The sequence below is a fragment of the Candidatus Eisenbacteria bacterium genome (genome assembly GCA_018831195.1).
In the GTDB taxonomy this organism is placed as follows: domain Bacteria; phylum Eisenbacteria; class RBG-16-71-46; order CAIMUX01; family JAHJDP01; genus JAHJDP01.
Map to the genome: position 1 here is coordinate 1 of JAHJDP010000056.1, position 57,671 is coordinate 57,671.

General features: G+C 54.1%; 42 protein-coding genes, 2 tRNA genes and 3 rRNA genes (1 of these 47 running past the window's edge). 32 read left to right on the top strand and 15 right to left on the bottom strand.

Annotation, left to right across the window (positions count from 1 at the left end; genetic code table 11):
* The 5 genes from KJ970_10320 to rrf all read left to right on the top strand — a co-directional run.
* Positions 1–444: ribosomal RNA gene (locus KJ970_10320) — 16S ribosomal RNA — on the top strand; the annotation flags it as partial.
* Positions 445–740: 296 nt separating this feature from the next.
* A tRNA-Ala gene (locus KJ970_10325) sits at positions 741–816 on the top strand.
* A gap of 110 nt (positions 817–926) precedes the next feature.
* A tRNA-Ile gene (locus KJ970_10330) sits at positions 927–1,003 on the top strand.
* Between the two features lie 210 nt (positions 1,004–1,213).
* Positions 1,214–4,186 (top strand): 23S ribosomal RNA (locus KJ970_10335).
* Positions 4,187–4,294: 108 nt separating this feature from the next.
* A 5S ribosomal RNA gene (gene rrf, locus KJ970_10340) occupies positions 4,295–4,411 on the top strand.
* A gap of 116 nt (positions 4,412–4,527) precedes the next feature.
* Here rrf and KJ970_10345 read toward each other — a convergent pair.
* Positions 4,528–5,793, bottom strand: a complete 1,266-nt coding sequence (locus KJ970_10345; GenBank protein ID MBU2691312.1) for an MFS transporter — start codon at positions 5,791–5,793, stop codon at positions 4,528–4,530.
* A 407-nt stretch (positions 5,794–6,200) separates the two neighbouring features.
* Between KJ970_10345 and fusA the strand changes: the two genes are divergently transcribed.
* The 5 genes from fusA to KJ970_10370 all read left to right on the top strand — a co-directional run bounded on the left by fusA (position 6,201) and on the right by KJ970_10370 (position 13,437).
* Positions 6,201–8,273: an elongation factor G gene (fusA, locus tag KJ970_10350; protein ID MBU2691313.1), complete on the top strand. Its 2,073-nt coding sequence runs from the start codon at positions 6,201–6,203 to the stop codon at positions 8,271–8,273.
* Between the two features lie 27 nt (positions 8,274–8,300).
* Positions 8,301–9,050 carry a YebC/PmpR family DNA-binding transcriptional regulator gene (locus KJ970_10355; protein MBU2691314.1) on the top strand — a complete coding sequence of 250 codons (750 nt, stop codon included), beginning with the start codon at positions 8,301–8,303 and terminating at the stop codon, positions 9,048–9,050.
* 30 nt (positions 9,051–9,080) lie between these two features.
* Positions 9,081–9,674, top strand: a complete 594-nt coding sequence (gene ruvC / locus KJ970_10360; protein MBU2691315.1) for a crossover junction endodeoxyribonuclease RuvC — start codon at positions 9,081–9,083, stop codon at positions 9,672–9,674.
* Complete coding sequence (gene ruvA, locus KJ970_10365; GenBank protein MBU2691316.1) at positions 9,643–10,248, top strand: Holliday junction branch migration protein RuvA; 606 nt, start codon at positions 9,643–9,645, stop codon at positions 10,246–10,248. The genes ruvC and ruvA overlap by 32 nt, the downstream gene beginning before the upstream one ends.
* Positions 10,249–10,449: 201 nt before the next feature.
* Positions 10,450–13,437, top strand: coding sequence for a S8 family serine peptidase (locus KJ970_10370; GenBank protein ID MBU2691317.1), 2,988 nt, complete (start codon positions 10,450–10,452; stop codon positions 13,435–13,437).
* A gap of 2 nt (positions 13,438–13,439) precedes the next feature.
* Here KJ970_10370 and KJ970_10375 read toward each other — a convergent pair whose 3' ends face one another.
* From KJ970_10375 to KJ970_10395, 5 genes are all read right to left on the bottom strand, one after another.
* Positions 13,440–15,230 (bottom strand): ABC transporter ATP-binding protein/permease, encoded by a 1,791-nt coding sequence (locus KJ970_10375; protein ID MBU2691318.1) that lies wholly within the window; start codon positions 15,228–15,230, stop codon positions 13,440–13,442.
* A 1-nt stretch (position 15,231) separates the two neighbouring features.
* The gene (locus KJ970_10380) at positions 15,232–17,016 is read right to left on the bottom strand and encodes an ABC transporter ATP-binding protein/permease (GenBank protein ID MBU2691319.1); all 1,785 of its coding nucleotides are present in this window, start codon (positions 17,014–17,016) and stop codon (positions 15,232–15,234) included.
* A gap of 78 nt (positions 17,017–17,094) precedes the next feature.
* Positions 17,095–18,573, bottom strand: coding sequence for a SpoVR family protein (locus KJ970_10385; GenBank protein MBU2691320.1), 1,479 nt, complete (start codon positions 18,571–18,573; stop codon positions 17,095–17,097).
* A gap of 13 nt (positions 18,574–18,586) precedes the next feature.
* Positions 18,587–19,684 (bottom strand): DUF444 family protein, encoded by a 1,098-nt coding sequence (locus KJ970_10390; GenBank protein ID MBU2691321.1) that lies wholly within the window; start codon positions 19,682–19,684, stop codon positions 18,587–18,589.
* A gap of 51 nt (positions 19,685–19,735) precedes the next feature.
* Positions 19,736–21,793, bottom strand: a complete 2,058-nt coding sequence (locus tag KJ970_10395; protein MBU2691322.1) for a serine protein kinase — start codon at positions 21,791–21,793, stop codon at positions 19,736–19,738.
* A gap of 352 nt (positions 21,794–22,145) precedes the next feature.
* Here KJ970_10395 and ruvB point away from each other — a divergent pair, with 352 nt between their 5' ends.
* The 16 genes from ruvB to KJ970_10475 all read left to right on the top strand — a co-directional run bounded on the left by ruvB (position 22,146) and on the right by KJ970_10475 (position 34,899).
* Positions 22,146–23,177, top strand: a complete 1,032-nt coding sequence (gene ruvB, locus KJ970_10400; protein ID MBU2691323.1) for a Holliday junction branch migration DNA helicase RuvB — start codon at positions 22,146–22,148, stop codon at positions 23,175–23,177.
* Between the two features lie 11 nt (positions 23,178–23,188).
* Positions 23,189–24,247, top strand: a complete 1,059-nt coding sequence (gene queA, locus KJ970_10405) for a tRNA preQ1(34) S-adenosylmethionine ribosyltransferase-isomerase QueA (protein ID MBU2691324.1) — start codon at positions 23,189–23,191, stop codon at positions 24,245–24,247.
* 10 nt (positions 24,248–24,257) lie between these two features.
* Positions 24,258–25,391, top strand: coding sequence for a tRNA guanosine(34) transglycosylase Tgt (gene tgt / locus KJ970_10410; GenBank protein ID MBU2691325.1), 1,134 nt, complete (start codon positions 24,258–24,260; stop codon positions 25,389–25,391).
* Between the two features lie 65 nt (positions 25,392–25,456).
* Positions 25,457–25,756 carry a preprotein translocase subunit YajC gene (gene yajC, locus KJ970_10415; protein MBU2691326.1) on the top strand — a complete coding sequence of 100 codons (300 nt, stop codon included), beginning with the start codon at positions 25,457–25,459 and terminating at the stop codon, positions 25,754–25,756.
* A 56-nt stretch (positions 25,757–25,812) separates the two neighbouring features.
* On the top strand, positions 25,813–26,766 hold the full coding sequence (fmt, locus tag KJ970_10420; protein MBU2691327.1) for a methionyl-tRNA formyltransferase: 954 nt from the start codon (positions 25,813–25,815) through the stop codon (positions 26,764–26,766).
* Positions 26,763–28,103, top strand: a complete 1,341-nt coding sequence (locus KJ970_10425; GenBank protein ID MBU2691328.1) for a hypothetical protein — start codon at positions 26,763–26,765, stop codon at positions 28,101–28,103. The genes fmt and KJ970_10425 overlap by 4 nt, the downstream gene beginning before the upstream one ends.
* A 93-nt stretch (positions 28,104–28,196) precedes the next feature.
* Positions 28,197–29,009, top strand: coding sequence for a PASTA domain-containing protein (locus KJ970_10430; GenBank protein ID MBU2691329.1), 813 nt, complete (start codon positions 28,197–28,199; stop codon positions 29,007–29,009).
* 17 nt (positions 29,010–29,026) lie between these two features.
* Positions 29,027–29,701 (top strand): ribulose-phosphate 3-epimerase, encoded by a 675-nt coding sequence (rpe, locus tag KJ970_10435; protein ID MBU2691330.1) that lies wholly within the window; start codon positions 29,027–29,029, stop codon positions 29,699–29,701.
* An 83-nt stretch (positions 29,702–29,784) separates the two neighbouring features.
* Positions 29,785–31,119, top strand: a complete 1,335-nt coding sequence (gene ffh / locus KJ970_10440; GenBank protein MBU2691331.1) for a signal recognition particle protein — start codon at positions 29,785–29,787, stop codon at positions 31,117–31,119.
* Between the two features lie 189 nt (positions 31,120–31,308).
* Positions 31,309–31,716: a 30S ribosomal protein S16 gene (rpsP, locus tag KJ970_10445; GenBank protein MBU2691332.1), complete on the top strand. Its 408-nt coding sequence runs from the start codon at positions 31,309–31,311 to the stop codon at positions 31,714–31,716.
* A gap of 109 nt (positions 31,717–31,825) precedes the next feature.
* On the top strand, positions 31,826–32,056 hold the full coding sequence (locus tag KJ970_10450) for a KH domain-containing protein (GenBank protein MBU2691333.1): 231 nt from the start codon (positions 31,826–31,828) through the stop codon (positions 32,054–32,056).
* Positions 32,057–32,091: 35 nt separating this feature from the next.
* Complete coding sequence (gene rimM / locus KJ970_10455) at positions 32,092–32,616, top strand: ribosome maturation factor RimM (protein ID MBU2691334.1); 525 nt, start codon at positions 32,092–32,094, stop codon at positions 32,614–32,616.
* Positions 32,613–33,374 (top strand): tRNA (guanosine(37)-N1)-methyltransferase TrmD, encoded by a 762-nt coding sequence (trmD, locus tag KJ970_10460; GenBank protein MBU2691335.1) that lies wholly within the window; start codon positions 32,613–32,615, stop codon positions 33,372–33,374. Before rimM ends, trmD begins: the two co-directional genes overlap by 4 nt.
* 70 nt (positions 33,375–33,444) lie before the next feature.
* Positions 33,445–33,786 carry a 50S ribosomal protein L19 gene (gene rplS / locus KJ970_10465; protein MBU2691336.1) on the top strand — a complete coding sequence of 114 codons (342 nt, stop codon included), beginning with the start codon at positions 33,445–33,447 and terminating at the stop codon, positions 33,784–33,786.
* 5 nt (positions 33,787–33,791) lie between these two features.
* On the top strand, positions 33,792–34,454 hold the full coding sequence (locus KJ970_10470; GenBank protein ID MBU2691337.1) for a ribonuclease HII: 663 nt from the start codon (positions 33,792–33,794) through the stop codon (positions 34,452–34,454).
* Positions 34,455–34,515: 61 nt separating this feature from the next.
* Positions 34,516–34,899, top strand: coding sequence for a YraN family protein (locus tag KJ970_10475; GenBank protein ID MBU2691338.1), 384 nt, complete (start codon positions 34,516–34,518; stop codon positions 34,897–34,899).
* Positions 34,900–34,916: 17 nt separating this feature from the next.
* Here KJ970_10475 and KJ970_10480 read toward each other — a convergent pair whose 3' ends face one another.
* A complete protein-coding gene (locus KJ970_10480) occupies positions 34,917–36,173 on the bottom strand; it encodes a hypothetical protein (protein ID MBU2691339.1) in 1,257 nt (418 codons plus the stop codon).
* A 222-nt stretch (positions 36,174–36,395) separates the two neighbouring features.
* Here KJ970_10480 and KJ970_10485 point away from each other — a divergent pair, with 222 nt between their 5' ends.
* Entirely contained in the window at positions 36,396–39,110 is a 2,715-nt protein-coding gene (locus KJ970_10485) for an AAA family ATPase (protein ID MBU2691340.1), read from the top strand.
* Between the two features lie 209 nt (positions 39,111–39,319).
* Positions 39,320–41,329, top strand: coding sequence for a LysM peptidoglycan-binding domain-containing protein (locus KJ970_10490; GenBank protein ID MBU2691341.1), 2,010 nt, complete (start codon positions 39,320–39,322; stop codon positions 41,327–41,329).
* A gap of 65 nt (positions 41,330–41,394) precedes the next feature.
* Here KJ970_10490 and KJ970_10495 read toward each other — a convergent pair whose 3' ends face one another.
* The 7 genes from KJ970_10495 to KJ970_10525 form a co-directional block, all read right to left on the bottom strand.
* Positions 41,395–43,416 carry a hypothetical protein gene (locus tag KJ970_10495; protein MBU2691342.1) on the bottom strand — a complete coding sequence of 674 codons (2,022 nt, stop codon included), beginning with the start codon at positions 43,414–43,416 and terminating at the stop codon, positions 41,395–41,397.
* An 85-nt stretch (positions 43,417–43,501) separates the two neighbouring features.
* Positions 43,502–44,890 carry an NAD-dependent dihydropyrimidine dehydrogenase subunit PreA gene (gene preA, locus KJ970_10500; protein ID MBU2691343.1) on the bottom strand — a complete coding sequence of 463 codons (1,389 nt, stop codon included), beginning with the start codon at positions 44,888–44,890 and terminating at the stop codon, positions 43,502–43,504.
* Positions 44,891–44,954: 64 nt separating this feature from the next.
* Positions 44,955–46,277, bottom strand: a complete 1,323-nt coding sequence (locus tag KJ970_10505; protein ID MBU2691344.1) for an NAD(P)-dependent oxidoreductase — start codon at positions 46,275–46,277, stop codon at positions 44,955–44,957.
* A 35-nt stretch (positions 46,278–46,312) separates the two neighbouring features.
* A complete protein-coding gene (locus tag KJ970_10510) occupies positions 46,313–47,788 on the bottom strand; it encodes a CoA-acylating methylmalonate-semialdehyde dehydrogenase (protein MBU2691345.1) in 1,476 nt (491 codons plus the stop codon).
* A complete protein-coding gene (gene hydA, locus KJ970_10515; GenBank protein ID MBU2691346.1) occupies positions 47,781–49,190 on the bottom strand; it encodes a dihydropyrimidinase in 1,410 nt (469 codons plus the stop codon). Before hydA ends, KJ970_10510 begins: the two co-directional genes overlap by 8 nt.
* 40 nt (positions 49,191–49,230) lie before the next feature.
* Entirely contained in the window at positions 49,231–50,601 is a 1,371-nt protein-coding gene (locus KJ970_10520; GenBank protein ID MBU2691347.1) for an aspartate aminotransferase family protein, read from the bottom strand.
* A gap of 72 nt (positions 50,602–50,673) precedes the next feature.
* Positions 50,674–51,543 carry an acyltransferase gene (locus tag KJ970_10525; GenBank protein MBU2691348.1) on the bottom strand — a complete coding sequence of 290 codons (870 nt, stop codon included), beginning with the start codon at positions 51,541–51,543 and terminating at the stop codon, positions 50,674–50,676.
* 60 nt (positions 51,544–51,603) lie between these two features.
* On the opposite strand from KJ970_10525, the gene KJ970_10530 reads away from it, so the two are divergent.
* Positions 51,604–53,886, top strand: coding sequence for a tetratricopeptide repeat protein (locus tag KJ970_10530; protein ID MBU2691349.1), 2,283 nt, complete (start codon positions 51,604–51,606; stop codon positions 53,884–53,886).
* Here the strand turns inward: KJ970_10530 and KJ970_10535 are convergent.
* Positions 53,883–54,068 carry a hypothetical protein gene (locus tag KJ970_10535; GenBank protein MBU2691350.1) on the bottom strand — a complete coding sequence of 62 codons (186 nt, stop codon included), beginning with the start codon at positions 54,066–54,068 and terminating at the stop codon, positions 53,883–53,885. The two genes, KJ970_10530 and KJ970_10535, sit on opposite strands and share 4 nt — an antisense overlap.
* On the opposite strand from KJ970_10535, the gene KJ970_10540 reads away from it, so the two are divergent.
* The 3 genes from KJ970_10540 to KJ970_10550 all read left to right on the top strand — a co-directional run.
* Positions 54,067–56,190: a hypothetical protein gene (locus KJ970_10540; protein MBU2691351.1), complete on the top strand. Its 2,124-nt coding sequence runs from the start codon at positions 54,067–54,069 to the stop codon at positions 56,188–56,190. The genes KJ970_10535 and KJ970_10540 overlap by 2 nt on opposite strands.
* 287 nt (positions 56,191–56,477) lie before the next feature.
* The gene (locus KJ970_10545) at positions 56,478–57,530 is read left to right on the top strand and encodes a hydroxymethylglutaryl-CoA synthase (GenBank protein MBU2691352.1); all 1,053 of its coding nucleotides are present in this window, start codon (positions 56,478–56,480) and stop codon (positions 57,528–57,530) included.
* A 102-nt stretch (positions 57,531–57,632) separates the two neighbouring features.
* A protein-coding gene (locus tag KJ970_10550) for a thiolase domain-containing protein (protein MBU2691353.1) crosses the window boundary here: on the top strand, positions 57,633–57,671 show its beginning. Its footprint extends 1,119 nt past the window's final position; 39 of the gene's 1,158 nt are visible here — the first part of the coding sequence; the start codon lies at positions 57,633–57,635; the stop codon falls past the right edge of the window.

Sequence of the window (57,671 nt, forward strand, 5' to 3'; positions counted from 1 at the left end):
AACCCTTGTGTTTAGTTGCCACCACCGGTGATGAATCGGTGAGCACTCTAAACAGACTGCCCATATCAAGTGGGAGGAAGGTGAGGATGACGTCAAGTCAGTATGGCCTTTATGTCCTGGGCTGCACACGTGCTACAATGGCCGGTACAGAGGGAAGCAAGACCGCGAGGTGGAGCTAATCCTAAAAAACCGGTCCCAGTTCGGATTGAAGTCTGCAACTCGACTTCATGAAGTTGGATTCGCTAGTAATGGCGCATCAGCTACGGCGCCGTGAATACGTTCCCGGGCCTTGTACACACCGCCCGTCACATCATGAAAGTTGTCTGCACCAGAAGTTGCTGATCTAACCCGCAAGGGAGGAAGGCACCAAAGGTGTGGGGAGCAATTGGGATGAAGTCGTAACAAGGTAGCCGTAGGGGAACCTGCGGCTGGATCACCTCCTTTCTAAGGAGTATCAACGTCGCGTACGCTTGAAGCGCACGCGGCAATGAGAGGTCAACTGTCCCGACCTTTAAAAGTCGGGATGGGGTCGCCTCGGGTAACCGAGGTGGTTTGCAAGGTGAACAGGAGCTTTGAAGCAAGTCACACCTCTTCCGGTTCGAAAAAGGCTGGGTGCGCAGATTGCTGTTGAATGGCGGCGACCGGGGCGTCAACATTGATGATTTGTGATTACTGATTGCTGATTTTATCAATCAAGATGGTAAATCAGAAATCAGAAATTAAAAATCAAAAATGGGGCCGGGGGCATAGCTCAGTTGGCAGAGCACGAGCTTTGCAAGCTCGGGGTCGCCGGTTCAAACCCGGTTGCCTCCACCACCAATTCGCGGAGCGAATTGGAAATTAGAAATACGAATGTCGAAATTCGAAAAGTAATCGTATTCGTAGTTTCGGATTTCGGGTTTGGTGCTTCGGATTTTTATGATTGGGGGCGTGTAGCTCAGTTGGTTAGAGCGCGTCCCTGATAAGGACGAGGTCCCTGGTTCGACTCCAGGCACGCCCACCACAAGAATTTGTGATTTTGGATTTTTGATTGCGGATTTCAGAATGTTTCTTGATTTCGAATGACTGGTTGGCCAAGGTTAATCGGCCGTTCAAAATCAAAAATTTATTGTTTTTTGCGCAGGCAAAAGACATTGTTCTTTGACAATTGCATAGAGGGTAAAACAAGTACAATCTACTTGTGCTCGGGTAGGCGAGACCAGGCAAATGTATTGGTCAAGTTACAAAGAGCGCACAATGGATGCCTTGGCATCAGAAGGCGACGAAGGACGTGGTAAGCTGCGATAAGCTTCGGGGAGCGGCAAACACGCTTTGATCCGGAGATTTCCGAATGGGGAAACCCGGACCGATTAATATCGGTCCACTGGAGTCTGAATACATAGGGCTTCAGAGCTATACCCGGTGAAGTGAAACATCTCAGTAACCGGAGGAGAAGAAAACAATCGTGATTCCGTAAGTAGTGGCGAGCGAAAGCGGAACAGCCTAAACCTTCCGACTTGTCGGGAGGGGTTGCGGGACTCTAACGTGGTATCGGACGGCATAGCAGAATGATCTGGAAAGATCATCCATAGAGGGTGATAGACCCGTATGCGAAATGCTGAACGGACCTAGGAGTATCCCAAGTAGAGCGGGACACGTGAAATCCAGCTCGAATCCGGAGGGTCCAACCTCCAAGGCTAAATACTCACTGATGACCGATAGTGAACTAGTACCGTGAGGGAAAGGTGAAAAGAACCCCTGTTAGGGGAGTGAAATAGTACCTGAAATTGTGTGCTTACAAACTATGGTAGTCCTCGGCGCGCAAGCGTCGCAGGATGGCCGTTTGCCTTTTGCATAATGAGTCCGCGAGTTACGGTAGGCAGCCAGGTTAATCCGTCGGCTGACGGAGAAGCCGCAGCGAAAGCGAGTGTGAATAGCGCGAATCAGTTGCCTGCTGTAGACCCGAAACCGGGTGAGCTACCCATGGTCAGGCCGAATCCTCAGTAACATGAGGTGGAGGGCCGAACTAGTGACCGTTGAAAAGGTCTTGGATGAACTGTGGGTAGGAGCGAAAGACTTATCAAACTCGGTGATAGCTGGTTCTCTTCGAAATAGCTTTAGGGCTAGCCTGCATCAATGCTCGAAGTGGTGGTAGAGCACTGAATGGTATAGGGTCCTTACCGGGATACCAAAGCCAATCAAACTCCGAATACTACTTCAGTCAGATGTGGAGTCAGACTCTGGGGGATAAGCTTCAGAGTCGAAAGGAAAACAGTCCAGCCCGCCGGCTAAGGCCCCAAAAGTTGGTTAAGTGACTAAGGATGTAAGATTGCAAAGACAGCGAGGATGTTGGCTTAGAGGCAGCCATCATTTAAACAGTGCGTAATAGCTGACTCGTCGAGTGATCTTGCGCCGAAAATGATCGGGACTAAATCAACTGCCGAAGCCGCGGATGTCATCCCGTTTAGGCGGGATGGCGTGGTAGAAGAGCGTTCCATTTGGAGTGAAGCGGGAGGGGAACCGACCGTGGACCGGATGGAAGTGATTATGCGGACATGAGTAACGAAAAGTCCGATGAAAATTCGGACCGCCGTAATCCTGAGATTTCCTGGGGAAGGTTCGTCCACCCAGGGTTAGCCGGCCCCTTAGCCAAGGCCGAAAGGCGTAGGTGATGGGAAACAGGTTCAATATTCCTGTGCCGCCGGTCTGACGTTTGAGCGAGGGAGTGACGCAGTAGGCTAAATCAGCCATCGACTGGAAGTGATGGCCGAAACCTTTAGAGGGCCCTGGTCGGCAAATCCGCCGGGGCATTAACCTTGAGGGGCGTAAGGACGCTGAGTAGCGATACAAGGCGGATTGATTGATGCCACACTGACAAGAAATAGCTTCTAAGCGAGTCAGGCAGGCGACCGTATTCAAACCGACACAGGTGGGATGGTAGAATATACCAAGGCGCGCGAGATAAACCTCGTTAAGGAACTCGGCAAATTAGCCCCGTAACTTCGGAAGAAGGGGTCCTTTCCAGTGTAATCGCAAGAAAGCACAGGGAAGGCGCAGTGAAATGGCCCAGGCGACTGTTTAACAAAAACACAGCACTCTGCGAACTCGTAAGAGGATGTATAGGGTGTGACACGTGACCAATGCCGAAAGGTTAAGGCAAGGGGTTAGCCGCAAGGCAAAGCTCTGAACTGAAGCCCCGGTGAATGTCGGCCGTAACTATAACGGTCCTAAGGTAGCGAAATTCCTTGGCGGGTAAGTTCCGTCCTGCACGAATCGTGTAACGATCTGGGCACTGTCTCAACGAGGATCTCGGTGAAGTTGTACTTCCGGTGAAAATGCCGGATACCCGCAGAAGGACGGAAAGACCCCGTGAACCTTTACTGTATTCTGATATTGGATCTCGGTTTTTCATATGTAGCATAGCTGGGAGACTTTGAAGCGCCGGCGCTAGCCGGAGTGGAGTCAACAGTGAAATACCAGTTTTGGATAACTAAGATTCTAACCCCTTTCCCGTGAATCCGGGAGGGGAACAGTGTTAGATGGTCAGTTTGACTGGGGCGGTTTCCTCCCAAATGGTAACGGAGGAGTTCGAAGGTTCTCTCATCATGGTTGGCAATCATGAGTAGAGCGTAAGGGTAGAAGAGAGCTTAACTGCGAGACCTACAAGTCGAGCAGGTGCGAAAGCAGGACCTAGTGACCCGGTGGTTGCTTGTGGTAGCGCCATCGCTCATCGGACAAAAGGTACTCCGGGGATAACAGGCTGATCGCTGCCAAGAGTTCACATCGACGCAGCGGTTTGGCACCTCGATGTCGGCTCATCGCATCCTGGGGCTGAAGAAGGTCCCAAGGGTTTGGCTGTTCGCCAATTAAAGCGGTACGTGAGCTGGGTTTAGAACGTCGTGAGACAGTTCGGTCCCTATCCGTCGTGGGCGCAGGAGACTTGAGGGAAGCTGTCCTTCGTACGAGAGGACTGGGATGGACAAACCTCTGGTGTACCGGTTGTCGCGCCAGCGGCATCGCCGGGTAGCTATGTTTGGAACGGATAAGCGCTGAAAGCATCTAAGCGCGAAGCCGATCCCAAGATGAGGTCTCCCGCGGAATAATCCGCCTAAAGGCCCCTTCGAGACGAGGAGGTTGATAGGCCGGAGGTGTACGCACAGTAATGTGTTTAGCCGACCGGTACTAATAGGCCGTGCGGCTTGACCGGACAATAGTTGCATGGTGGTCAAGACCACAGACGATTTAATGACGATTGCAGTTGTCGAGATTTTTTGGGAAAGGATCCTCGTTGTGGGGATCAAACCCAACCAAGATTTCCGGCGGCGATGGCGGAGGGGTAACACCCGTTCTCATTCCGAACACGGCAGTTAAGCCCTCCAGCGCCGATGGTACTGCATGGGAGACTGTGTGGGAGAGTAGGACGTCGCCGGGTTTTTATTCGAGAGCGTCGGAGAAATTCGACGCTCTTTTACTTTTTTGAAACTTGCAAGCCGCTTCATTGGACCTTTCCAGCTATTCACCATGGCGCAAGATGGGCAGCAAGACGGCTTAACTGCCTGACCAGATATCTCCAAATCGCGATCTAAATTTCATGTAGAAACCGGATGCGATGATTCCGAGAACGGCCACAGTGCCCCAGAGGGCGTATGGGCGGCCGGGGAAGAAATCGAGGAGGAGGCCTCCGATGAATGGGCCGAATGACCACGCGGCGCTGCTAAAGAGGCCAAAGACCCCCATATAATTCCCCATGCTCTTTGCAGGTGCCATTTGCGAGACGACGGTGACTGTTCCGGGAGTGACAGACATCTCCGCCAGAGTTATTCCCACAATGAGTACAAGGAGAGCCGGGAAGGCATCAGCACCAGCCATGAGAAAGTAAAACAGGGCATAGGCCAGGCTGCCGAAAACTTGTACCCGAAGAATTGAGAAGCGTTTCAGATAGCGGATAACGGAGGTCTGTAGAAAAACAACAAGCAGCCCATTCAGGGCGAAAAGATGACCGAGTTGCACCTTGCTTATCTGGACCCATTCCACAGCATAGACGGGCAGGGTCGCGACAAGCTGGGCCATGAGAAGATAGAGAAATAACGTCGCGACGGCATAGTGGACAAAGGGTTTGTCCCGCAGTGGAACAAGAAATGAATCTCCAGGGGGGCGAAGATTCCCCATGGGCCGGATTGTCTCCCTCTTTTCCTCCGGCATATCCTTCTCGATCCCCTTTTCGGGAAAGCTTCCGGTTTTAATTGGCGCCGTTTCGGGAACTCCCATAAAGACAAGGAGTGCGGCGCCAAGACCCAGAATGCCGCCAATAACGAATAGAAATGTGTACGAGAACTGGGAGATATATCCTCCCATGGCCGGACCCAGCGCCCACCCCAAATTCATGGCAACACGGGTCCAAGCGTAGGCTTGGAGTCGCCTATTTTTCTCCACGGCGTCGGCAACCACCGCCTGAGCAACCGGCTGATAGGCTGCGGCCATTAGAAATGTCACCGCAATCACAAAGGCTGTCGGGAAAAAGGGGGCGCGGTGGTGAACCAGAAATGCGACAACAAAAAAAGTGATCCCGCGTCCTGCGGGAGCCAGGATAAGGAGGGGGCGCCGGCCGATACGATCCGAGAGCCTCCCAGAAACCATTCCTGAAATGGCCCGCACAATAGCTGTAGCCAGGAATAGGAGGCCGATAAATTTCATCGGGATACCTAAGACCTGGTGAAAATAGAGACTCATGAAGGGAACGATCATGCCGAAACCGGTGGAATTGATGACCCATCCGAGTAGGATGACCCAAACGGGCCGGGGCCAAGTGCTCAAAAATTTCTGGATCCGTGCTCTCACCTTATCCCTGGCCCCCATCTGTGATGGGTTCCCGTATATCTCCGCAATGGGGCATTTCTCCTCGACCTCCGTCTCGCGAAAATCAATCCTCTATCGCCAGAGAAACCTTGAATCCCAGGAGGGAAAATGGAATCAATTGAGTCCCATCATAAGAGAGGGGATCGAAGGGAGACAAGCCCAGGGGGGCATTGCCGGGCGGTCGATTGAGAGGATCACGATCCTGAAAAGCAGATCGTCATCTTGATCCACCCGGCATCGGCATGATAGCCTGCGAGAGGTTCTACTCTGTATCCCTCTGCGTCGGGGAGGGAGACCAGAGTCTCGTTTTCCATAGGTAACCAGGCACTCTCCGGACCTGGAAGAGAGGAGAAGGGGTAACTCAATTGGACGCATCCAAATTCAGAAATATAGCTCTCGTCGGACATAGCGGATCCGGAAAAACAAGTGTTGGGGAAGCCATCCTATACTGCGCCGGCGTGACGACACGGCTTGGAAAGGTGGCGGAGGGAACGTCCCATCTTGATGCCAGTGCCGAGGAGATTAAGCGAAAAACGACAATCAATATGGCTCTCTCCACTGTGGATTGGAGAGGTTATAAGTATAACATACTGGACGCCCCCGGTTATGCCGATTTTGTGGGGGAGGTCCTCTATGCGATGACAGCCGCCGATGCTGTTGTGCTCATGGTTAATGCGCAGGCGGGTGTCGAGCCGGAGACGGAGAAGCTCTTTGAGATGGCTCAGGAGAGGAAGAAACCGGTGGTTTTTCTTGTCAATCATATGGACAAGGATCAGGCGAATCCCGAAAAGGTTTTATCTGAAATCCGAGATCGTCTTACCGACCGCGTCATGGCTCTTCAAATCCCCGTGGGTGTCGGACCCAATTTCAAAGGTGTTGTTGATGTCATTACAGGCAAAGCCTATCTGAATCTGAAGGATGACAAGATCACACAGGATGGCGATGTTCCTGCCGATATTCAATCAATGTTGGATGAGATCCGAAGCGGGTTAACTGATATGGCGGCGGAAAGCGATGATGCACTGCTGGAAAAATTTCTGGAAGGGAATGAGCTGACGAACGAGGAACTTTATTCCGGTTTACGTAAGGGGATCGCATCGGGAACGATATTCCCGCTCTTCTATACCTCCGCTGAAACCCTGATTGGCGTTTCGACCTTCATGGACGCAATGTTTAACTATTTTCCCAGCCCGATCGATGTGCCTGGGCCCCTGGCGATTATGAATGATAGTGGTGAAGAGATCTCTGTTGAAGCAAAAACGGACGGATCGACATCAACCTTCATTTTTAAAACACTGCCGCAGGATAAGGCTCAGGAAATCTCACTTTTCAGGGTCTACTCAGGGAAGCTCGCAGCCGGGATGGAAGTCGTGAATCCGGGACGCCGCTCTACCGAACGGCTGGGGCAGCTCTATGAGTTGAGGGGCAAGGACCGTGTCGATGTCGATGAAGTGACGGCGGGAGGAATGGGTGCCATATCGAAATTCAAGAACAGTAAGACGGGTGACACCCTTTGCTCTAAAGACAATCAAATCATTTTCAACGGCGCAAAACTCCCCGAGCCCGTCTTTGCGGTTGCCCTGGCTCCCAAATCAAAGGGTGATGAGGATAAGCTTGGGAATGCCCTTAGCCGCCTTCAAGAAATCGATCCCTCTATGCAGGTTGAGGTGAATGCCGAATTGCATCAGACCATTCTGCGCGCCATGGGGGATCAACAGGTGGATGTTATCCTGACCCGCCTGCGAGAACGGTTCAATGTCGATGTCGAAACCGGCAAGGTTCGCATCCCCTACAGGGAGACAATTAGGGGGAAGGTGGAGGATTCCTATTATCGGCATAAAAAGCAGACCGGTGGCCGCGGCCAGTTCGGTGATGTCCATCTGAAGATAGAGCCGCTTCCCAGTGGATCGGGGTTTGAATTTGAGAACAAGGTTGTTGGTGGAAATATTCCCTCCAAGTTCATCCCAGCGATCGAGAAGGGTGTTCGTGAAGTGTTGCCTGAAGGCGCGTTGGCGGGCTATCCCGTTGTTGATATCCGCGTAACCGTCTTTGATGGATCTTACCATGATGTCGATTCATCGGAGATGGCGTTTAAAATCGCCAGTTCGCAGGCCTTCAAGAAGGGTTTCATGGAGGCAAAACCTATCCTACTCGAGCCGATTGTACAGGTAGAGGTTGTGGCGCCGAAAGATTACATGGGCGATATCATGGGTGATCTCTCCGGTAAACGAGGCCGGATCTCTGGGAATGAAGTACAGGGTCGGAAGGTGGTAATCTCGGCCCAGGTCCCGCTTTCCGAAATGTCCAACTATTCCACGCAACTCAGATCGATGACTCAAGCCAGGGCCTGGTTCAAGCTGCAATTGTCACATTACGAAGAGGTTCCCAGAGAACTTGTGGAACGCTTGCTGGATCAACTTAGAGCGGAACAGGAATAGCAGACATTTTGAATATATGAGGGTGCTATGAGTGGACATTCCAAGTGGAGTACTATTAAGCGGAAGAAAGGTAAGGCGGATGCCGAACGCGGCCGGATTTTCACGCGCTTGATCCGGGAGATCGTGATTGCGGCCCGCGCCGGTGGCGGCGACATCGATGCCAATCCCCGCCTGCGGACAGCGGTTGATAGCGCAAAGGCCGCGAATATGCCGCAGAACAACATTGATCGGGCGGTTCAGAGAGGCACGGGCGAGCTTCCCGGCGTTAACTATGAAGAAGCTACTTATGAGGGCTATGCACCGGGCGGTGTCGCGATTTTAATCGAAGTGTTGACTGACAACCGAAATCGGACGACCGCGGAATTGCGGCATCTTCTCACAAAAAACAATGGCAATATGGGCGAGGCCGGGTGTGTTTCCTGGATGTTTGAGTCAAAAGGCCTCATTGTGGTTGAGAAAAGCGCCAGTGACGAAGAGCGTCTGTTGGAAGTCGCTCTCGATGCCGGTGCCGAGGATGTCGATCTCGATCAGGAATCCGTCTATGAGATCACAACGGCACCATCCGATCTCAATGCGGTTGCCGATGTCCTTCGCAGCCGGGATATCCCTATGACATCCGCTGAAGTGATTAAAATTCCCACAACACAAACAACACCATCCGAGAAGGAACTGGAACAATGTGTTCGGCTTCGGCAGGCCCTTGAAGATCACGATGATGTCCAGGCGATTCATGACAATTTGGATGTCACTGACGAGATGCTGGAAAAGTTTTTGTAGCGAATGTAAAAGTCCGCTTGACGGGGGAAAATGATGGGTCGCGCAAAAAGAAAGTGCCCGCCCCCAGTGGAGGATGAACCGGGAATCGTTGTTCCGCCGAATTTGGATACCGGCCGCATTCTCGGTATCGATCCGGGTAGTCTGAAAACCGGGTTTGGCGTGCTACAACATATAAAATCTGAAGTCTTTTGGATTCGTAGCGGCATCATGCAACCGCCGAAGGGACAGCATCTGCTGGTCCGTCTTGGATGGTTGAACAAAACCTTTGGCGAGATTCTTGACGAGATCCAACCGGCGGTTGTGGCGCTAGAAACAAGTTTTGTCGGCCGCAATATGAAGACGGCCCTCATACTGGGCCAGGCCCGCGGGGCATTGATAACCGCGGCGACCATCCGGAATCTTCCCGTTCTCGAATTCAGCCCGGCCGAGGTAAAATTATCAATTGTGGGCCATGGTTCGGCTTCAAAGCAGCAAATGCAGGGCATGATTCCGCAACTGATCCATGGGTTGAAACATGATCCCTCAGAGGATGAGGCGGACGCCCTTGGGGTGGCCCTTTGCTGTCTTCACCGGAAGATTCGGGAGGAATGGCGTGATTTCGCATCTTCGCGGGAAAATGATTGAGAAATCCCCGACTCGAATTGTCATAGAGGTCGGTGGTTTGGGTTTGAGCGTAGAAGTTCCCCTTTCCGCCGGGCATCAATTGGGAGCGGTGGGCGGGGAAGTGCATCTCCATACCTGGCTGCAGGTTCGTGAAGATGACCTGCGCCTCTATGGGTTTCTGACGCAGAAGGAGCGTTCAGCCTTCACCGCTCTAATGGGAATCCGGGGCGTTGGGGGTCGGTTGGCATTGAATATACTCAGTCACATGGAGATCGATGATTTGACACGGGCCGTCGAATCAGGAGATCTTCAGACCCTTCAAGCCGTACCCGGTGTTGGGAAAAAGACCGCGCAACGGCTTTTACTGGAGCTTGGGGGATATTTTTCAAAACATGGGGCCGAAGGGGGAATCGATGGGCATCGGCTCCCCTGGATGCCAGGAGATGCCAGACGTGACGCGGCGGAAGCCCTTGTGCAGCTGGGCTATCCACCGGCCCATGCGAGGGAGGCGATTGAAAGATTGGGAGAGGTCCCGGATAGGACTGCGGATGAATTGATTCGAACCGTTCTGTCCGGAATCGGGCCGACATCTTAATTTACAAGCAATCACGCTCGTTTGTATCATTTACGGTTCTGATGTGCCTGTAATTTCAGTAGTGGGTCTTATGGCCCAAAGTGTCTGAAATGCTTTTAACAGAATGATTCCGGGTGGTCATCCGGCTCTTTCTGTGTTATAATTCCCTTACCTTTAGATTGGATTTAAGGCCACGGTTGACATCCTAGCTAGGAGTTCTACATGCGTCGCGCATTCCCTCTTCTGGTTCTTATCCTCATTGTGACCTGTACCTGGTCTCAGAGCGCGCCTGCGGGAAGATTCTCACCGGAATTGGAGGCCAATCTTCTTCAGGCTTCCGACCACGAGAAAATCCCGATTTTGATTATCCTCGAGCGGCAGGCGGATCCGATTCTGCTTCGTATGCAAACTGATGGGCTGGCTCCTACCGAGCGCCGCGCCATAGCCGCGCGCCATATCAAGAGATTGGCGAAAAATTCGCAGGTGGAGATTGTCGATATAATTGATCAGGCGGTCTCGATCGGGAAGGCGACACCACCACATTCCTTCTGGATTCTCAATGGCGTGAGGACGACCGCCACGAAGGAAATCATTTCTGATTTAATCCTCCTGCCCGAGGTGAACCGCATCATCTGGGATCCTCCCATTCCCGTTGAGCAACAGATTGATGATGGAAGACCAGAACGCGGGCTCCCGCCTTTTGTAAAAGGGTCCTTTATGCGAGATTCATTCTCGCAAGGTGACGGTCTCGATCGTGGCATCGCTTGGCAACTCGATATGGTGAATGCTCCTGAGGCATGGGGAACCGGCTACACCGGCGCCGGCGTCATCGTCGGGGTTGTCGACACGGGTGTCGATTATACACATCCAGACCTGGCGGGTCACATCTGGGTCAATGTAGATGAGATCCAGGGTAATGAGATCGATGATGATGAAAACGGCTATGTCGATGACACCATTGGATGGGATTTTGTGGCAGATGATAACAATCCCAATGGGACCGGGGCGGGTGATCATGGGACGCGGGTGGCCGGGCTTATTGTTGGCGACGGGACGACCGGAACACAAACCGGTGTCGCCCCCGGCTGTACGATCATGCTCCTCCGGGGTTCGGGGGGAACATGGTCTGATCTTGTTGAGGCGATGGAATACGCGGTCGATAACGGCGCACATGTGATTTCCATGAGTGTGACTCAAAAGTGGCGCTACCTGCCAAAACCCGATTTCTCAAGCTGGCGGACCATCACCGACAACGAGTTGGCCATGGGGATATTTCACGCCAACTCCGTGGGGAATGAGGGTGATAATATCAACACCGATCCCATTCCGTTTAACATTTCCGCTCCTGGGAACTGCCCTGCACCCTGGGTGCATTCAGGACAATCCATCGTTGGGGGCGTCAGCGCTGTGGTCGGTTGCGGCTCTATCACCTATGAAGGGTATCTCGGTGATTTCTCCAGCCGCGGTCCCTCGATCTGGGAAGATATTGCTGCAAATTGGCCGGAATATCCCTACACAATGCTTCCGGAGTACCAGGACTATCCATATACAACGGGCGAAGGCGGTCTCATTAAGCCCGATATCTGCGCCCCCAGTCCCAATACAATAACCACGGAGTTCGGCGGCGGCTACTCGACCCTCGACGGGACCTCGGCCTCAACGCCTCAGGTTGCCGGTGCGATGGCGATTCTTATCCAGGCGAAGCCGGGTATCACACCAGAGGAGATGACGCAGATCCTCCTGACTTCGGCGACGAAAATCGACGATCGTCGAGGGATTGACAATAATTATGGGGCCGGTCTTTTGGATGTTCAAGCGGCTCTGCAGCTGACTTTGGATTGGAACAATTACTCGATTTTATCTGGAGTTGTTTTCGATGCCTCTTCCTTGAATCCGGTTCCAAATGCGGATGTCACTCTTTTTCATACCGGATCCTTCATTTCATACAAAGAGACAAAATCCCGCTCGGATGGTTCCTTCGTCTTTGTTATCCCTTCTGACTCCTATAACATCGTAACGGATGAGTTCTATTATCTGGCGGACACGACGATGGTAACGGCTCCTCCCGGGCCGCATCGCATGGACGATATCCTTATTGAGCCCAGGGCTCTCTCAGTCCTGACCGGGATTGTCAGAGATTCAGAAACATCGGATTCTCTGGAAGCAGTTACCCTGCGCATTTCCGATGCACCCGTTGAATCGGTGGTGACCGATACGGCGGGCGTCTATGTCTTTAATAATGTTCCCATCGGGCGTGATGTATTGGTGGTGGCCGTTCGTTTCGGCCATCTGCCGCAATCCGATCAAATAACCTGCCTTGCCGATACCACGACCTTGGATTTTTATATGCCTTTTGGTGTCATGGATGATTTCGAAATGGATCAGGGCTGGACGGTCGGTGCCCCGGGTGATGATGCCTATTTTGGACTCTGGGAGCGGATTGATCCCGCGGCGACTTATGATCTGGGAGTTGTCGTGCAGCCTGAGGATGATTTTACCGTCGATCCGGGTGTTACCGCATTTATCACCGGCGGTAATCTCCCTGGGGCGGGTTCAGTGTGGAATGATGTCGATGGCGGGACCACAACCCTTCTCTCTCCCATTTTCGATCTCACGAGATCGCCGAATCCATTGATGCGGCTTTCCACATGGTATTCCAATCATACGGGCGCCTACACCGACGATGCTTTTACTGTCGATATCTCAGCTGACAGCGGTCAGGTCTGGACGACGCTGGATCTGTTCTCTGAATCTCACAACGAGTGGGAGATGAGCCAGTGGATCCTCAGTGATTTTGTAGACATTACAAATGCGATGCAAATTCGTATTGTCGCATGGGATGGCGGTGAGAATTCAACAGTTGAAGTGGGAATCGATGAACTTTTAATCTTTAATGTGGCTTCGTCAGTTGATGATCACAATTCGCTTAATATTGTTCCATTGTCATTGTCGGCAATGCCGAATCCTTTCACCCAGCATTCTGTTCTCTCCTGTGCGCTTCCAAGATCCGGTCGGACGCGATTGGACATCATAAATGTAGAAGGAAGACGCGTTCGTAATCTATATGATGGGATGATGAAGGCCGGGCTGTATCAATTTCAATGGGATGGGCGGACAGACAATGGTTTGCCCGTAGCAAGCGGCTGCTATTTTGCGCAGCTGATTCAGGATGGGACACGGAAAAATCAAAGGTTATTGCTCATTCGGTAGATCTACACGGATTCCTGAATCTGAAGTTCATACAGCGTCTTGTAAATCGAACAGCGTTGCACAAGCTCCTCATGAGGCCCCTGGTCAATCAGACGCCCTTTATTCAATACGATGATCTTTCCAGCGTCTCGAATAGTCGATAGACGATGGGCGATCAAAATGGATGTTCGATCCGAAGCCAATCGTCTGAGTGCCAGTTGAATCCTCGCCTCTGTTTCGGAATCAATGCTCGATGTCGCCTCATCCAAAACAAGGAGTGGCGGGTCAAAGACCAAGGCCCGAGCAAAGGCAAGAAGCTGGCGCTCACCAACCGATAGCCGTGCGCCCCGTTCTCCGATAGGAGTGTCATATCCCTTTGGCAATCTCTGAATCAATTCATGCGCCTGAACTTGTCGCGCGGCCCATTCCATGCGGGAGTAGGGTATGGATGAATCCCGCAGGCGAATATTTTCCGCCACGGTTCCAGAGAATAGAAAAGCATCTTGTAGCACAATTCCGACGCTGTGCCGCAAGGCCACCAAATCCCACTTTCGAATATCGATGCCGTCCAAAAGAATGGCGCCGGTCTGGATCTCATAGAATCGGGTAAGCAGTGACGAAATCGTTGTCTTCCCGGCGCCGGTTGGCCCCACAATGGCGATGGTTTCTCCCGGGTTGACGTTGAAGCTGACATCTTCAAGGACCGGCTGATCCGCCCGATAGGCGAAGGAGACATTTCTAAACTCAACACCACCCAGAACATTTACAGGCAGATAGGGTTTGGAATCGGATTGGATTCGGCCCTCAGTATCGAGAAGCGCAAAAATCCGTTCAGCGGCGGCCATGGCACTCTGCAAAGTATTATATCTTTCTGTGAGATCTCTTATGGGTCTGAAGAACCTTTGGCTGTATTGAATAAAGGCCACCAATGCCCCGAAGGTCAGAATACCGCCAATGATCTTCGCTCCACCGTAGCCGAGCACCAGGGCCACGGCCAATTCCTCCAATCCATCGACCAGAGGGAAGAAGACAGCGTAGTAGAAGATGGACCGGACATAAGCATCCCGGTACTCGCCGTTAATGGTTTTAAACTGGCCGTATCGATGACGTTCCCGTCTCATAACCTGAATGAGCGCAATTCCCTGAGTCGATTCCTGGATGAATGAGTTGAGCGCCGCCGTTTTAACCCGGATCACAACAAAGGCTTTTCGGACTTTGCTGCGGAAAAGGTGGGTTGCGATAAAAAGCAGGGGGACAACAATCAGTGAAACTGTTGCAAGTTCTACATTAAGGAGGAAGAGAATGATAACGATTCCCAAGAGTGTGATCAGATCACCGGCGATATTAACGAGTCCTGTCGTAAAAAGCTGATTGAGAACCTCCACATCATTTGTAACCCGGGTCATGAGTCGACCGACCGGCTGCCGGTCGAATGTTTCCATGTCCAGATCATGAATGTGCTGAAGGATCCGGCGTCTCAGGTCAAATATAATCCGCTGGCCCAGCGATTGGGCGGTGTATATCTGAGCGAAGCGGAGGAAGAATGCCACCAGTTGAAGCGCGAGAAAGATAATCGAGATTCGCATAAGGCCGCGCCAATCCGAGTTGGCGAAAGGTCCATCGATGGCTGTTTTGGTGAGGTAGGGAAAGGACAATTCGACCAGCGATAAAAGCAGAAGCAGAACGATCCCCGCCGCCATGAGAGCTCGATAGGGAGCGATATATTCAAAAAGACGCCCCATGAGGATCCGGTCATAAACCTTACCAAGGGATTCCTCTTCCGAGTGGCTTTTTTGCGTGGACCGTTGAGACATCTCAAGAAGCCTCTTCGGGGAAGGCATCGGCTTCCAATTGTTGGAGGAGCGTTTGCCTTCGAATGAGCTGTGAGTAAGTGCCGCCGCGGTCCGACAGTTCCTCATGCGAGCCTGATTCCACCAAACGGCCTCGATCCATGACGAAGATCGTTTCCGCGCGGCGGATGAGCGAGATGCGGTGGGAGATCAGCACCAATGTCTGATTCCCCTTGATCGGGTCCAGGTTTGAGAGAATTTCAGCCTGTGTAATGTTGTCCAAGCTTGAGAGAGTGTCATCGAGTATCAAAATGGGGGGTGGTTTCATTAAGGCCCTGGCCAGAGCCACACGCTGGCGCTGCCCGCCGGAGAGGGTGACACCGCGTTCTCCCACGCGTGTTTCCCATCCCTCTGGGAATTGATTCATATCCTTATCCAAACGGGCGAGTGCGGAAACGCGATCGAGATCCTCCTCGGCAGCTTCAGGATCCGCAAAACGAAGATTCCCGGCCAAGGTGTCGCTCCAAAGAAAGCTCTCTTGAAGAACTACACCGATTTTCTTCCGCAAAGAAGCCAAATCCCATTCCTTGAGGTCGATGCCGTCGAGGAGGATTCGCCCCTTCGTCGGATCGAAGAGCCGCACCGCCAGGCGGATCAGTGAGGATTTGCCGGAACCGGTTCGACCGACAATGGCGACTGTTGCACCGGTTGGTATTGTGAAACTGACATCCTCAAGTGAAGGATGAGTGGCGCCGGGGTAGACCAATGAGACATTTTCAAATACCAGTTCGCCGTGAGTCGTCCTGGAATGGTGGGCGGATGGGGGGGAGATGATTGTCGGGGTGGCGTTGATAATTTCGGCCAGCCGGGCCATCGAGGCTTCGCCGCGTTGGACCATGGCCATAACCCAACCGAGGGCGATGAAGGGCCAGGTCATGAGAGCCAGATAGCCGTTGAAGGCGACGAAACCGCCCAGACTGATTTGCCCCCCCATGATGCGGATACCTCCCAGCCAGAGGAGGATCAATTGCCCCACACCCACAAGGAGAGCCATCGTCGCAAAAAAGAGAGCCCGGGCGCGGATGAGCGAAAGGTTCTTGTCTCTATAATCCTCATTCAGGCGGGCGAAGAGCTCCTGCTCCTGCGATTCCTTGACATAGGATTTTATGACCCGGATACCTGAAAGGTCCTCTTGGAGCATATTGTTCATGACGCCGAACTGATCTTGGACATCGCGGGAGCGGATGTGCAGTGTGACAGCAAAGCGTTGGACGGCAAAAGCCAGGATGGGGAAGGGCAGAACGGCCACTGCTGTCAGCATGGGATCAATACGAAACATCAGAACGAGGGCCATGGAGACGGAAGCGATTGTATTCAGAAAATACATGATACCGGGGCCCAGAACATCTCTCACCGCGCTCAGGTCATTGGTGGCTCTGGCCATGAGATCACCTGTCGGATGCCGCAGGAAAAAATCTTGTGAGAGTGTTTGAAGATGGGAAAAGAAGCGGTTGCGCAGGTCGAATTCCATTTCCCGGCTGGCGCCGATCAGCCACCTCCGCATCAAGAAGAGAAAATAGCCCCCGATCACCGCGGCGAGGATAATTGCTCCGGCATGCAGCAGGACGATCCTTTGGCTGGGTTCGGTCTTGAGAGAATCAACACCGGATTTGAGGATCCAGGGGATGCCGCTGGCCGTAAGATTGGTCAAGAGCAGCCAAAGGCACCCGATGAGGAGCCGCCTCCGGTAACGGCCCAGCAGTGGAATGAGCTCAGAGAGCGCGGGGCTCAGACGCTTTATAATCCTCATTAGCATTATCTGAAGTATGCCAAAGGTCGAGGTGGGGTTCCAGCGCCGGGAAAGGATACCGCCAATTCATGTGGATTTTCAGGTCTTGATATCCTCTTCAGAGAATGTTTCCCCGTCGTGTGAATAGATTTTCGATTTGTCCTTCAGCCGGGTCGTCACATGAACCGGCCGGCCCCAAACCCGGGAGAGATTGCGCAGGGTATCGCAGGCATAATTGCGGTCCAGATCCACACCCTGATGTTCGTGGAAGAGGAGGAGTTCGCCTCGATTCTTGTAGTTGCCGTTCTCAATGAGAATGATCGGATTTCCAGCATTGGTGAGACTGAAGAGCAATTTCTCCTTAATTTTTTTAAAATCCCGGCTTTGTATTTCATAACGATTCGTATTTTCATTCCATTCAAATGTAAACAGCTGGTGTTCGATGCAAAATTCACGGGTCAAGAACTCATCAATAAAGGTGATATCATTATATATTCGCCGGGCTTCAAAGATCTTTTGTTCGCCCAGTCGCGGATTTTTGTCCCAGTTGCTTTTCTCGGCGAGATTGTCGCATTCTTCCCATTCTTTGCCAAAGCGGCCCTTGTCCCACCTTTCCTTTATGTCCCGCCAAAGTTGGACACCGATCTTATAGGGGTTCACACTCCCGTGAGGCATGGCCAGGATTCCGGCGCACCGATCCGCGTAGTCGATAACCTCACTCGGATCCAAAACTTTCTCTGTCATGATCCGGGAATGCCAATAGGTCGCCCAGCCCTCATTCATAATCTTCGTCTGCATTTGGGGGATGAAGTAATAGGCCTCACGCCGGATGATTTCGAGCATCTGCCTTTGCCATCGCTCTAGCGGGGCATGCTGGATAAGAAACCAGAGGATATCCCTCTCTGGTTTCTGAGGGAACTTACGATTCCGCTCCCGTTCTTCCATTATTTTCCTTCTCTGCTCCTCGAGGAATTTCTGCGGATTGATAAACTCATCCATATACTCTTTGCTGCGGAGTTTCTGGATCGAAGGGATCTTCTCTCGATCGACATCACCACTGATCAAAGCAGGTCGATCCGGAGGTGAGTGGATATCTATGAGATTTTCCAGCGACAAGGCCACATCGATGAATTGCTCCACGGCATCCACACCGAACGTCTCCATCCATCGGCGGACACTGGATGAGTGATGTGCCATTTGGTTAATCATTTTTCGATCAGTGTCATCAAAAAAGCGGTTGTTTTTGAAGAAATCGCAATGGGCATAAACGTGAGCCATCACCAGTTTCTGATCCAGATCTTCATTGGCTTCGAGAAGATAGGCGTAACAGGGGTTGTGGTTGATCACCAGTTCATAGATTCGGCTCAGCCCGTAGATATGACCCTTCATCAGCCGTTCATATTCCATGCCGAAGCGCCAGTGAGGGTATCGAATCGGGAAACCGCAGTATGAGGCGACCTCGGTCAGCTCTTCCCATGTGACAACCTCGAATATAGTCGGATAGAAATCTAAACCATAGCTGTGAGCGATATCGGCAATTCTCGCGGCCTGCTCTCTGAGATGTGGCGGGAGGGACATGGGATTCTTCTCCTCAGCGCCCGGTGCCCAGGAAGGTGCGGATGGTCTCGTAAATCATCTCCTTCGATGGGATATTGGCGGAAATAAGGTTTCCACATTCTTTGAAATGGGATGTCAAATCCTTAAGGAATTGGCCGCTGCCGTAAGGCGATTCCACTTGCCCATAGGCATAGAGGTTTGAAATCGGAAGAATTTTTTCCTCGAGAAGCTTCAGACAGTTTTCGGTGTCTCCAGTGCCCCAATTGTCCCCATCTGAAAATTGGAATGTATAGATATTCCATTCTTCGGGATTGTATTCCTCATCGAGAATCTTCTGCAGCATATTATAGGCGCTCGATATTTTCGTCCCGCCGCTCTCCTTCAGATGATAAAAGGTGTGCTGATCAACCTCGCGGGCGGCGGCATCGTGGACGATGTAGCGTATGGCGACATCCTGATATTGATAGCGGAGCCAAGTGTCGATCCAGAAGGATGTTATCCTCACGATTTCCTTTTGGTCGTCGCCCATGGAACCGCTGACATCCATAATGTAGAAAACAATCGCATTGGCGCGGGGAGCGGGGACTGATTTCCAAGAGCGATAGACCTTATCTTCTTTGATAGGAATGATGATGGGGCGCTTGAAGTCATAGGTGCCTGATGCAATTTGCCGTTTGAGGCTCTTTTTGTAGGTTCGTTTAACATGGCGAAGACTCTCGGGACCCGAGGCGCGGATGCCGCTGTACCGATCTCTCCGCTCAATGATATGTTTGGAGCCCTTCGGTTTGATCCTCGGCAATTCCAGTTCCTCGCCCATCATCTCGGCGAGTTCTTCCAGAGTAATATCAACTTCCAGGATGTGCGCACCGGGCTGATCTCCCGCAGTGCCGGCGCCTTCTTGCCCGCTCTGTGATGGATCGCCCGCAGCTCCCTTGCCCTGCCCGATGCCCCCTTCGTTGGAGCCATAGCGGAATTTCGGTATGTCGATCCGGGGAACGGGAATCGAAATGATATTCCGGCCCTTTCGGCCGATCATTTCTCCTTTGGTGATATATTTCCGGAAATCTTCACGGATGCGACCCTTAACAATTTCGCGGAAGCGACTATGGTCTCTGTTGATTCGCAATATCATGAGTCCGTCACCACCCCCGCGGAAAATGTTGGATATCGATCGTCCGTTTTATCAGTCCCCATTGTTGGATTCACTTCGGGCGAAAATGCTGGCGACGTAGCTCAAGACATCCACCGCACAGATTTCACAATATCCGTACTCTTTCATTAAACGGGTTTTGACGACGTCAATCTTCTCCTGGGTTGAGGCATCAACCACGCTTGAAACCAAACTTGTCAATTTAATCGAATCCTTCTGGTCCTCAAAGAGTTTTAACTCAAGCGCTTTCTGCAATCTCGAATTGTCTTTGTAGCTGAAACTCTTTCCTTCCAATGACAAAGCCCCAATGTAGTTCATGATTTCCTTGCGGAAGTCATCCTTGCGGCTGTCTGGGATGTCGATCTTTTCCTCGACGGATCGCATAAGGCGTTCGTCAGGATCCTCGTCTTGTCCCGTATAAGGATTCTTTACCCTTTCCTTCTGTGTATAGGCTTTTACATGATCGACATAATTCGCGAAAAGCTTGTTGACCGCCTCTTCATCCGCGCTGATCGCCCGCTGTACTTCGTTTTTCGCAATCTGTTCAAACTCCTCCTTTACGACATTCAGCAGCTCACGGTATCGGCGCCGGAGATCTTCACTTGTTATGAGACTGTGATGTTTGAGGCCGGATTCAAGCTCGTTGAGAACCATGAAAGGATTGATGCAATTACCGGCGCGATCTGATACCAGGGCGTTTGAAACCTTGTCCTGGACATAGCGCGGGCTGATTCCTTCCATGCCCTCGCGTTCCGCCTCCTTGCGCAATTCCTTGATGTTATCCGTCGTATAACCGGGAAGGCTTCTCCCATTATACAATTTTAGTTTTTGTATTAATGACAAATCGGCCTTTTTGGGCTGTTCAAGACGTGTCAGCACGGCCCACATACTAGCCATCTCAAGAGTGTGGGGGGCCACATGTTTGCCATGGATCATATCCTGGCTGTAATCCTTCATATAGATCTTTATTTCCTGATCGAGCTTTGTGATATATGGAATATCGATTTTGACCGTTCGATCCCGCAACGCTTCCATGAATTCATTTTTTTGCAATTTACGGTATTCGGGTTCATTTGTATGGCCGATGATGACTTCGTCGATATCCGTTTGCTGGAACTTCTTTGGTTTGATTTTGTGTTCCTGGCTGGCGCCCAAGAGGTCATACAAGAAGGCGACATCAAGCTTCAGAACCTCAATGAATTCAATTATGCCGCGATTGGCGACATTGAACTCACCGTCAAAATTAAAGGCGCGGGGATCAGAGTCACTTCCATACATGGCGATTTTCCGATAGTTGATATCGCCGGTCAGCTCGGTCGAGTCCTGATTCTTCTCGTCTTTGGGCTGGAAGGTTCCGATACCGATGCGGTTTTTTTCAGACATGATGATCCGATGAACAACGATATGATTCAGAATTTGAGACCAGTCGCCATTGTATTGGTGAAGCAAATCATCAAAATTGCGCCGGCAAGCAGGACATAGATCTCCCTCGACAAATACTTTATAATCCTTGTCCAGACGTTGATTCAATTCGCGGATGATCCCGCCACGTATTTCCATCGGTATGAGGTGAAGAGGTTCCTCATGCATCGGGCAGGGTTCGCTGGCCGGATTCTGGAGATCCATTTTCCACCCGAACGAGAAGAGCCGTCCCTCCGGCGATTTTGAATAATCCTCAAGCCCCCGCTTCAGGAGTCGGGCAATGGTCGATTTTGCCGATCCCACCGGTCCGTGAAGGAGCAACACTCTCTTTTCCGGTCCGTAACGGCATGCAGCCGCCTTAAAAATGTTCACAAGTTTCATCAAAGGAATCTCGAGGCCGAAGATAGCATCAGCTCCATCATTCGCCAGATCGTCGAAGAACTTGTACCGTGTGATCGTTTTCTTGAACTCGATATATTCCTCAGTGCCGTGAGAGAGGATCATGTCATAGACGCGCTGGAAAGCCGTCCGTGTCACTCTTGGGTCATGCAGCACGATTTGCATATAGTCATTAAAGGTCCCGGTCCAGTGGTGATCCCGAAAAACATCGGGTCGTAGACGGGCTTTGACTAATTCCATAAAATCATTGGTGGTCAATGGCATCGCCATCCCTCCATTCCGGGCCAAAATCCAACCCACATTTCATTTCGGGAACTCAACCGCCGACACCCGCTTGCCAGAGTATTGGCTCCTTCACGGAGGGATCAAGGAGAGAGTCAAGAAGGTGAACCGTTGTCTCGCGGTCCCTTGGGGTTCTTCCTTGAATCCCTGTTTGGAACGCTATCCAACACCCTCTCAATTTTCAAACCCTTCCATAAAGGGCCCGGTTCCTTCGGTGGTCCAGGCTCCTCTAGGATTATCGGATCCTCAAGAAGGTCCCTTGACCTGCATCCCTTGGTCATTGTGAGTGACAACATGTTGTGATAACCTTCGTTCCGTGATCGAAAAGGAATCCGACAGAATGGCGCAGACGCCAAGGGTCACAGACCCGATCCTTCAGGATGGAGATCGGAGTCTTGAAGGGGGACTTCGTCCGAAGTCGCTGAATGAATTCGTTGGGCAGGACGGACTTCGGGAGAATCTGCGGATTCTCGTTGAGGCGGCCACGGCCCGGGATGAGCCCCTTGAGCATATCCTCCTTTCCGGTCCCCCCGGTCTGGGGAAAACGACCCTCGCGACCCTTCTTGCCGGAGAAATGGGCACCCGGCTTGTCGTCACCAGCGGTCCGGCCCTCGAACGGGCCGCCGATCTCGTTGGCATTCTGACCGGCCTGCCACCGAAGGGAATTCTTTTTGTGGATGAGATCCATCGCCTGAGCCGGACCATTGAAGAATATCTTTACCCGGCGATGGAGGATCAAAGGCTGGATATCCTTCTTGACCGGGGGCCCTCGGCCCGAAGCGTTCGATTGAAGCTTCATCCTTTCACCCTTGTCGGCGCAACGACGCGCTCGGGGCGCCTCAGCGCGCCGCTGCGATCCCGGTTCGGCTTTGTGGGAAGGGTCGATTTTTACAATATTGTAGAACTTATGAAGATCGTCGAGAGGTCGGCAAGGATTTTACAATGTCCTCTCGAGGGGGAAGTCGCCGAGGAATTGGCCAAGCGCGGGAGGGGAACACCGCGGATCGTCAACCGGCTCTTGAGACGGGTGCGGGATTACGCCCAGGTTCGGGGCACGGGAGACGTCGACAAACACACCGTACTGCAGGCTTGCGAACTCCTGCAGGTCGGTGAAGACGGGCTCCATGAAATGGATCGAAAAATTTTAGAAACGATTATTGTTAAATTCAGCGGCGGCCCGGTCGGCCTCAACACGTTGGCGGCCTGTCTCGGAGAGGAGCCCGATACGATTGAAGAGGTCCATGAACCTTTTCTTTTGCAGGAAGGATATATCGAACGCACACCGCGAGGCCGGGAAGCCGCGGTGCGGGCCTATCAAGCGCTGGGGATCGATGCCAAACTCAAGCCCAAGCCTCCCGGTCTCTTCACATAAAGGATCCACCGGTGGATGCAGGTGCATACGATTATCATCTTCCTGAAGAGCGCATTGCCCAGTGGCCCGCCACTTTGCGGGATAGGTCCCGTCTGCTGGTTATGGATCGGCGGGTGGGATCTTTGGACCACCGGGTTTTCAAGGACCTTCCCGATTTTCTGAGCGCCGGGGATCTATTGCTCCTGAATGAAAGCCGCGTCATTCCCGCCCGCCTCTTTGGAAAGAAACCGACCGGCGGGCGCGCTGAAATTCTGCTTGTAGAATCGGCCGCAGAGAATCCGGAACCGGCCCAGCGGAACTATTTCGGCATGATCCGCCCCGCCCGGGCGGGACGGCCGGGCTCCATTATTGAGCTTGAAGACGGTTGGCGGGTAGTTGTTGAGGAAAGGGCGCTGGAGGAGGGAATGCATCGACTGCGGCTCGAGGGAACCGGGCGGGTCGAGGATCTCCTGGCGCATTGCGGCCATATGCCGCTTCCGCCCTATATTCGCAGGGAGGATACGGAAGAAGATCGCGAGCGGTATCAAACCGTTTATGCGAAACAACCCGGATCGATCGCGGCGCCGACCGCGGGGTTGCACTTTACAAAGGAGCTGCTGGACAAAATCCGGGGGATGGGTGTTTGCACGGCGTCGGTCATCCTGCATGTCGGGCCGGGTACCTTCCGGCCGGTGCGGGAAAGGGATCTGCGCCGGCACCGGCTGCATCCTGAATCGTATGAGATACCCGAAGCGGCGTCGCGGGCTGTGGAGGAGACGCGCCGGGCGGGGGGCCGGATAGTCTGCGTGGGGACGACCACGGTTCGCGCCGTCGAAGCCGCGGCCGCGGAACGGTCGCCTGCGGGACCGCTCTGTCCACCGGGCGGCGGGCGCACGCGGCTCTTTATCCATCCGCCTTATACATTTCAGGTTACCGATGCACTGATCACGAATTTCCATCTTCCACGTTCGACGCTGCTCATGCTGGTCAGCGCTTTTGGAGGCCGGGAGGAGGTTCTCTCGGCCTATAGAACGGCGGTCTTACAAAAGTACGCCTTTTACAGCTATGGTGATGCGATGTTGATCCTTTGAGGGAGAAAGCGTGCTGACCTTTCAAATAAGAAGCCGGGATTCTAATAGCGGCGCCCGCACCGGCCTCCTCGAGGTGGGTGGGCATCGCATCGACACACCCGTTTTTATGCCCGTGGGTACCCAGGCCTCCGTCAAAACACTCGATTCGGCTGAGCTGGAGGCCGCGGGGGCTCAAATCATCCTGGGCAATACATATCACCTTCTTCTCCGGCCCGGTCCCGAACGGATGAGCCGGCTTGGAGGGCTTCACCGGCTCATGTCCTGGCCGCGCGCCATCCTGACCGACAGCGGCGGATATCAGGTCTTCAGCCTGTCCGATTTGCGCAAGATCCGCGAAGATGGGGTGGAGTTCGCCTCCCACAAGGATGGGTCCAGACATTATTTGACCCCCGAGCGGACGATCGAAATTCAGGAGGCGATTGGGAGCGATATCCTGATGCCCCTCGATGTCTGCTCACCCTATCCCTGCGACCGGGCCCGCGCCCGCGAGGATCTGCGATTGACATTGCAATGGGTCAGAGCCAGCCGTGTCGCTTTTGATGGGAGAGGTTATACCGACCGGGCCCTCTTTGGGATTGTGCAGGGGAGCGTCTATCCCGATTTGCGCGAGGCGTCGGCCCAGCGTCTCCGGGATTTGGAGATGGACGGATACTCGGTGGGCGGATTATCGGTCGGGGAGCCGCCCGAAGAACGCTGGCCGCTGGCCGAGGTGAGTCTCCGGCACCTGCCCGATGAGAGACCCCACTACCTGATGGGTGTTGGGACGCCGGAGGATATCGTGACGGCGGTTGGACTCGGATATGATATGTTCGATTGCGTGCTGCCGACCCGTAACGCCAGGAACGGCACCGTCTTCACCTCGCGCGGCAAACTCGTTGTCAAAAACAGGACATATGCAGAGGATGAGCGCCCCCTCGATCCCGATTGCGACTGTTCGACCTGCCGGCGTTATTCCCGGGCTTATCTCCGGCATCTATTTAATGTGGGCGAGATGCTGGGACCCCGTCTTGCGACATTGCATAGCATCCACTACTACTTGAAACTCATGAAGGATGTGCGCCGTTCGATTGACCTGGGTTCTTTCGCCGCGTGGCGGCGGGAGACGATTCAACGCTGGACAGAAGGGCCCGAAGAGAGAGGATAACTTCGGCATTCAGTACTACCGAATTCAAGGAGGTCCAAATGGTGTTGGGGATTGCAATGATGTTCATGGCGGGTGGGGGCGGACAGGCCGGGGAGGCTCAGGGAGGCGGGATGATCCAGATGCTGTTCCTCTTCGTCTCCTTCATCGCCATCTTTTACTTTCTCATTCTTCGGCCGCAACAGAAGCGTCAAAAGGAGCACCAGAAACTTCTCGAATCCCTGACGAAGGGAGACCGGGTCCTGACAAGCGGCGGGATGTACGGAACCGTCATCGGGATCAAAGATGATATCGTGGTGCTCAAGGTCGGTGAGGATGTGAAAATCGAGTTCTCGCGCGCCAGCATCCAAGCCGTCATCAAGGGCTAGGTGATCACGGGAGCAAGACCAGATCCCCCCGTCGGAGGCGGCGGAATGAACTGAGCATGGGAAAGCCCGTTCTGATCTACATGGGAACGCCGGAATTCGCGGTTCCCCCATTGGAAGCCCTCTGTGAAGCGGGGTTGCCGCCCGCGGTTGTCTATTCCCAGCCGGACCGGCCGCGTGGGAGGGGCCGCAAGGTCTTCCCCACCCCGGTGGCGGAGGCGGCCCGGCGGCTGGGGTTGGAGATCCGGCAACCTGAGGTTTTACAAACCCGAGACGAAAGGGAGCAGCTTGAAGCGCTGCAGCCCGACCTGATCCTGACGGTGGCCTACGGAAAGATTCTGCGCCGGCGATGGCTGAAGCTGCCGCGGGTTGGGGCGGTGAATCTGCATCCCTCGCCGCTTCCACGGTACCGTGGGATGAACCCCATGGGGCGAACCCTGATGCGGGGTGATGCGTGGACCGGCGTGAGCGGATTCTTGATGGATGAGGGGACCGATACGGGACCTATCCTGAAACAGATCCTGACACCGGTGGATCCGATGGAGACTTTGGGGGATCTGAGCCGGCGATTAGCCCGGCTCGGCGGCGGACTTCTCATTGATATTGTTAAAGAAGCCATGGAGGGATCGCTGCAGCCGGTAGCTCAGGATGAGGATCTGGCCACCATCGCCGCGCCCTTTGATACCGAGGAGTCGCATCTTTCCTGGCGGCAGCCGGCGATACACATCCATAACAGAATCCGGGCGATGAGCCCCGATCCGGGGGTGATCGTTCGATGGCGGGACCGGTGCTGCAAAATCCTCCGCAGCCGCCCGCTGGATGAAATTCAGCATCCCGAGCCGCCGGGTCAGATGCTGCCCGGACTGAAAGGCCATCCGCCACGGGTTGTCTGCCGGCCCGGTCTGATTGAGCTCTTGGAAATTCAACCGGAAGGGAAGGCGGTGATTCCCGGTGAGGCCTGGTACCGGGGTTGCCGGGCTCTGGATGGTCCTGTCTTCCTGGAGGAGATATGAGGGATTCACCCCCGGGCCTGCCGGTTCGGGAGGCGGCCGTCACCCTCCTCAATTCCTGGGATCAAAAGCCGTCTCCGATAAGCCACAGCCTTGATGCGGCGCGCCGTCAGCTTGAAGACCCCCGCGATCGCGCCTTTCTGACCAACCTGATCTTCACGACCTTCCGCTGGCTCGGCTGGGCCGATGCGGTACTCGATGCGCGGCTTCGACAGGGCCTGGCGTCGCTGACGCCGCCGCTCAGAAACATTCTGCGGATTGGAATTGTACAACTCTATCGGATGAAGGGGCGTGAGCCCCATGCCGTCGTTCACACGAGTGTCGCCTTGGCGAAAAGAATGACCGGCGACCGGCGGCATAACCTTGTGAACGCGGTGCTGCGGGGTCTCCTGAGAGAGCCGCCGGGGGAGAGAGAGATCCGCACGGGGGATGAGATGGAGGACCTGGCCCGCATCTATTCCCATCCGTCTTGGATCCTCAAACGCTGGGATGCCCAATATGGGAGGGAGAGGCTCCTTGAAATCTGCCGGTGGAACAATGCATCCCCCCAGCTCTCCTTCCGCATCCGCGGGGGGGGAGCGGTGCGGGAGGTCTTACTATCGGAGTTGAGGGCGGAAGGCCTGTCCCCTGAACCCGGAGCCCTGCTCCCGGACCATTACCGGCTGGAGGCGGGGTATATCCCGGAGGAGAGCCGCTGGGTGAAGGAGGGGCGGATTGTCATTCAGGATGAGAGTGAGGCCCTGGTGCCTCTCCTCTGGGATCCACGGCCGCCCATTCTCGACACCTGTGCGGGACCGGGCACCAAGTTGGGGCGGCTGGCCGAGATGTCAGCAGACGCCGGGGTCGTGTTAGGATGGGATCTGACCTGGGAGAGGATCCGGCTGGTGGCTGAGACGGCCTCCCGCCTGGAGTTGCCCAATATCCGATGTGTCGTTGCGGACGCAACAAGGCCCCCGATCCGGGGACCCGTCGGCGCGATACTGGTCGATGCGCCCTGCTCGAATCTCGGGGTCCTTTGCCGGCGTCCCGACGCTCGCTGGCTCCGCCGTCCGAGAGAAATCGAAGAGCGGGCGGCGCTCCAAAAGGAGTTGGTCGGAGAAGCGCTGAAGCTGCTGGGTCCGGGCGGATTGCTGCTCTACTCGGTCTGCAGTCTCGAACCGGAAGAGACCGATGGCGTTTTGGCGCCGTTCACCCTCGAGGAGGGAGGGCCTCTGGAGTGGGTTGAGCCGGCGATCTCCCTTCCCGAAGATATCCGCGGCGGGCGGGGGCGTCTTCGGATCCGGCCGGGTCAACGCGGGATGGAAGGGGTTTACGCCGCCCTGGGGCGGAAGGCGGCTTGAACAATATCAAGCTGAACAATATCAAGCTGAACAATATCAAGCTGAACAATATCAAGCTGAACAATATCAGGTTTAACAAAATCAATTGAGGAGGTGTGGGTTCTGAAGACGTCGACGGAAGCGGGTCAGGAACAGGACAAAGCCGGAAGGACGGGATGGGTTTCGCATCCGAAGTGGCGCCGTACCGCATCGATTCTCCGCCGCCTCATTTTCATCGGGCTTGGGATGGTGGTCGGGTTGATCCTATTCGATCGATTCCTGATGCCGTATGTTGTCCGGCTGGGGGATGAGGTGGATACCCCCAATGTCGTGCTTCTCTCGGAAGAGGAGGCTGATTCTCTCCTGGCTCAAACCGGTTTGAAGTGTCAGGTCTTGGCCCGCCGGTATGACAACCAGGTGCCGCCCGGCCGGATCATGGATCAAGAGCCCGGACCCGGCATGAGGGTCAAGAGGGGCCGGATTTTAAGATTGCTGGTCAGTCTCGGATCGTTGGGGCGATCGGTGCCGGAGATTCGTGGCCACCCCGTTTCTCACGCCCAGCTCCTTCTCGGTAGGGAAGGGATGGCGATGGGTCGTGTCACCTATGTCACGAGCCGCGAGGTGCCCGAGCAGACGGTGGTCGCAGCCAGCCCCGCCCCGGGAGCTCCCTTCCCGGCGGGGGGTGAGGTCAATCTGCTTGTCAGCGAGGGGTATCCAAAGCGGGCCTTTCTGATGCGGGATTTTCGCGGAGAATCAGCTGAACGAATTCGCTCCCTATTGAAAGCCGCCGGTCTGCAGGTCGAGGTCAGAGCCTGGCCCGGACAACCGCTGGATGCCGACGAGATCGTTGAACAGACACCGCCCTCCGGACACAGGATTGAAGAAGGGGGGATGGTCGAGTTGCTGACGGGGAGGAGAAAGGGATGAACCGTTCCGCCGATGCCATGCGGCGGGTGCCGGATGGGATCCAGGTTGTGCCGAGTCTGCTCTCCGCCGATTTCGCCGACCTGCGCCGGGATATCCGCAGCGTCGAAGAAGCCGGCGCCCGGTGGCTGCACCTGGATGTGATGGATGGACACTTTGTTCCCAATATCACCTTTGGACCGGCCTGGGCCGGGGCTGTCCGCAAAGTCTCTGGTCTTTATCTCGATGCGCATTTGATGATCACCAGCCCCATCGCATATATTGACCGTTATGCGAAAGCCGGGGTCAATCTCGTCACCGTCCACGCGGAGACGGATGAATCGCTGGAAGAGATCAGCGGCCGCTGCAGGGAAGCGGGAATCGGCTTTGGATTGGCTTTCCGGCCCGGGACCGATCCGGTTCCCTATCTCGACCGGTACGGAGCGGCGCTGGATCTTGTTTTGGTGATGACGGTCGAGCCCGGTTTCGGCGGGCAATCCTTTATGAAGGATATGCTGGGTAAAATTGAGACAGTTCGGGATTGGCGGAAGGATCGGCGGGCCTCATTCCGGTTGCAGGTCGATGGTGGAATCAACCACGACACCCTTACCTTGGCGGTTGCAGCGGGAGCGGAGGGCCTTGTCGCCGGTAACGCCGTCTTCGCCGGTGGTGATCCCGGCGGGAATTTTCGGACTTTAACAAAATTGATCATGTGATTTGATAAATATGAACAGGACATGAGGTGAACAAAAACCGAGAAAAACGAGCAGGAAAAGAATGAGAAAGGATCGAGTGCTGCATGTTTGAGCAACTGAGTGAGCGACTGGATGGGATTTTCGCTCGCCTGAAAGGTCACGGCAAACTAACACCAGACAATGTCCGCGACAGCCTGCGCGATGTTCGCCGGGCTCTGCTGGAAGCCGATGTTAATTTTAAAGTCGCCAAAGAATTGATCGCCCGCGTCGAGACAGTGGCCGCCGGACAGGAGGTTCTGAAGAGCCTCACGCCGGGGGCCCAAGTCGTCAAAGTCGTTCACGACACTCTCATCGGCATTCTTGGTTCCTCCACCGCCGGGCTGCCGGATGCCAAATTCCCGCCCCGCCGTATCCTCATGGTGGGGTTGCAGGGCTCCGGTAAGACCACGACAACAGCGAAACTCAGCGCGTGGCTGCGCCGCCAGAAGCGCATCCCCGCCATGGCGGCCTGTGATTTGCAGCGGCCCGCCGCCATTGATCAATTGGAGATCTTAGGCAAGGAATTGGATCTCCGTGTTTATGTCGATCGGAATTCCAAGGACCCGGTCAAAGTCGCCCGGGATGCGGTGACATGGGCCCGTCAAGAAGGGGTCGACGATCTTTTGATCGACACCGCCGGGCGGTTGCAGGTTGACGAAGAGCTTATGGAGCAGCTGGTCTCCGTGCGGGATGCCGTATCCCCCGATTCGATTCTTCTCGTCGTGGATGGGATGACAGGGCAGGAAGCCGTCTCGGTCGCCCAGTCCTTTCATCAGAAGTTGACGCTTCAGGGAACGATCCTCACGAAAATGGATGGAGACGCCCGCGGCGGCGCCGCCTTGAGCATCCGTCATGTGACCGGTGTTCCCATCCTCTATATGGGGGTTGGTGAAAAGACCTCGGCCCTCGAGGTTTTCCATCCCGACCGGATGGCCTCCCGGATTTTGGGGATGGGTGATGTTTTAACCCTTGTTGAGCGGGCTCAATCGGTTGTGGATCAGGACCAGGCATTGAAGCTTCAGGAGAAGCTGAAGCACCAGGCCTTCACCCTGGAGGATTTTATGGATCAGATCCGCCAGGTTCGCAAGATGGGTCCCCTCGAGGATATCATGAAGATGATCCCCGGAATGGGGGGGAAGGCTCTTAAGGGGGTTCAGATCGATCCCAAGGAGCTGGGCCGCGTGGAGGCGATGATTCGATCGATGACACCGGCGGAGCGCCGGCGGCCGGAAATTATCAATGGAAGCCGTCGAAAGCGAATCGCCAAGGGGAGCGGCACGACGGTTCAGATGCTCAACAGGCTCCTCAAGGATTTTGACCAGATGCGTAAGATGATGGGGCAGATGGCGAAAGGAAAGGGCTTCGGGGGTTTCAATATGATGAGGGCCCGCCGGAGATAATCCTTGCAACGGGATGCGCCACGCCATTCAATAGCGGAAATTCCCGCCAACTCCGTTTTTATTTGAGATAGAAACGGTCTTCCCTTTGGAAGATGGTTGTCGTATCCTGCTATTTTGTATCTGTTTCACAGAAATTTGGTGAGAGGGGAAAAAACCCCCGACCAGGTTATGTAATAAGGAGGACCAGTAGTGGCGGTCGTTATTCGAATGCAGCGGGTCGGCACCCGCAATCGTCCCTTTTGGCATATTGTTGCGGCAGATTCCCGCATGAAACGTGATGGTCGATTCCTTGAAAAGTTGGGCCACTACGATCCGGTTCCCAATCCTCAGGTCATTCAACTCGATTTGGAGAAAGTGGATTCCTGGGTCAAGAAAGGCGCCAAGCCATCGGTCAAGGTTGCGAGCCTGATGAGGCTGGTGGCGCGGGGCGGCCCGATCGCGACCGTCACGGAACCAAAGGTGGCGCCGGTTGTAGAGGCAAAGATTCCAGAGGCCGAAGCACCCATCGAAGCCAAGACTCAGGCAGAGGTCACAGAGCCGACACCCGAGGCCGCGGAGGTGACGCCGGCGGTTGAAGAAGAGAAGCCAGCGGAATAACCCGACGAGTGAACAAACAGGCGACGTTTCGGGGAGGCTCTAAAGAGAGGCTCTCTGACAACCCGCGACGCGAGGGCTTCGCCGAGCCCAGCAGGAGGTGAAAACGAAAATGAAAGCTCTTATCGAATATATTACCAAGGCTTTGGTTGATAAACCTGATGAAGTGGAAGTTCGCGAAGTCGTTGGCGAAAAGACAACGGTTTATGAGCTACGTGTCGGTGATGGCGATCTTGGAAAGGTCATCGGCAAGCACGGAAGGACGATCCGGGCTATCCGTACTCTGCTGAGTGCTTCCGCCACAAAGGCGAACAAGCGAGCTGTTCTGGAGATTCTCGAGTAGGTCGAGACGCCGTCTCTTCCCTATAAGATCCGCCGATGATGCAAAAGGATTCTTCATGGGTCGCCGTGGGCAGAATCCGCAAGCCTTTTGGCTTGAAAGGTGAAGTCGCGGTGGAGGCTTTGGGGGAAACGGTTGAACATTTGCAGCCCGGCCAGGAACTCTTCCTTCGTCAGCATAATGGTGAACGATTGCGCCTGGTCGTAGCCGGTCTCAAGATTCTCACAAGGAAAATCGTTCTTTCTTTTGAGGGTATTGAGAATGTCGACGATGTAGAAAAGTGGCGCGGGTGCCCTCTTGAGATGTCCCCGGCCGAATTGCCGGAGCTGGAACCGGATCAATTCTACTTCTATCAGTTGCTCGGTCTGGATGTCACGGATGCTTCCGGCCGGCCGGTTGGGATTGTTAAAGATGTCATGGAGGGACCGGCCCAACCCCTCCTCGTTATCAAGAGCGCCGGTAAAGAGATTTTGATCCCCTTCGTGGGGGATTTCATCCAACAAGTGGATCTTGAAGATGGCGTCATCCATTTGGGGGATGTGCAGGGTTTGCTGGAGTTATGAGCCGGGATCCTTACCGCATCTGGATCCTGTCCGGTTTGCCCGGTGTTCTGACGGGGGCAATGGAGGAGGGGATCCTCCGGATTGCCCAGGAAAAGGGACTGGCTCGGGTCCAGGTGATCAATCTTCGGGATCATACCGATGATCGGCACCGGACCATTGATGATGCGCCCTACGGGGGCGGCCCGGGAATGATCCTGATGGTGGAGCCGGTGATTCGGGCGTTACGCGCCCTGCCGGAGGCCGATGGGAACCGGGAAGTGTTTCTCCTTTCGCCGCGTGGGGAGACGCTTGTACAGAAAAGAGTTGAAGAGCTTTCCAAGCTCGACGAACTCGTACTGATTTGTGGTCGATATAAAGGAGTGGATGAGCGGATCCGCACCTACATCACCGGTGAGTTGAGTCTCGGTGACTATGTTTTGTCCGGGGGAGAACTTGCAGCGGCCGTCATCGCCGATGCGATTGTAAGGTTGTTGCCTGATGTTTTGGGGTGTTACGACTCTGCCTTGGGCGATTCTTTTACATCCGGGCTGTTGGATAGCAGTTATTATACACGCCCGGAAGTATTCGATGGTTTGAGTGTCCCGCCGGTTCTTCTCTCCGGCCATCACGGCAAGGTTGAGAAGTGGCGGCGAATGGATTCTCTGCAAAGGACTCTGATCCATCGTCCCGATCTGTTGGAAGGGAGCGAATTGACACCTGAGGATCAGGCCCATCTCCGCAAACTGGGATGGGAACCGATTGAACGGTGTGATACTTGAGAGCGAGGAAACGATGTACCGGCCTCCGAAAACTGATATTGAGCGCCGGACGCTAGGGAGGAGATGAAGTATGGACGTCATCCGGCAGATTGAGGCCAAACAGATTCGGGAAGATGTCCCCGAATTTATTCCCGGGGATACGGTTCGTGTTCATGTTAAAGTCGTTGAAGGCGACAAGGAGCGCGTTCAGATCTTCCAGGGTGTCGTAATCGCCAAGCAGGGACCCGGCTCCCGTGAAACCTTTACCGTTCGTAAGATCAGCGGCGGTATCGGTGTCGAGCGCGTCTTCCCGATTCATTCGCCGAATTTGGCAAAGATCGAGGTGACGCGGCGCGGACGTGTCCGCCGGGCGAAATTGTATTACCTCCGCCACAAGTCAGGGAAACAGGCCAGGATCCGCGAGAAGCGGTAGACCTCATGGCCCGTTCCGGTGGGTCCGCGCTTCCGGACAGCCGTTGGGAGACCAAGCTGCGGCGGGCGGGCCTCAACCCCGTCGCTGGAGTTGATGAAGCCGGCAGGGGATGCTTGGCCGGTCCGGTTGTTGCAGCGGCTGTCATTCTGTCGCCCGGAACAAGGCTTCCCGGTTTGAATGATTCGAAAAAGCTGTCTCTTACGCAGCGCGAGCAAATGTTCGCGCTGTTGTCTTCCCGGGCCGAATATTTGACATGGGCTTGGTCCGGTCCCCGTGAGATCGATCGATTCAATATTCTTCAAGCGACTTTCATGGCGATGCGCCGGGCCCTTTCCCGGCTGCCTGTGCTTCCCGCGATGGTTCTGGTGGATGGATCGATGACGATCCCGGGATGGTCTGGACCTCAGGAGGCGCTGATTCGAGGCGACGGCCGATGCCGATCGATTGCGGCGGCGGGGGTCGTCGCCAAGGTTGTGCGGGACCGGCTTATGGAGCGCTGTCACAATCTCTACCCCCAATTCGGATTTAATAACAATCGCGGCTATGGAACGCCTGATCATCTCCTTGCCCTGATGTTGAAGGGGCCATGCCCGCTGCATCGCCGCTCCTTTGCGCCGGTGGCCATGACCCGGCAGGGCTTTTTTCTCCAAACGCCGCCATCCGCCTAGAACACCTCTGGCACACTCCTTGTATATTCTCTTTCTCAGGAAAATGTCGAGGAGAGAACATATGACTGGCAGTGACCGCCTGAGCTTGGGACATTGGGGGGAGGATCTGGCCGCCTGTTTTCTCAAGGGATTGGGTTGCGAGATACTCGAACGGAACCTTCGATTTGGACCGCTGGAGGTCGATCTCGTGATCCGCGAAGGAAAGACGATCGCCATGGTGGAGGTAAGGCTCCGCTCTGATCATTCGCATGGCCGGCCGGAGGAGACGGTTGGTTTCAGAAAACGGCGGACTCTTGATCGGGCATGGAGAGAGATCGCCAAGAGGTATCCTGAGGTGAGTTGGATCCGGATCGATATTCTCGCCATCAGCCGATTGGGGAAGCGCCAGGTTCAGATCCGTCACTTCCCCAATGCCTGGAAACCGCTCGGGACTCAGATATTTTAAATCCGCCCGCGAATCTCTTACTCAGGGAGCCGGTAACAGATAACCTGCTGGGGCGAGGCCTCCTCATCATCTTCCGCTGTCAGGGTGCCGGACCCGAATTGAGCGGCCAAGGCATCGATGAAACCGGTAACCAATACAACTCTTCTGTTTCCGAGGAAGAAAAGAGTATCGCTCAATCCATTCCCCTCACCGGCGAAAGAGACCTGTTCAATGAAATGTCCGCCGGCGTCAAAGTGATCATAGGTCGCTATGATTCCTTGCGGCTGATGACGGCAGCCGCGGCTGGTGAGGACCCAAAGCTGGCCGTCGGGGGTGACCTGAAGCCCCCGTTGGAAGTGGGCGATAGCGGGCTCGGTTTCTTCGAGATCAAAGGAGACCTGGAGGTTAGGATTGGCGACGGCGCTCTCATAGAGCCGCCGCAGCCGGTCGGTATCCGCTTGTTCACGCTTCAGTGGTTCGTAAGCGCGTTCAATGATCCGCTCGACCTTCCCATCCGGAGAGAAGACGGTGATGGCATATTGATCGCGATCAGCATAAACATAAGTGCGCCCATTGGCGTCGACGCCGAAGCCCCACCAGAAAGAGGGCGTATGCTCTTTTTCGATGAATGTGAAATTGTTAAAATCAAACATTGAGTTCAACGTCATGTAGTTGGCCGTCTCTTCTCCGCTCATCTTGAAACCAGACAGGAAATAGATTCGTTTTTGGGTGCCCGGTGTGTCTCCGGGTTTCGATATTTCCCCGGAGATCACGATATGATCCCCTCCGCCGGCGGCGGCGGTCAGGCCTGTGAACCCTCCCTCCGTCGGCTTTTCGCTGCCGGGGATGAGTGAGCCCTTTGGGTTGTTTTCCATGTCGACCATCGTGATCTTGCCCGGAAACTCCTCGACGCAGGCGACGCTGCCATCGGGCATTAGAAGCATATCGCGGGGGCCTTGAACCTCCCCTGGTCCCTCACCTTGCCGGAAGAGGGTTTTTAAAAGTTCGCCGGTGGGGGAGTAGATATGAACATGGCAAAGCTGCGCATCGAGAACATAAACATTTCCATCGCTATCGCCGCAAATCTTGCTGATGAGACCGAAGAGGATCTCCTCGTCCTCACCCCCGATCCGCCAGACCTCTTCCAGGTTGACCGTCTTAACTCCCTGGCTCGGTGAAGCGCTGTTTTGTATATGGAGTACGCCGTCGATGGTTGTTTCCTTGCCGGCAAAGGCTGGACCGGCCAGAATCACGAAAATTCCCAACATCAGAAAATTCACTCGTCTTTTTAGCATATCCCCTCCCCCAAATCATTCCCCGGCCTCATGCGGAAAATCCCCATGAGTGACCCATTATATCCACACCCTTAATAATCACGATAGTTTACGCCGTAAGGTTCCCTTTTGGGCGGGATTTCTCTCAATCTGGGATGTAGTCTCTATCCCGAAGGTAACTTTCGGCCGGGCGAGAATCCATAGAGAGTTTGAAGGCTCCACATCGGAGAACAAGGAGATGGGATGGACAGCAAGAAGCGAGTTTTTGTGACGGGTGATTTTGTCTTGGACCACCACATATACGAAGGTGTACGGCATCATTATGCTGATTCAGGCGACGGCGTTCGTCATATTAGGGAGCTCGGCGGAGCGGCGTTGATTGAGAAGATACTTCGTTTCTTATTGGATGCAAAGGACGGCGACGATTCGCTTGTGCTGGGGACTGATTTCAAGATCGGTGATGCTTTGGACAGCAAGAAAATAACCCCTGATAACGATCAAGCCTATGCCATTTGGGGGCCGACGCTGAAGAATCCTGATAAGGAACCCAAGGTGTGGCGTGTCTCCTTTGAGATGGGATTTGGTGGCAATCGCTCGCAGCTGAAGAGAGTTGAATGGCCCAGTTCCAAAGAACCGCAAGGCCGGTTTGATGTGGTTGTCATCTCCGATGGTGGTCTTGGCTTTCGTGATAGCTCGAAGGAGTGGCTGGCGGACGCATTGAAGGAGGACGGGTGGATTGTCCTGAAGACCGCGGCTCCCCTCCAGGAGGGGGCCCTTTGGTCGCAATTGTTAAAAGACCATTCGGATAGGCTGGTGGTCATTCTGTCCGCATCTGAGCTCCGGAAATCCAACGCGCAGATCAGTTCAGGGCTCTCTTGGGAAGAAAGTCTTGAAACGTTGGGAAGAGAGATCGTGAAAGATGGCGCGTTGGATCAACTTCCGAAATGCCGTCATCTGATTGTTGCTTTTGAATCCGAAGGCGCGCTTTGGATTGATTTGAATGAGCGCCCTAAGCTTGAAAAGGGAATGTTGGAAAAGGTCGTTTGCCATTTTATATATCAGGCATCCGGGATTGAAGGAGATCATCAGCGAAGGTCCAAGGGACGTGCTTTCGGATTTCTGTCGTGTCTGACAGCCGCGATTGTTAAGCCTCTGGTGCGCGGCGGTGCTGTCGATTTTAGTGCCGCACTTGAAGGCGGACTTTCGGCCATGCATGACCTGCTCGAAAATGGACACGGTCCCTCTGACTATGAAGCGAGCGGTTTTCCGGCGGAACGATTGGCCGGAGTGATCAATGAGGCAACATGCCGCTACTCCCGTGCCGTGCTGCCCTTGTCGTCACTTTGTGAGAAGCCGACTTGCCCGGATAGTGTCACCGGTGTTTCTTCTGAATCCGGGGGGTGTTGGAGTTTACTGCGTGAGGTTCTCAAGTCCAAGGACTGTGAATGTATAGATCCGGCCTATGATCTGGCGAAACTGGTCATCCGTCATGGTCCGATTGCGCTGGAGAGTCTTCCTCACCTGCGCATGAAAGCCCTCATGAGTGTCGATCGCCGGGAAATTGAGGCTTTGCGCGGTTTGGAGCGTATTGTTCAGGAATACGCTGATAGAAAAAAGGCGAAAAAACCCCTTTCGATCGGTGTTTTCGGCCCTCCGGGTTCGGGAAAGTCCTTCACGGTGAAGCAGTTCGCCCAATCTCTCCTTGGCAAGGATGGCTGGATGGAGTTCAACCTCTCGCAGTTTTCCGGTCCAGAGGATCTGAATGGAGCGTTCCATCAAATTCGCGATGCGGTCCTGAGGGGCCTTGTGCCCGTCGCTTTTTTCGATGAATTCGATGCTCAGGAATACAGATGGCTGCAATACCTGCTGGCCCCCATGCAGGATGGATATTTCCAGGATGGGCAGATTACACATCCAATAGGGAAGTGCATCTTCATCTTTGCGGGCGGAACGAGCCGCTCTTTTGAAACTTTTGGACCTGTGAAGCCCGGCAATAGCCATAATCCGGGAAAGACCTCCTTCCAAATAGAAAGGGAAGAGATCGAGTACCGAGTTTTCAAGTTCGCCAAAGGGCCTGATTTTAAAAGCCGGCTTGATGGGTTCCTGAATATAAATGGTCCCAACCGGCGTTGTCTCCCCGCTGAAGAAGTTGATTCTCCAGATATCTGCGACATCTTCTTCCCGATCAGGCGGGCTTTCATTACGCGAGGGGAATTCAATTGTGAAGCTCATACCCGGCTGAATATCGATGAAGGCCTATTGAATGCCATCGTGGAAGTCGAGAGCTATAAACATGGGTCGCGTTCTCTCGGCAAGGTTCTCGATCCGTTGAAAGCCGCCCTTCCCGGCGCCCTCTATCGGTCCCTGATTCCCCCCCGGGGACAATTGGCGTTGCACACCGATGCCGACGCATTTCTTGAAAAATGTCGTCTGGCGGAACCGACTGCTCCCATCGCCACTTTCAAGGATGACGCTGATCGGCTTAGGGCCGCCAAGGCCATTCATGACACATGGCAAACACTCGGTGTGGTTCAGGGCTGGAAAACCAAGGATTCAGTCGTTCCATTCGAAGAATTGGCAAAGTTCTGGAAGAATTCAAATCTGGCCGCGGCCGATCGCATGGCGGAAATCCTGAGTCTTGTGGATCTCAAGCTTGAGGAAGGCGGGATAACGGACGACCAGCGAAAGTTTGTCCTCAACAAGATTGAGTATCATCTCGAGCTGATGGCCGAGGTGGAGCATGCCGGCTGGATGGATTGGCACCTGGAACAGGGGTGGATATTGGGTCCTAAAAAAGACAAGGATCTGAGGGTGGCGCCAACGGCGAAAAGTCATCCTTGTCTCCGCCCGTACACCAAACTCTCAGATCTCGAGCGAAACAAGGACCGCAACTCCATCCGGCATTTCCTTGACTTCGCGGAAGCCGGAGGTATGAGGATTGTGCCGGTACGGAGATAGGGAAGAAGATCAAGGGACAGAGAGAAATAGAGTCTCCGATCAGGGTGAGCAGCCATGGAACTAACACCCGGTTTGGTGGTGTCACACTCCCGGAGGGCGGTCCGGGGTTGAGATTCTGATGCGAGGCGGGGGCCGATTCCATGAAAAAAACCCTTGCCAAATGACGAGTTGGATCGATCTTTTAATTAGGGAGTGATAAGGTTCAGCCTATGAAAGACAGCAGATATCTCCTCTGGCTTCTGATCCCCCTCATGCTTGCCGGGTGTTCGCACGCCCCGAAATCTCCCTCTTCGCTGCCTGCATCCCCGGCCAAGGTCGCCGATACCCTCGTTCAGAGTCCATACCTCACCGATGAGGATCCGGAGGAGAGCCCCCAGGCCGAGATCGATCCGCTCCATAGAGAGTCAGAACGCCTCCTTGACAGCCTGGCGGTGACCATCGGCGAGCCGGAGTCCGCCCCGGATATTTCAGACAGTCTGGCCGCCCTGACCGAGGCGAGGATGCCCTCGGTTGATGAGATCTTTGATTACCCGGTGGTCGTCAATCGCCGGGTTCTGGCTTGGATTGATTTTTATCTCGGAAAGGGCAAGAACTCCTTCGATAGGTCGCTCCAACGTTCCGGACGATACATCGCGATGGCCAGAAAGGTCTTTGCTGAAGAAGGAATACCCCAGGATTTGGTCTTCCTCGGTCATGTTGAAAGTGCCTTTCAGCATAAGGCCCGTTCGCGTGCCAAGGCTCTCGGTCTCTGGCAGTTTATGAGGGGGACGGCGCAGCTGTACGAACTTCGTTGCGATGGCTATGTCGATGAGCGGCTCGATCCCGAGAAAGAGACCCGGGCCGCTGCGCGGTATCTGAAAGATCTTTATGCTATTTATGGGGATTGGTACCTGTCCCTTGCCGCCTACAATGCCGGCGCCGGCAAGGTCGACCGGGCCATTAAACAATCCGGATCCAGAGATTTCTGGCAAATCGCCCGGTCACGGTATCTCGTAAATGAGACACGGAATTTTGTGCCCGCGATTCTCGCGGCGACGATTCTGGCGAAATCTCCAGGGGCCTTTGGTTTCACGGAAGAAACCGATCCGCCGTTGTGCTATGACACCGTGACGGTCGATTCGCCCACGGATCTCAGAGTGGTGGCTCAATGTACGGATGTTTCTCTAGGCGATCTCCAAGAACTCAATCCCTGCCTACTCCATCTGCAGACCCCGCCGGAGACAAAGAAGTTCACAGTGAATGTCCCTCTGGGTGGATCGAAAGGTTTTGCCGAAGCCTATGCAAAAATCCCCGTGGAGAACCGGCTTGTCTTCCAACGCCACAAAGTGCGGTCCGGGGAAACGCTGGGGGGGATCGCGAAGAACTACAGAACGACGGTCAGCGCCATTCAGGGCGCCAACGGGTTAGGCCGCCGAACGACGATCTATGTGAATCAGACCTTGAAAATTCCCGCCGGGAATTCCGGCGCCATCCCGGTCGGCGTCGATCGGACGGAGGCAGTGCATCACACGGTCCGGCGTGGCGAGTCATTGAGCAAAATCGCCGAGCAGTATGGGGTGAGTATCCAGGGGATTCAGACGGTCAATAGGATCTCGGATCCCAGCCGTATCCTTCCAGGCGCGGTGCTCATCATTCCACCATCCCCCAAAGCCCGCAAGGATCCTGACCCGTCATCTCCTTCAGGCGGGAAAGCGCTGGTTGCGGATTCGCGGCACAAATCCCTCCCATCCATAAAATCGACGGGGAAAGAAGGAGATGAAGAGCCGGTAACTCAACATGGCATGCCGATGATCAATACCGCCGATGCGCTGGGCCGGGTGCCTTCGACAATCCATATTGTCGAGGATGCGCGCGAGGCGATAAAGAGCGAGCCGGAGGAAAAGGACCCCCCTTCCACAAAATCCCGGATCCATGTCGTGCGGAGAGGGGAAACATTATCGGGAATTGCTTCCCGGTATGGTGTGACACTGTCGAGTTTGCGGAGCTGGAACGATCTGAATCGACAGAGTAAAATATACCCGGGTCAAAGGATTGTTCTTGGAAATCCAGGGACAACCGACCCATCCTCCGCCGGATTGAAATGGCATGTTGTCCACAGTGGTGAATCGCTCTGGAAGATTGCGAAAAAATATGGTGTGCGTGTCGGCGATCTGATAGCGTGGAACAGCCTGCGGCAAAGTTCGGTCCTACACCCCGGGCAAAAACTCAAAATCAATTGATCGAGGATTCTTCCGGGCCACCATCGCCGGATCACCGATGCTCAATCACACCTGATGGATCACCACTATCGGATCACCACCAGCGATCGGCTGGTTTTCTCTGCGCCCGCCCGTAATTTTGTATAATATATCCCTGACGAAACCTCGCGGCCCGCGGCGTCGGTCCCATTCCAGCGGATCCGCCCCTGGCCGGCGGGTTGCCGATCATCCATCAATCGATTGATCCACCGTCCCCTTGAATCGTAGATATCGAGGATCACTTGGGCCGGATGCTCCAGTTGGAAACCGATCCAGGTCGTTTCCCCGAAGGGATTGGGCTGATTTGGGATGAGTCGAAGTGCGGGAAAAGACACTATCTCCGGGACATCAGAGGTCAAGGTGATTTGACGGAGTACCCAATCCTCCGGGTCGAATTGCACGCGGGTCGGTTGTTCATTTACATGAAGTGTGAAAGACTGAACCTGCAGCGAATCCCAAACGACAAAGGTTTCTGAACCCAGATCGGTCGTGACCACAATATCGACCGGCATCTTAAAAATCGGACCCGTGGTTTGAGTTTGTGTGACATCGAGTATGACATCCCAGCCATCCCGCGCCTCTGTCATCGTCCAGAAAGCATCATATTCCGGATAGCCGGGATTGTAGATCCACTGATCGAAGTACCATTCAAGATCCATGCCGGAAGCGGCTTCAAAAACCCCGCGCAGATCATCGGTGTCGGCGACATCATATCTAAAATCAGCATTGTTTGTATAAGCATAGACGGCGTCGAAAAAAGCCGTGTCCCCGATGATATGCCGGAGCATATGCAGAACCCAAGCCCCCTTGTAGTAAATGGCTCCATGCAGTGGCGGGGTGATATTGTAGAGCTGGTATCCCGCATAGTTGAAGACATCCATATTTTCCATATAAAAGTGATAGTATTCCACACCGTATAATGCCTCGAAATAAAGGGCTTCACAGTAGGTGGCGAACCCCTCCTTGCACCAGGCATGGCTCCATTCGGTCATCGTAATCATATCCCCAACCCATGAGTGGGATAATTCGTGAGCGACGACGAAATCATTGTTGTGGTATCCGTTGACCCAGTAGGCGCCCATACTTGTGCATGTTTGATGTTCCATCGCCCCCGGATGCGAGAATTCGGCAATACCATACTTTTCGCTCAAGAAGGGATATTCGCCGAAAAGGCCGGCGTAAAATTCCATCATTTCAATATTTTTATTCCAACTTTCCATGGCTTTGGCGAGGTCGGAAGGGAAGGCATAATAGTCGACATCCATTGTCGTCACGCCATCAAGCGCTGTGTAGGTCTCCGTCCAGCTTTCAAAATTCGTGACGGCGATGGAGAACAGGTAGGTCGGCATCGGATAATCAGTATTCCAATGGAATGTGATAGTTCCATCGCCATTATCATCTGTGGATGTTAGCAGTCCGTTGCTGACGGCGGTCAATGTGTCAGGTACTGTGAGATCGATGGTGAAAGTCGCCTTGTCTTTTGGGTCGTCCTTGCACATCCACCAGGCCGGGGCGCCATAGGGCTCCGAATAGGAGAGAATCATCGGGACGTTATATTGATACAGCCAACGGAAGGGCAGGGCGTTCCCCGGAAAGAGAGGTGTGCCATGATATGTACAAGAAATGTAAAAGGACTCTTCAGGTTGGTACATTCCGTCCAATGTGATTGTCAGGAGATTGTTGGTATGTGTGAAGAGCGCAGGGCTTCCACCAGCGGTGACAGCGTCAACAGTCATGCAATCGAACAGATCGATCTCTATTTGCGATAAATCGTCTATTTCCGCAACGGCCTCAACACCAACGGTGCCGGTGAGAATATGGTTTGGGATATCCAGGCCCAGAGAGATGTCGTAATGCAGAACATTGTACTCATCATGAATGGTCCGTGGAAAGATGAGCTCCGGATTGAAAAGAGCCGCTTGCTGCTCCGCAGCAATGAAACGGGCCCTGGCTTCCGGTGTCGGTAGGGGTGGGGGAGTCTGGTTCGATTCGGCCGGGGCCAAGGATGGAAGTAACAGGAAAATGGCGATCATGGGGGATAGACAAAGTCGAGATACGAGATTCTTCATGGGTGCTCTCCTCTTGCGGATCATTTTCGCCACACCTCGCGTCTTCGGCATTATTTTAACACGATCGGTGAGCCTTGGGGATGGCCTATTCGCTTCTGTGGGGACGGATGGGATCAATCTCTTTCTTGGATAGTTTTTCCTGATATTGACTCCATGTCATCGACGGGAGATTTGACGCCCGCTCCATCATGGTGATGCACCCCTCTACCGGGCAGGCGAGCGCGCAGAGATTGCACCCAACACAGGTTTCCTGATGAATTTTGAAGAGATTCAGATACCCGTCCCCTGCGCCGGCCATGGTGCGCCGGCCCCCGCTGATTTCAACCCTATCGGGTATGCCAGCTCTGGCTCCGATAAAATCCTCCACGGAAACTCTTTCCCGAAGAATGGATTGATGAGCGCCATCTTCGCAGGCAACATAACAAAGACCGCAATGAATACACTGATTCTGATCAATCTCCGCCGTTACTTTGTACCCTAAATCCAGGTCTCCCCAGCCGCCGATATGTGGCACAGACCTGCCGATGAAATCATCGAGTTTTGTAAATCCCTTTTCCATCATCCACATTTCCAATCCGGAGATCATATGCTCGACCAACCGGAAACCGTAATGCATGACCGCCGTACAAATTTGGACGCCGCTGCAACCCAGAAGCAGGAATTCCACCGCATCATGCCAGGCCTGGATGCCTCCGATACCGGATACGGGGAGATTGATCTCGGCGTCCGAAGCAAGGGCATGAACCATCTGCAAGGCAATAGGCTTTACCGCCGGTCCGCAATAACCGCCGTGAGAACCCCGTCCAGCGACATGGGGCTTGGGTCTCAGGGTGTCGAGATCGATTCCCATGATCGAGTTGATGGTATTGATCAATGAGATTCCGTCCGCGCCACCTCTCTTGGCGGCACGGCCGATGGGGCGGATGTCGGTGACATTGGGAGTCAGTTTAACAATAACAGGTGTCTTAGCGACTTCCTTAACCCAGGAGGTGATCATTTCGGTATACTCCGGCACCTGCCCGACAGCGGAGCCCATGCCGCGCTCGCTCATTCCATGAGGGCAACCGAAATTCAACTCCAACCCATCACAACCGGTTTCTTCAACGCGTTGAACCATTTCATGCCAACGCTCCCGCCGGCTCTCAACCATAAGGGAGACGACAACCGCATGATCAGGGAATTCGGTTTTGATCTCTTTGATTTCACGGAGATTATCTTCAAGTGTTCGATCCGATATAAGTTCAATATTGTTAAAACCCATAATCTTTCGGCCGTCATAATCCACGGCGCCATACCGTGAAGAGACATTCACGATCGGTTCGAAATCGAAGGTTTTCCAAACCGCGCCGCCCCAGCCGGCCTTAAAAGCGCGTCGGATCTGATCGCCCGTGTTTGTCGGGGGCGCGCTGGCCAGCCAAAAAGGATTTGGCGACCTGATGCCGCCGACAGTGGTGGCAAGACTCGGTTTCTTCATCGTTCTCTCCGGTTTTCAATAGGAAATCCTGCAAACGTGGATCCGGAAATATCTATTCCACAGATCAAAGGGAAGTATGAATGGCTCTCGCCGCGATCTTTCCCTCTTGTACCGCATGAACGACCTCGCCGCCCCCGGAAACGCAATCACCGCCGGCGTAGAGGCGGGGCACACTGGTCTCATAGGTTTCCGGATTTACAATGATCCGGTTTCCTTCCGTCTTAAGACCATCAATCGCCTTTAGAAGACCCCTCAAAGGTTCCTGCCCCAGCGCTTTGACGGCCATGTCGCAGGGTATAGTGAATTCGCCGCCCTCGATGGGAACGACGCGGGCTTTTCGGCCGGTTCCTTCAAGACGAACGCGCCGGCATTTCACACCCCTGAGCCCGCCGCCGTCGCTTAGAAACTCCACCGGCGTCGTGAGCCACTCAAAGACAGCCCCATCATTTTTGGCCAATTCATATTCCTTTATATATGCCGGCATTTCCTGGGATGTTCGTCGATAAACGATGACGACCCGTTCAGCGCCCAAACGGAGGGCCTTACAGGCGGCATCCATCGCCGTATTACCGCCGCCAAGAACAGCAACGACTTGGCCTACTTTGCAGTCGGTGAAGGGGCTCAGATGAGCCTGGAAAATAAAATCCAGACCTTCCCACACGTCGGGGTGGTTCTCACCGGGGAGTTGGAGATCGGCTGTTTTCCCAAGTCCGACGCCGAGAAAAACGGCGTCGTTCCGCGATAGGAGCTCTGTGACTCCGGCACCGTCAATGGTTGCATGCTTCCGAATCTCAAGACCCGTCCCCAAAATTCTTTCAACCTCGGCAAGAGCATCGGAGGTGCGAATTTTATAGGGAGCGATACCGAGCGTGTTCAAGCCACCGAGTCTGTCGCGGGCTTCGAACAGGGTCACTTGATGTCCAAAAGCTCTCAATTCCGCTGCGCAACTGAGCCCCGCGGGACCTGAACCGACGACGGCGATCTTTTTCCCTGACTCCGGTTTGAATTCAAAGAAGTTGATACCCCGCCGGTCCGCTTCGTCCACAGCGAATCGCTGGAGACGGCCAATGAGCACCGGTTCTCCCCGCAGAATGCGGTCGACACAAGCCCCTTCGCAGAGAACTTCGGTTGGACAAACCCTGGCGCAGGAACCTCCCAGAGCATTATCCCGCAAGATAGTCTCTGCGGCGCCGAGTGGGTTGTTGTGAAGGATCTGCCGGATAAAGCGAGGGACATCGATTCCGGTTGGACAGGCCCTTGTACATGGCGCGTCATAACAAAATAGACAGCGTGAGGCGGCCGCCCGAGCTTCATCTTTTGTCAAAGGTGGATTTAACTCTGCAAAATTTCTCTCGAGTTCTTCAGCCGTCAACCTGGTCTTGGACATGGGACCCCTCCACGTCTTGCCCGCACCACATTCTCTTAACTCATCCAATTGCTCTTGGACTGCGCCGACCACTTTGTCGTGATTTTCTTGGATTTAGTCCAAAAATCAATGGCGCCGAATCCGGTCAAATCGCCTTCGCCGAACCGGCTGTCATTCCAACCACCGAAAGCAAACGGCTCGCGCGGTACCGGCACGCCGATATTGATACCAAGCATCCCCGAATCGGCATGCTCGACAAAATACTGCGCCACCTTTCCTGAGGAGGTATAAACAGCGGCGGCGTTTCCATACGGACTGGAATTCTCTACGGCAAGGGCCTCATCCAGCGTTTTGCAACGTATAATTGTCAAGACGGGGCCAAAAATCTCATCACGGGACGCCTCGTGTTCCGGGGAGGCATGATCGATGATACTGGGGCCGATGAAGTAACCTCCGGACGGGGCGCTTTCGGCGATAAAATCCCGGCCATCCAAAAGCAGAATGGCCTCACCGTCTTCAGCTCTATTGATATATCCCGAGACCCGCTCTTTTGCGGCCTGACTAATCATGGGGCCCATATTTCCCCCGGCAACGATGCCGGCCATCTTTTCCCGGATACGATTGATAATCGGATCCACCGCTCCCACAGCGAGCAGCACGGCGGCAGCCATGCAGCGTTGACCGGCGCACCCCGTGACTGAGGCGACGACGTTCGTTGCCGTCATCTCGTGGTCGGCATCGGGTACGACGATGAGATGGTTTTTTGCGCCTCCGAGAGCCCGAACGCGTTTTCCATGGCGTGTGCCTCTGAGGTGCACTGCTTTGGCCACCGGTGTTGATCCAACGAAACCGATGGCTGCAATGCCAGGGTGATCACAGATCGCTTCTACAATTTCCTTGTCGCCGTGTACAACAGAGAAAACTCCCGGCGGAAGTCCCGCTTCGCTGAAGAGATCGGCCAGTTCCATGGCGCTGAGGGGTGTTTGCTCTGATGGTTTTAAAATGACGGCGTTTCCACAGGCCAGCGCCAGCGGCGACATCCAGAGAGGGACCATCAATGGAAAGTTAAAGGGTGTGATACAGGCGGTGATGCCGATGGGATACCGGATGGTTCTGCATTCCACACCCCGGCCGACCTCCAGACCACCACCGGGGATTAATTGAGGGAGGCTTGCGGCAAATTCCAGGCACTCGACAGCCCTGAGAATGGAGCCCAGGGACTCTTCGTGGGTTTTGCCGTTTTCCTCTGTAATCCTTTTGGCCAGCCTCTCCTTTTGCTTTTCCATGAGGGTTTTCATGCGGAAGAGATACTGAACCCGGTCTTTGACCGGTGTTTCACCCCAGTCGGATTGGGCTTCAGCCGCACATTGTACCGCATCCTCCAAGTCGGCCGCCAGGGACATCGGTACTTGAGTGATGACCTCACCCGTCGTTGGATTTGTTACGGGCAGATGCCGTTTTGATCGGCTCGCTTTTCGTTTTCCCCCGATGTAGTTCGGCAATAATGCAGGCAAGGCACGGTTCTCACTCATGATATCCCCCCTTGATCTCAATCGACTTGCGCGGCAGGAATTGCCCACGGCCCTCTTGACCGACAACCTTGTAGTTATCTACGATCATTTCTCCACGAGAAAAGGTTGTCCGGGAGAACCCGGCCAAATCCCATCCTTCATAGGGAGACCAATCAGTATTTGTTTCCATTGTCCCGGGATCGACGGTCATCTTCTTGTCCGGATGGATAATGGCGAGATCGGCGTCTGAACCGACCTGGATGATCCCCTTCCGGGGATAGAGTCCCATGATTTTTGCGGGATTGGTTGAGAGTTTTTGACTCATCTCGACGATCGACAGATGGTCATCGAGAACGCCATGTGTATAGGTGATGGGCAGTAGTGTTTCTAGCCCGGGTAATCCGTTGGGGATTTTTGTCCAATCGCCGTTCCACATAGCCTTTTGCTTTTTGGTAAAGCTGCAGGTGTCGGTGGCGATGACAGAGACTTCTCCATCACGGAGCCCTTCCCAGAGGCGTTCACTGTCTTCAGGTGTCTTGATCTGCGGACTGCAGGCATAGAGGTGTCCGTTCTCCCTTGAGAAGACCGACTCGTCGAGGACAAGATATTGTGGGCAAGTCTCGGCAAGAACTGGGACTCCATAAAGCTGTGCTTCTTTGACGAGATCAGCGCCATCGCCCGTCGACATATGGACGATATAGAGTGGTCCCCCGGTAACCTCACACCATTTAATCGCCCGCTGAATCGCTTCCGCTTCAATAAATGGGGGGCGGGTCATGGCATGAAGTCTAGCCCCGTATTTCTTCATCATCTCGGGTGTGTGGTATCTCTCGGTAAGTTCGTCCAGGACCCGGGAAGATTCGGCGTGCACCATGAGCATTCCGCCCATCTCTTTGAATTGTTCAAGGGTCCAGAAGATCGCCCGATCATCCGATTGCCATCCCTCTGACTCATAGATCATAAATTCTTTGAACGTCGGGATACCTCTATCGATCATTCCTTTCAGCTGATTCTTATGCTCATGCCATCGGGTTATGCACACATGAAAACCGTAATCAATTAGGGCTTTCCCCTCGGCGCGCTTATGCCAGTTGTCTACAGCCTCGCTTAGGGACTCCCCGGCATAAGGAATAGCGAAATCGATCAAACTCGTGACACCGCCTCGCGCGGCGGCGCGGGTGCCGGAGCGATAATCATCCGATGAGACTGTTCCGCAGAAGGGAAGCTCCAAATGAACATGAACATCCACAACGCCGGGAAGAACATAATGATTCTCAGCATCGACAATCTGGGCGCCTTCCGCTTCTGTGGCCAGATCCAATCCTATGGCGGCGATTTTCTCACCACGAATACCGAGATCCGCCGTAACAACACCGGCGGGACTAACGATCCGGCCCCCTTGTATAATAGTATCAAATTTCATTGAATTATCTCCCAATTCACATCGGCCTCACCGGCGGCCTTTACACGCATCCATTCTCGGCGTCTTGAAGCGCTATATCCAGGACGCTGATGGCAAAATCCGCATCCTCCTTCGTAAGACACATAGGAGGCTTTATCCGGAGGACATTACCGTAGAGACCTCCCTTGCCGGCAAGAAGTCCCATCTCCCTCGTTCTTTCCAAGATCTGCAGAGTCTCCGCCGGGGCGGGCTCTTTGGTGCTCCGGTCGCGCACCAGCTCCATCCCCAGCATGAGTCCCATACCCCGGACATCCCCGACCAAGGGATGCCGGCTCATCAAATCTTTGAGGCCTTGCTTGAGGTGATTGCCGACAATCCGCGAGTTCTCTTGAAGACCGTCTTCCTCGATAACCTCGAGAACGGCCAGTCCCGCCGCCATCGAGACGGGATTTCCGCCAAAAGTGTTAAAGTGGATCCGCTGGGTCAGGGCGTTGGCGATTTCTCTGCGTGTGGTGACGGCCGCCAAGGGAATGCCGTTCCCGATTCCCTTTGCCATTGTGATGATGTCTGGGACGACACCGGAGTTTTCAATTCCCCAATAGGAATCGCCGGTCCGGCCGAATCCTGTTTGGACCTCGTCGGCGATGCAAAGACCCCCGTATTGCCGCGTATTCGCATAGGCCTCTTTAAAATAATTCGGCGCCCCGTGGGTTGCGCCCCCGACACCCTGAATCGGTTCAGCGATGAATGCAGCGACCTTGCCCGGCGTGCCAAAACGGACAATGTCATGAATCTCCTCCGCGCTTTTATGGGCGATCTCTTCAGGCGTTCCGCTGTAGGAACTGCGGAAGGGATCCGGGCAGGGGATGTGGTGGACACCGAGGCCCTGGGGCATGGGGTATTTCCAGGTATGGTGGCTGGTCAGACCCATCGCATTGGGTGAGGCGCCGTGGTAAGCGTTTCTAAGGGCCAAAACGTCATAGTGGCCCGTATAGAGGCGGGCCATCTGAATCGCAAGATCATTGGCCTCACTGCCGCTGTTGACAAAGTAGGTCACATCCAAGCCTTTGGGCATTTTTGATGCGAGGCGCCGGGCGTACTCCCCGATCGTCGGATGAAGATATATAGTGGTCGTATGCTGAATTCTATCAACTTGATCTTTGATGGCTTTAACAATTTTCGGATGGCAATGACCGCATGAAACGGTAACGATGCCGGCGAAAAGATCGAGATAACGCCGGCCGGTTTCATCGAAGAGATATTGCATATGCCCATCGACAATCATCAATGGTTCCTTATAGAGATGGAATAGTGCGGGATTGGCGTATTGGGCCCGCAGGGCTTTGGCTTCCGCCTTCGAGGGGCCTGAATAAGGCGCTGGTGTGAAATGACATTGAGGCAGTTGCGGCTTGGTTCCATTATTGTTCGACATATAGATTTTCTCCCTCATGCGATACCCATGCGGCGGCAAGGCGCCTAAAGATGGGATTACGTCTTGATCTCTCTACGGGGCGACGATGCCATTGTATGTGTCGGGCCGTCTGTCCCTGTAAAACTGCCAGACATTACGGACCTCACGGATAAGATCCAAATCCAGATCGGCGATGACAACCGCATCACCCTCTGAGGGACCTTGCTCGATGATTTGTCCGCGTGGATTGGCAAAATAGGACGAACCGTAAAACTTCCCGATATTCCATGGCGCTTCTATTCCCGGCCGATTAATAGCGCCGACATAAAACATATTAGCGCATGCGGCTGCTGGTTGTTCCAACCTCCACAGATATTCACTCAAACCCTCAACAGTGGCCGAGGGATTAAAAACGATTTCCGCACCGTTTAGGCCGAGTGCCCGCCAGCCTTCCGGAAAGTGACGATCGTAGCAAATATAAACCCCGACATTGCCGACGGCGGTTTTAAAAACTGGATAACCCAAGTTGCCGGGGCGAAAGTAGAATTTCTCCCAAAATCCGGGGTGGCAGTGGGGAATATGATTCTTGCGGTATTTTCCAAGATAGGTTCCATCGGAATCGATGACGGATGCTGTATTATAATAGATGCCGGTCCCGTCAACTTCGTAGATGGGTACGACCAGAACCATTTTATGTTTCTTCGCTAATTGCCGCATAAGGCGGGTCGTTGGTCCATCGGGGATAGGCTCCGTGAGGTCATACCATTTGATTTCCTGCTCAGCCGCAAAATAGGGGCCGTAGAATAATTCCTGAAGACAAAGGAGCTGGGCGCCTTCACCGGCCGCTTGCTCGATGAGCGCGACATGCTTTTCGATCATCGCTTTTCTAATCTTTTCCACCGGCGCCGAGGCATTCTCACAAAGCGTGGCTTGTATCAATGCCGCTCGAACCATTCGTTTCATGAATCGACCCTCCGTATTTTAGGCATCTAACCTTTTGAAAGAGAGTAGGTTTTCGTCTCGATGGATGTCAAGCTCAAAGAGATGGAAGTCATGGGCTTGCCCATTGTATTCTCGCGGGAGACCGGCTGGACAATCGATAAACAGGGGGGACGTGAGGGGATGACTTCGGAGACTTCAATTCTGCAGGATAAGCGTGCGGCTCAGCGCCGTCTTTGGCTCCTAGGACTCTTAATCGTGATAGGCCTGGTCGCGGCGGCGTATTATCCCGCCTACCGGGCCGGCTATATTTGGGATGACGGTGATTACATCACACAGAATAGATTCGTCCAGTCCTGGGATGGATTGCGGGAGATTTGGTTTTCGACAAAAACGCCTCAATACTACCCTGCTGTCTTTACGAGTTTCTGGGTTGAACATAAAATATGGGGTCTTCACCCTGCCGGGTATCATATTGTTAATGTCCTTCTGCATCTCCTCAATGCACTCCTTGTCTGGAGAATCGGCCGGCGATTGAAAATCCCGGGGGCCTGGTTTGTCGCCGCGGTTTTTGCTTTGCATCCCGTGCATGTTGAATCAGTCGCATGGATCACGGAGCGCAAGAATGTTCTCTCCGGCCTCTTTTTTCTATTGAGTCTGAGGACCTACCTGATATTCGACGATAGCGGCCGATGGAGGGATTATGCCGCCGCTTTGATGCTCTTTGTCGCGGCGCTTCTCAGTAAATCGGTGACGTCGCTGTTGCCGGTTGTATTGCCTCTAATTCTTTATTATAAGAATAACAGTCTTGGCGGCAGACAAGCCGCTCTTTTGGCCCCCTTTCTAGTGATTGGCGCCGCAGCCGGTCTTCATACCGCCTATCTGGAGCAGACAAAGGTCGGCGCGCACGGCATAGTTTTCAACAATACTATTCTTCAGCGTCTCTTGATCATTGCTCCGAGCGCCTTCTGTTTCTATGCCCTGAAAATTCTTTGGCCGCACCCCTTGATGTTCAACTATCCTCGGTGGGATGTGACGTCGGGCGAGATCATGCTGTATATTCCGTTCTTCATACTCGTGCTTGCCCTTGCCGTTCTACTCTTGGGGGGGCGGCGTTTCAGGCATGCTCCGCTGTTTCTCCTGCTGTATAGCGCCATAACGCTCTTCCCGGCGCTTGGATTCATTAATGTTTTTCCTCATCGCTATTCCTATGTCGCTGATCACTTTCAATATCTTGGAAGCTTGGGCTTCATCATACTTTTTGTGATTGCTGGTATAAAAATCGGGAAAACGGCGATTCCGCGTAATCTTCGTGGAATCATCGGGCGCTCCGTCGCGGGTTTTCTATTGATTCTGCTATCCGCCTTGACATTCAGTCATGCGCGATCCTACGAAAATGAAGAGCGGCTGTGGCTGGATACAGTGCAGAGAAATCCGGACTCCTGGTTCGCCATGGCGAATCTAGGCGCTGAATTGAGTTCTCAGGGACGCTACGAAGAGGCGGCCGGCTGGTTTCAAAAGGCCGCGGACTACGAGAACGCGCGGCCGGAGGCTCTTCATTTCTGGGGAAGAGCTCTGCAGGCTCAAGGGCGGGTAGAGGAAGCTATAAACAAGTTTCAAGAGGCGATTCAAGTAGATCCCGATTACTTCCGGCCTTTCATGGCGCTCGGAGGGATATTTGTAGAACTTGGCCGATGGGACGAAGCTGAAAAGATACTTGAAGAGGCTCTTGAGCGGTGGCCTGATTTAACGGGGGAGTTCTGGTATCAGCTCGCCGCCGTCCGGGAGCATCAGGGCCGTATGGAGGATGTCTCCACCTGTCTGCAGCGGGCGGTTGAAATCGAGCCGCGGAATATCTTGTATCAATTCGCCTACGGACGCCGGCTGGGGATGGAAGGGCAGTTTTGCGAAGCCGCAGAGCACCTCCGAATGGCCTACCAGGCGAATCTGGAAGATGCTTCCGCACGCTTGCTCCTGGTGCAGGCCGATATCGAGTGCGGCGATTATCTGGAAGCTGTGGATATCTGCCGCCGCCGCGTGAAGAGTCCCAGTGCCAGCGCCTATTTGATAGAGCGGGCCGCGTGGCTCTTTGCCGCCTGCCCTGTGGATTCACTCCGGGATCCGGTCTTGGCCGGGCAACTTCTTGAGCGCCTGCAATTGAGCTTTGGCGCCTCTCCATCGTCGGAGATCCTGCAAACCTATGCCGCTGTCGCCGCGGCGAACGGAGACTTTCAGAGCGCTATCCGGTGGACTCAGATCATCATTGAGCGGGCGGAAGAGAGTGGTGATGAGACTCAACTCCTTGTAAGCAAGGAAAGATTGGAGTCTTATCAAAACAGAAAACTCTGGCTGCTTCGCAGCCACTAGATATTTCTGGCATGGCCCGTATCGACGGCGATTCCTCTGTGATTGTGGAACCCGCCGCAGGCCGCCGTATTATTTATGCGCATCCATCGGCGAAAGGTGGCGTTTATGGCGATGGCACGCGTCAATGCCGGGCTATGTTTGAATCCGCCATGCATCATCTGTGTCGTTGCTCTATGGGGCATGTTTTTCGGATCCTGCTCCTCTTCGCATGCAGATATTCTATACCAGCAGGATTTTAGCGAAGTTAATCCTGGAACCGGATTGCCGACCGGCTGGTCACTTGGCCCGCCGATTCATGCGGACTACTTTAGCGCCGCTCAGGATTTTAATGTCTATGCAGCGGCGGCCCCATCCATACGAGTCGATGTTCCACTCCGGACCATGCAGTATAGAATTGAGTCGCCCTGGGTATTTCTGCCGAGCATGAATCAAGATTATACGGTTGAATTCTCCCTGAAGATTCTGCAACCCGATTCACCGTTCAAGGTCATGATTGTCTACCGGGATGCCGAGGGACAATGGATCGATTGGGACACCCTCGTTTCATGTGTGGGCGAACAAATGGAGTCCTTTAGGAGATTTCGCGTCTCGTTCAACCCTCACGCGGGACCCGATCGTGGCCGGTGCTGGATTGCCTTCGGCCTACCTTATACAAAAGTTCTTCGGGAGGGATGTTTTTATTTAGACGATTTCATCGTGTATGAAGGATCCGGCGGAGAAGAGGTGGAGTTTTATCTTGTACCAAACACTGTGCAAGCTGGAGAAAATGTTGACATACATATTTCTTCGGCCCTTGAAGAAGCCACCATTGAGGTGTGGCGGGAAGAAGAGTTTCCTGTTCGGGTTATCAGCCCGCGGGTCGTCAACCATATTGCGAAAGAGGTCGTCCCGGATGAAGTATGGCGCAATGGATGCGATTGGCCCGTTTCTACGACGATATCCATTGAGAGCGAATGGCCATCTGGGATTTACACCGTGAAAATCAATAATCGGGATGGCACGGCGTGGGATAACTTTGTCGTCAGAGGCAAGGGGGGTGAGGGGAAAGTGCTTGTCATTCTGCCGACAGACACGGGGCATGCCTATAACAGCTGGGGAGGGGGCAGTTTCTATTCGACCCCCCAGCGTCCGGAGATTTCCTTCGAAAGACCCCAGGGACATGGGTACGTGGGAGTGTACCATGTGCCGATCCATCTCATCCGGTGGCTGCATCGAAATGGGATAGGATATGCCGTTGCAAATGACTCGGACCTTCATTTTCATCCGGAGTTGTTGTATGAGTACCCCGGCATTATTTTTTCCTGGCATAGTGAATACTGGACCGGCGAGATGCGGAGGAATGTGCAAGCGTATATCGGGGCGGGCGGGTCGGTGCTGAACTTCAGCGGAAATACCTGCTGGTGGCAAACCCGTTTGGTGGAATCTGATGACCCGGTGGAACCCGGCCCCTGCCGCAGACTGATCTGTTACAAATACACGGCGGCGGAAGATCCCTATCAACAGATCAATCCGAGCCGCGTCACCACCCATTGGGATGAGCCACCGCTCAATAATCCGCCAACCCGTCTTCTAGGCCTATCCTGGCGATATGGCGGATTGGTCAACTCATCGACAGGCTCCGTTTGTCCCTGTGATTATGATTGGCTGGATGGATATGGAGGTTATCAAGCCTTCAACACGGATCATTGGGTTTTTGAAGGCACCGGGGTGTCCGATGAAGAGACGATTGGACGGGAATACGCCATTGTCGGCTACGAGGTGGATGGCGCACCGATCGAGTGGGTGGATGGGCGGCCCTTTGTGCTGCCGGAGGGTGGTACCCCATCCGGATTCAAGGTGTTGGGACATTCTCCCTGCCTGAATCAGTATCATCCGGATGAGCCCGGTGTCGCCCTCATGGGTATCCTCGATGAGGGCACATCCTTTATCTTCAATGGTGGGACGACCGGGTGGTGTTGGGGATTACAGAACGACGCGGTCATTCAGAAAATCACGCTGAATCTCATCGGCCATCTGGGAGCGCGCATCCAGACCCCATCCCCATCAGAGATTCTTGTCTATCCGAATCCTTCCACCCATAACTTCTATATAAAACTCTTCGGCCGATCCGTTCCTTCCCGGCTTCACATTTATACCGTCGAGGGGCGGCGCATCCGCTCCATGGCCGTTCCTGAGGGAGAATGCCGGCCGGGGGCCACTCTCTGGTGGGATGGCTGCAATGATGCGGGGTACCGTCTTCCCTCTGGAACCTACTACCTTCGAGGGGAAAGGGGCGGGGCGATTCCCCTTGTCAATTTACGATAGTCCGGCACGCCGCCTCCCGAACCTTAACCATTCCGGATCTTTTTATCAAACAAGGTAATACTCTGTTGCTTAATCGCTTATACTCGCGATCCGGGAAGCCCTTATCTCCCGGGTTGCGGATCATGAACGTCCCGGAATCCCTTTCATCACGGTTTTCTGAAGTTCGCCACGCCTTGACTCCCAACCCTCGCCCTGTTAGTAATATATTGAGGTCGTAACTTTGCCCCGGGTGGTTCTATGGGTGGGGATTCCCTCCGATTTGTTCCAAATCTGACAAGGAGGCCTTTATGGCAGGGATTGTAGGATACGGCGCCTATGCGCCCAAAAACAGGATCCGGGCCGAGGAGATAGCTGAGGTCTGGGGCGCCAATGCAGAGAGTTACAAAAAGGGTTTGCTTCTTAAAGAGAAGTCGGTTCCCGCGCCTGATACCGATGTGATAACGATGTCTGTTGAGGCATCCCGGCGAGCTCTTAAGAGAGCGGGTATTGAGGGGCGTGAGATCGGCGCTATCTATATCGGGTCGGAATCCCATCCCTATGCCGTGAAACCCAGTGGTACCACTGTGGCTGAGGCGATCGGCGCCACACCCGAGGTTCATTGCGCGGATCTCGAATTCGCCTGTAAGGCCGGGACTGAAGGCATGTACATAGCCTACAACCTGGTTAAGAGCGGCGGCCAGAAATATGCGATGGGCATCGGGGCTGATACAAGCCAGGGCGCTCCCGGCGATGCCTTGGAGTATTCCGCGGCGGCCGGCGCGGCTGCCTTTATCTTTGGGGCCGAGAATGTTCTTGCTTCAGTTGATTATACATACGCCTTCATGACCGACACTCCTGATTTCTGGCGCAGGGAGTATCAGCACTATCCCCGTCATGCCGGCCGTTACACGGGGGAGCCGGCCTACTTCAAACATACTCTTGGAGCGGCCCAGGGTATTTTGGAAATGTCGGGCATGAAGCCCTCCGACTTTGCCTATGCTGTGTTCCATCAGCCCAACGGCAAATTCCCTCTCAGGGCCGGCAAGATGCTCGGTTTCACCGGTGATCAGCTGAAACAAGGTCTCCTGGCGCCTGCATTGGGCAATACCTACTCCGGCGCATCCCCGATGGGATTGACGGCTGTGCTGGATGTTGCCAAAGCGGGCGATCGGATCCTAATGGTCTCTTTCGGCTCCGGAGCCGGGAGCGACGCCTTTATCTATACGGTTCAAAAGGGAATCGAAAAGGTTCAGGGTTTGGCGCCGAAGACTTGGGACATTCTCAATCATGGAAAGAGATACCTGAACTACGGCCAGTATGCCAAGTACCGTGGCAAGATCCGGAAATTGGAAGAGGTATAATCTTTTCCAACTGCTCTCAATGAGGATGGACCGGATCCTAATACCGAACCGGTTCACAATTAAACGAATGAGGCTATTAATAGAAAGACGGAGGTCATCGGCATGAGGGATGTAGCCGTCATTGGCGTTGGAATGAATAAG

Coding starts and splice junctions, on each gene's coding strand:
- KJ970_10485 (MBU2691340.1), top strand. CDS start 36,396: ATGGACAGCAAGAAGCGAGTTTTTGTGACGGGTGATTTTGTCTTGGAC.
- KJ970_10390 (MBU2691321.1), bottom strand. CDS start 19,684: ATGATATTGCGAATCAACAGAGACCATAGTCGCTTCCGCGAAATTGTT.
- yajC (MBU2691326.1), top strand. CDS start 25,457: ATGGCGGGTGGGGGCGGACAGGCCGGGGAGGCTCAGGGAGGCGGGATG.
- KJ970_10530 (MBU2691349.1), top strand. CDS start 51,604: ATGGATGTCAAGCTCAAAGAGATGGAAGTCATGGGCTTGCCCATTGTA.
- preA (MBU2691343.1), bottom strand. CDS start 44,890: ATGAAGAAACCGAGTCTTGCCACCACTGTCGGCGGCATCAGGTCGCCA.
- KJ970_10395 (MBU2691322.1), bottom strand. CDS start 21,793: ATGGCGATGCCATTGACCACCAATGATTTTATGGAATTAGTCAAAGCC.
- KJ970_10525 (MBU2691348.1), bottom strand. CDS start 51,543: ATGAAACGAATGGTTCGAGCGGCATTGATACAAGCCACGCTTTGTGAG.
- KJ970_10380 (MBU2691319.1), bottom strand. CDS start 17,016: ATGAGGATTATAAAGCGTCTGAGCCCCGCGCTCTCTGAGCTCATTCCA.
- KJ970_10480 (MBU2691339.1), bottom strand. CDS start 36,173: ATGCTAAAAAGACGAGTGAATTTTCTGATGTTGGGAATTTTCGTGATT.
- KJ970_10535 (MBU2691350.1), bottom strand. CDS start 54,068: ATGCCCCATAGAGCAACGACACAGATGATGCATGGCGGATTCAAACAT.
- ruvB (MBU2691323.1), top strand. CDS start 22,146: ATGGCGCAGACGCCAAGGGTCACAGACCCGATCCTTCAGGATGGAGAT.
- KJ970_10520 (MBU2691347.1), bottom strand. CDS start 50,601: ATGTCGAACAATAATGGAACCAAGCCGCAACTGCCTCAATGTCATTTC.
- rplS (MBU2691336.1), top strand. CDS start 33,445: ATGGACGTCATCCGGCAGATTGAGGCCAAACAGATTCGGGAAGATGTC.
- KJ970_10355 (MBU2691314.1), top strand. CDS start 8,301: ATGAGTGGACATTCCAAGTGGAGTACTATTAAGCGGAAGAAAGGTAAG.
- KJ970_10510 (MBU2691345.1), bottom strand. CDS start 47,788: ATGAGTGAGAACCGTGCCTTGCCTGCATTATTGCCGAACTACATCGGG.
- KJ970_10475 (MBU2691338.1), top strand. CDS start 34,516: ATGACTGGCAGTGACCGCCTGAGCTTGGGACATTGGGGGGAGGATCTG.
- trmD (MBU2691335.1), top strand. CDS start 32,613: ATGAGCCGGGATCCTTACCGCATCTGGATCCTGTCCGGTTTGCCCGGT.
- KJ970_10425 (MBU2691328.1), top strand. CDS start 26,763: ATGAGGGATTCACCCCCGGGCCTGCCGGTTCGGGAGGCGGCCGTCACC.
- KJ970_10470 (MBU2691337.1), top strand. CDS start 33,792: ATGGCCCGTTCCGGTGGGTCCGCGCTTCCGGACAGCCGTTGGGAGACC.
- fmt (MBU2691327.1), top strand. CDS start 25,813: ATGGGAAAGCCCGTTCTGATCTACATGGGAACGCCGGAATTCGCGGTT.
- KJ970_10495 (MBU2691342.1), bottom strand. CDS start 43,416: ATGAAGAATCTCGTATCTCGACTTTGTCTATCCCCCATGATCGCCATT.
- rimM (MBU2691334.1), top strand. CDS start 32,092: ATGATGCAAAAGGATTCTTCATGGGTCGCCGTGGGCAGAATCCGCAAG.
- KJ970_10370 (MBU2691317.1), top strand. CDS start 10,450: ATGCGTCGCGCATTCCCTCTTCTGGTTCTTATCCTCATTGTGACCTGT.
- rpe (MBU2691330.1), top strand. CDS start 29,027: ATGCGGCGGGTGCCGGATGGGATCCAGGTTGTGCCGAGTCTGCTCTCC.
- KJ970_10540 (MBU2691351.1), top strand. CDS start 54,067: ATGTTTTTCGGATCCTGCTCCTCTTCGCATGCAGATATTCTATACCAG.
- KJ970_10375 (MBU2691318.1), bottom strand. CDS start 15,230: ATGTCTCAACGGTCCACGCAAAAAAGCCACTCGGAAGAGGAATCCCTT.
- KJ970_10450 (MBU2691333.1), top strand. CDS start 31,826: ATGAAAGCTCTTATCGAATATATTACCAAGGCTTTGGTTGATAAACCT.
- KJ970_10505 (MBU2691344.1), bottom strand. CDS start 46,277: ATGTCCAAGACCAGGTTGACGGCTGAAGAACTCGAGAGAAATTTTGCA.
- ffh (MBU2691331.1), top strand. CDS start 29,785: ATGTTTGAGCAACTGAGTGAGCGACTGGATGGGATTTTCGCTCGCCTG.
- hydA (MBU2691346.1), bottom strand. CDS start 49,190: ATGAAATTTGATACTATTATACAAGGGGGCCGGATCGTTAGTCCCGCC.
- ruvC (MBU2691315.1), top strand. CDS start 9,081: ATGATGGGTCGCGCAAAAAGAAAGTGCCCGCCCCCAGTGGAGGATGAA.
- KJ970_10385 (MBU2691320.1), bottom strand. CDS start 18,573: ATGTCCCTCCCGCCACATCTCAGAGAGCAGGCCGCGAGAATTGCCGAT.
- KJ970_10545 (MBU2691352.1), top strand. CDS start 56,478: ATGGCAGGGATTGTAGGATACGGCGCCTATGCGCCCAAAAACAGGATC.
- KJ970_10490 (MBU2691341.1), top strand. CDS start 39,320: ATGAAAGACAGCAGATATCTCCTCTGGCTTCTGATCCCCCTCATGCTT.